General features: G+C 59.7%; 57 protein-coding genes and 3 tRNA genes (2 of these 60 running past the window's edge). 41 read left to right on the top strand and 19 right to left on the bottom strand.

All coding sequences use genetic code 11. The features are described 5' to 3' along the window. From queG to KP699_RS01880, 5 genes are all read left to right on the top strand, one after another. Positions 1-64, top strand: partial view of a tRNA epoxyqueuosine(34) reductase QueG gene (gene queG, locus KP699_RS01900; protein WP_374196855.1) — the 3' portion only. The gene continues 1,151 nt to the left of window position 1, outside the view; 64 of the gene's 1,215 nt are visible here — the last part of the coding sequence; its start codon lies beyond the left edge, outside the window; its stop codon occupies positions 62-64. Beyond that, positions 64-312 (top strand): ribbon-helix-helix domain-containing protein, encoded by a 249-nt coding sequence (locus KP699_RS01895; protein ID WP_077930556.1) that lies wholly within the window; start codon positions 64-66, stop codon positions 310-312. Before queG ends, KP699_RS01895 begins: the two co-directional genes overlap by 1 nt. 198 nt (positions 313-510) lie before the next feature. Beyond that, entirely contained in the window at positions 511-1,338 is an 828-nt protein-coding gene (locus KP699_RS01890; RefSeq protein WP_077930557.1) for a TerB family tellurite resistance protein, read from the top strand. Between the two features lie 219 nt (positions 1,339-1,557). Next, entirely contained in the window at positions 1,558-2,406 is an 849-nt protein-coding gene (locus tag KP699_RS01885; RefSeq protein ID WP_025826336.1) for a VacJ family lipoprotein, read from the top strand. A gap of 22 nt (positions 2,407-2,428) precedes the next feature. Beyond that, entirely contained in the window at positions 2,429-3,055 is a 627-nt protein-coding gene (locus KP699_RS01880) for a phospholipid-binding protein MlaC (RefSeq protein ID WP_025826337.1), read from the top strand. A gap of 143 nt (positions 3,056-3,198) precedes the next feature. Here the strand turns inward: KP699_RS01880 and KP699_RS01875 are convergent, their stop codons facing one another. The 3 genes from KP699_RS01875 to KP699_RS01865 all read right to left on the bottom strand — a co-directional run bounded on the left by KP699_RS01875 (position 3,199) and on the right by KP699_RS01865 (position 5,638). Further along, positions 3,199-3,696 carry a GNAT family N-acetyltransferase gene (locus KP699_RS01875; protein ID WP_077931714.1) on the bottom strand — a complete coding sequence of 166 codons (498 nt, stop codon included), beginning with the start codon at positions 3,694-3,696 and terminating at the stop codon, positions 3,199-3,201. Positions 3,697-3,820: 124 nt separating this feature from the next. Beyond that, positions 3,821-5,500, bottom strand: a complete 1,680-nt coding sequence (gene ettA / locus KP699_RS01870) for an energy-dependent translational throttle protein EttA (RefSeq protein ID WP_077930558.1) — start codon at positions 5,498-5,500, stop codon at positions 3,821-3,823. A 64-nt stretch (positions 5,501-5,564) separates the two neighbouring features. After that, positions 5,565-5,638: transfer RNA gene (locus tag KP699_RS01865), tRNA-Ile, on the bottom strand. A gap of 155 nt (positions 5,639-5,793) precedes the next feature. On the opposite strand from KP699_RS01865, the gene ppa reads away from it, so the two are divergent. The 4 genes from ppa (at position 5,794) to KP699_RS01845 (ending at position 8,417) form a co-directional block, all read left to right on the top strand. Continuing rightward, complete coding sequence (ppa, locus tag KP699_RS01860) at positions 5,794-6,318, top strand: inorganic diphosphatase (protein WP_025826339.1); 525 nt, start codon at positions 5,794-5,796, stop codon at positions 6,316-6,318. 222 nt (positions 6,319-6,540) lie between these two features. Next, positions 6,541-7,371: a class III extradiol ring-cleavage dioxygenase gene (locus KP699_RS01855; protein WP_215761434.1), complete on the top strand. Its 831-nt coding sequence runs from the start codon at positions 6,541-6,543 to the stop codon at positions 7,369-7,371. 103 nt (positions 7,372-7,474) lie between these two features. After that, positions 7,475-8,083, top strand: a complete 609-nt coding sequence (locus tag KP699_RS01850; RefSeq protein ID WP_086655992.1) for a YceI family protein — start codon at positions 7,475-7,477, stop codon at positions 8,081-8,083. A gap of 257 nt (positions 8,084-8,340) precedes the next feature. Next, positions 8,341-8,417: transfer RNA gene (locus tag KP699_RS01845), tRNA-Asp, on the top strand. A gap of 264 nt (positions 8,418-8,681) precedes the next feature. Here the strand turns inward: KP699_RS01845 and KP699_RS01840 are convergent. Together KP699_RS01840 and KP699_RS01835 are read right to left on the bottom strand one after the other, a co-directional pair. Beyond that, on the bottom strand, positions 8,682-9,209 hold the full coding sequence (locus KP699_RS01840) for a carboxymuconolactone decarboxylase family protein (RefSeq protein WP_077930562.1): 528 nt from the start codon (positions 9,207-9,209) through the stop codon (positions 8,682-8,684). Between the two features lie 213 nt (positions 9,210-9,422). Then, positions 9,423-9,965, bottom strand: a complete 543-nt coding sequence (locus tag KP699_RS01835; RefSeq protein WP_077930563.1) for a peroxiredoxin — start codon at positions 9,963-9,965, stop codon at positions 9,423-9,425. Between the two features lie 208 nt (positions 9,966-10,173). On the opposite strand from KP699_RS01835, the gene KP699_RS01830 reads away from it, so the two are divergent. The 3 genes from KP699_RS01830 to KP699_RS01820 all read left to right on the top strand — a co-directional run bounded on the left by KP699_RS01830 (position 10,174) and on the right by KP699_RS01820 (position 12,301). Then, a complete protein-coding gene (locus KP699_RS01830) occupies positions 10,174-11,115 on the top strand; it encodes a hydrogen peroxide-inducible genes activator (protein ID WP_077930564.1) in 942 nt (313 codons plus the stop codon). A gap of 160 nt (positions 11,116-11,275) precedes the next feature. After that, positions 11,276-11,401, top strand: coding sequence for a type B 50S ribosomal protein L36 (gene ykgO / locus KP699_RS01825; protein ID WP_003625637.1), 126 nt, complete (start codon positions 11,276-11,278; stop codon positions 11,399-11,401). A gap of 3 nt (positions 11,402-11,404) precedes the next feature. Then, positions 11,405-12,301, top strand: a complete 897-nt coding sequence (locus tag KP699_RS01820) for a M48 family metallopeptidase (RefSeq protein ID WP_215761433.1) — start codon at positions 11,405-11,407, stop codon at positions 12,299-12,301. 18 nt (positions 12,302-12,319) lie between these two features. Here the strand turns inward: KP699_RS01820 and KP699_RS01815 are convergent, their stop codons facing one another. Beyond that, entirely contained in the window at positions 12,320-13,249 is a 930-nt protein-coding gene (locus KP699_RS01815) for a prephenate dehydrogenase/arogenate dehydrogenase family protein (protein WP_086656033.1), read from the bottom strand. 29 nt (positions 13,250-13,278) lie between these two features. Beyond that, entirely contained in the window at positions 13,279-14,334 is a 1,056-nt protein-coding gene (locus KP699_RS01810) for a lysylphosphatidylglycerol synthase domain-containing protein (RefSeq protein ID WP_025826358.1), read from the bottom strand. A gap of 213 nt (positions 14,335-14,547) precedes the next feature. On the opposite strand from KP699_RS01810, the gene hpnA reads away from it, so the two are divergent. From hpnA to KP699_RS01760, 10 genes are all read left to right on the top strand, one after another. Continuing rightward, complete coding sequence (gene hpnA, locus KP699_RS01805; protein WP_215761432.1) at positions 14,548-15,543, top strand: hopanoid-associated sugar epimerase; 996 nt, start codon at positions 14,548-14,550, stop codon at positions 15,541-15,543. 12 nt (positions 15,544-15,555) lie between these two features. Next, positions 15,556-16,818 carry a glycosyltransferase gene (locus tag KP699_RS01800; protein WP_215761515.1) on the top strand — a complete coding sequence of 421 codons (1,263 nt, stop codon included), beginning with the start codon at positions 15,556-15,558 and terminating at the stop codon, positions 16,816-16,818. A 99-nt stretch (positions 16,819-16,917) separates the two neighbouring features. Next, positions 16,918-17,778 (top strand): squalene synthase HpnC, encoded by an 861-nt coding sequence (gene hpnC, locus KP699_RS01795; protein WP_212358649.1) that lies wholly within the window; start codon positions 16,918-16,920, stop codon positions 17,776-17,778. A gap of 73 nt (positions 17,779-17,851) precedes the next feature. Continuing rightward, complete coding sequence (gene hpnD / locus KP699_RS01790; RefSeq protein WP_215761431.1) at positions 17,852-18,745, top strand: presqualene diphosphate synthase HpnD; 894 nt, start codon at positions 17,852-17,854, stop codon at positions 18,743-18,745. 20 nt (positions 18,746-18,765) lie between these two features. Then, complete coding sequence (gene hpnE, locus KP699_RS01785) at positions 18,766-20,061, top strand: hydroxysqualene dehydroxylase HpnE (protein ID WP_215761430.1); 1,296 nt, start codon at positions 18,766-18,768, stop codon at positions 20,059-20,061. Between the two features lie 34 nt (positions 20,062-20,095). After that, on the top strand, positions 20,096-22,096 hold the full coding sequence (shc, locus tag KP699_RS01780) for a squalene--hopene cyclase (RefSeq protein ID WP_215761429.1): 2,001 nt from the start codon (positions 20,096-20,098) through the stop codon (positions 22,094-22,096). A gap of 5 nt (positions 22,097-22,101) precedes the next feature. Then, on the top strand, positions 22,102-22,806 hold the full coding sequence (locus KP699_RS01775) for a hypothetical protein (protein ID WP_025826362.1): 705 nt from the start codon (positions 22,102-22,104) through the stop codon (positions 22,804-22,806). A 234-nt stretch (positions 22,807-23,040) separates the two neighbouring features. Then, positions 23,041-24,642: a flavin monoamine oxidase family protein gene (locus tag KP699_RS01770; RefSeq protein ID WP_215761428.1), complete on the top strand. Its 1,602-nt coding sequence runs from the start codon at positions 23,041-23,043 to the stop codon at positions 24,640-24,642. Beyond that, the gene (locus tag KP699_RS01765) at positions 24,642-25,076 is read left to right on the top strand and encodes a cytochrome c (protein WP_212377170.1); all 435 of its coding nucleotides are present in this window, start codon (positions 24,642-24,644) and stop codon (positions 25,074-25,076) included. Before KP699_RS01770 ends, KP699_RS01765 begins: the two co-directional genes overlap by 1 nt. Before the next feature lies 1 nt (position 25,077). Further along, positions 25,078-25,587, top strand: a complete 510-nt coding sequence (locus KP699_RS01760) for a RidA family protein (RefSeq protein ID WP_077930573.1) — start codon at positions 25,078-25,080, stop codon at positions 25,585-25,587. Between the two features lie 70 nt (positions 25,588-25,657). Here KP699_RS01760 and KP699_RS01755 read toward each other — a convergent pair whose 3' ends face one another. From KP699_RS01755 to KP699_RS01725, 7 genes are all read right to left on the bottom strand, one after another. Then, on the bottom strand, positions 25,658-25,942 hold the full coding sequence (locus KP699_RS01755) for a hypothetical protein (protein ID WP_025826368.1): 285 nt from the start codon (positions 25,940-25,942) through the stop codon (positions 25,658-25,660). A 16-nt stretch (positions 25,943-25,958) separates the two neighbouring features. Next, positions 25,959-27,485, bottom strand: a complete 1,527-nt coding sequence (locus KP699_RS01750) for an efflux transporter outer membrane subunit (protein ID WP_179194602.1) — start codon at positions 27,483-27,485, stop codon at positions 25,959-25,961. Positions 27,486-27,492: 7 nt separating this feature from the next. After that, positions 27,493-28,404 (bottom strand): HlyD family secretion protein, encoded by a 912-nt coding sequence (locus KP699_RS01745; protein ID WP_025826370.1) that lies wholly within the window; start codon positions 28,402-28,404, stop codon positions 27,493-27,495. A 28-nt stretch (positions 28,405-28,432) separates the two neighbouring features. Beyond that, the gene (locus KP699_RS01740) at positions 28,433-28,627 is read right to left on the bottom strand and encodes a DUF1656 domain-containing protein (RefSeq protein WP_025826372.1); all 195 of its coding nucleotides are present in this window, start codon (positions 28,625-28,627) and stop codon (positions 28,433-28,435) included. A 25-nt stretch (positions 28,628-28,652) separates the two neighbouring features. Further along, positions 28,653-29,144, bottom strand: coding sequence for a MarR family winged helix-turn-helix transcriptional regulator (locus KP699_RS01735; RefSeq protein ID WP_025826374.1), 492 nt, complete (start codon positions 29,142-29,144; stop codon positions 28,653-28,655). A 132-nt stretch (positions 29,145-29,276) separates the two neighbouring features. Next, positions 29,277-29,702 carry a hypothetical protein gene (locus KP699_RS01730; RefSeq protein ID WP_025826376.1) on the bottom strand — a complete coding sequence of 142 codons (426 nt, stop codon included), beginning with the start codon at positions 29,700-29,702 and terminating at the stop codon, positions 29,277-29,279. Between the two features lie 38 nt (positions 29,703-29,740). Beyond that, positions 29,741-30,043: a hypothetical protein gene (locus KP699_RS01725; protein ID WP_025826378.1), complete on the bottom strand. Its 303-nt coding sequence runs from the start codon at positions 30,041-30,043 to the stop codon at positions 29,741-29,743. A gap of 67 nt (positions 30,044-30,110) precedes the next feature. Here KP699_RS01725 and KP699_RS01720 point away from each other — a divergent pair, with 67 nt between their 5' ends. The 11 genes from KP699_RS01720 to bfr all read left to right on the top strand — a co-directional run bounded on the left by KP699_RS01720 (position 30,111) and on the right by bfr (position 42,451). After that, positions 30,111-31,232 carry an ABC transporter ATP-binding protein gene (locus KP699_RS01720; protein ID WP_215761427.1) on the top strand — a complete coding sequence of 374 codons (1,122 nt, stop codon included), beginning with the start codon at positions 30,111-30,113 and terminating at the stop codon, positions 31,230-31,232. Positions 31,233-31,237: 5 nt separating this feature from the next. Continuing rightward, positions 31,238-32,374, top strand: a complete 1,137-nt coding sequence (locus tag KP699_RS01715; protein WP_215761426.1) for an extracellular solute-binding protein — start codon at positions 31,238-31,240, stop codon at positions 32,372-32,374. Then, positions 32,371-32,841, top strand: a complete 471-nt coding sequence (locus tag KP699_RS01710) for a hypothetical protein (protein WP_215761425.1) — start codon at positions 32,371-32,373, stop codon at positions 32,839-32,841. Before KP699_RS01715 ends, KP699_RS01710 begins: the two co-directional genes overlap by 4 nt. Positions 32,842-32,869: 28 nt before the next feature. After that, on the top strand, positions 32,870-33,394 hold the full coding sequence (locus KP699_RS01705) for a YcgN family cysteine cluster protein (protein WP_215761424.1): 525 nt from the start codon (positions 32,870-32,872) through the stop codon (positions 33,392-33,394). A gap of 55 nt (positions 33,395-33,449) precedes the next feature. Continuing rightward, positions 33,450-34,151, top strand: a complete 702-nt coding sequence (locus KP699_RS01700) for a SprT family zinc-dependent metalloprotease (protein WP_308164760.1) — start codon at positions 33,450-33,452, stop codon at positions 34,149-34,151. A 122-nt stretch (positions 34,152-34,273) separates the two neighbouring features. Beyond that, positions 34,274-34,359: transfer RNA gene (locus KP699_RS01695), tRNA-Leu, on the top strand. Positions 34,360-35,162: 803 nt separating this feature from the next. Beyond that, positions 35,163-36,638, top strand: coding sequence for a DUF3375 domain-containing protein (locus tag KP699_RS01690; protein WP_215761422.1), 1,476 nt, complete (start codon positions 35,163-35,165; stop codon positions 36,636-36,638). Beyond that, positions 36,635-37,399 carry a DUF4194 domain-containing protein gene (locus KP699_RS01685; protein WP_215761421.1) on the top strand — a complete coding sequence of 255 codons (765 nt, stop codon included), beginning with the start codon at positions 36,635-36,637 and terminating at the stop codon, positions 37,397-37,399. Before KP699_RS01690 ends, KP699_RS01685 begins: the two co-directional genes overlap by 4 nt. Further along, positions 37,392-40,799, top strand: a complete 3,408-nt coding sequence (locus tag KP699_RS01680) for an ATP-binding protein (protein ID WP_215761420.1) — start codon at positions 37,392-37,394, stop codon at positions 40,797-40,799. Before KP699_RS01685 ends, KP699_RS01680 begins: the two co-directional genes overlap by 8 nt. A 157-nt stretch (positions 40,800-40,956) precedes the next feature. Further along, positions 40,957-41,739 carry a tetratricopeptide repeat protein gene (locus KP699_RS01675; RefSeq protein ID WP_215761419.1) on the top strand — a complete coding sequence of 261 codons (783 nt, stop codon included), beginning with the start codon at positions 40,957-40,959 and terminating at the stop codon, positions 41,737-41,739. A 226-nt stretch (positions 41,740-41,965) separates the two neighbouring features. Further along, the gene (bfr, locus tag KP699_RS01670) at positions 41,966-42,451 is read left to right on the top strand and encodes a bacterioferritin (protein ID WP_025828695.1); all 486 of its coding nucleotides are present in this window, start codon (positions 41,966-41,968) and stop codon (positions 42,449-42,451) included. Positions 42,452-42,504: 53 nt separating this feature from the next. On the opposite strand, the gene KP699_RS01665 is transcribed toward bfr, so the two are convergent. Continuing rightward, entirely contained in the window at positions 42,505-42,861 is a 357-nt protein-coding gene (locus tag KP699_RS01665) for an ArsC family reductase (protein ID WP_202205743.1), read from the bottom strand. A gap of 100 nt (positions 42,862-42,961) precedes the next feature. Between KP699_RS01665 and KP699_RS01660 the strand changes: the two genes are divergently transcribed. From KP699_RS01660 to KP699_RS01635, 6 genes are all read left to right on the top strand, one after another. Continuing rightward, positions 42,962-43,234 carry a YtcA family lipoprotein gene (locus KP699_RS01660; protein ID WP_086656178.1) on the top strand — a complete coding sequence of 91 codons (273 nt, stop codon included), beginning with the start codon at positions 42,962-42,964 and terminating at the stop codon, positions 43,232-43,234. 3 nt (positions 43,235-43,237) lie between these two features. Beyond that, on the top strand, positions 43,238-44,287 hold the full coding sequence (mdtN, locus tag KP699_RS01655) for a multidrug transporter subunit MdtN (RefSeq protein ID WP_215761418.1): 1,050 nt from the start codon (positions 43,238-43,240) through the stop codon (positions 44,285-44,287). Continuing rightward, positions 44,268-46,103, top strand: a complete 1,836-nt coding sequence (locus KP699_RS01650; protein WP_215761417.1) for an FUSC family protein — start codon at positions 44,268-44,270, stop codon at positions 46,101-46,103. Before mdtN ends, KP699_RS01650 begins: the two co-directional genes overlap by 20 nt. Beyond that, on the top strand, positions 46,100-47,710 hold the full coding sequence (locus tag KP699_RS01645; protein ID WP_215761416.1) for a TolC family protein: 1,611 nt from the start codon (positions 46,100-46,102) through the stop codon (positions 47,708-47,710). The genes KP699_RS01650 and KP699_RS01645 overlap by 4 nt, the downstream gene beginning before the upstream one ends. Before the next feature lie 179 nt (positions 47,711-47,889). Beyond that, positions 47,890-49,470: a carbohydrate porin gene (locus tag KP699_RS01640; RefSeq protein ID WP_374196866.1), complete on the top strand. Its 1,581-nt coding sequence runs from the start codon at positions 47,890-47,892 to the stop codon at positions 49,468-49,470. A 245-nt stretch (positions 49,471-49,715) separates the two neighbouring features. Next, on the top strand, positions 49,716-51,800 hold the full coding sequence (locus KP699_RS01635) for an FUSC family protein (RefSeq protein WP_215761414.1): 2,085 nt from the start codon (positions 49,716-49,718) through the stop codon (positions 51,798-51,800). 67 nt (positions 51,801-51,867) lie between these two features. Here KP699_RS01635 and KP699_RS01630 read toward each other — a convergent pair whose 3' ends face one another. From KP699_RS01630 to KP699_RS01615, 4 genes are all read right to left on the bottom strand, one after another. After that, the gene (locus KP699_RS01630) at positions 51,868-52,014 is read right to left on the bottom strand and encodes a hypothetical protein (RefSeq protein WP_308164757.1); all 147 of its coding nucleotides are present in this window, start codon (positions 52,012-52,014) and stop codon (positions 51,868-51,870) included. A 523-nt stretch (positions 52,015-52,537) separates the two neighbouring features. Beyond that, positions 52,538-53,125 carry a DNA-3-methyladenine glycosylase I gene (locus KP699_RS01625; RefSeq protein ID WP_215761413.1) on the bottom strand — a complete coding sequence of 196 codons (588 nt, stop codon included), beginning with the start codon at positions 53,123-53,125 and terminating at the stop codon, positions 52,538-52,540. A 71-nt stretch (positions 53,126-53,196) separates the two neighbouring features. Next, entirely contained in the window at positions 53,197-53,631 is a 435-nt protein-coding gene (locus KP699_RS01620) for a cupin domain-containing protein (RefSeq protein WP_215761412.1), read from the bottom strand. Between the two features lie 78 nt (positions 53,632-53,709). Continuing rightward, entirely contained in the window at positions 53,710-54,729 is a 1,020-nt protein-coding gene (locus KP699_RS01615; RefSeq protein ID WP_215761411.1) for a zinc-binding alcohol dehydrogenase family protein, read from the bottom strand. A 102-nt stretch (positions 54,730-54,831) separates the two neighbouring features. On the opposite strand from KP699_RS01615, the gene KP699_RS01610 reads away from it, so the two are divergent. Together KP699_RS01610 and KP699_RS01605 are read left to right on the top strand one after the other, a co-directional pair. After that, positions 54,832-55,185: a helix-turn-helix domain-containing protein gene (locus KP699_RS01610; RefSeq protein ID WP_212354043.1), complete on the top strand. Its 354-nt coding sequence runs from the start codon at positions 54,832-54,834 to the stop codon at positions 55,183-55,185. Positions 55,186-55,286: 101 nt separating this feature from the next. Beyond that, on the top strand, positions 55,287-56,559 hold the 5' portion of the coding sequence (locus KP699_RS01605; RefSeq protein WP_215761410.1) for a triacylglycerol lipase. 800 nt of this gene lie beyond the right edge of the window; only the first 1,273 of its 2,073 coding nucleotides appear in the window; the start codon lies at positions 55,287-55,289; the stop codon falls past the right edge of the window.

Genomic DNA, 56,559 nt, shown 5'->3' with positions numbered 1-56,559 from the left:
CCCGGATGGGGTGGTGGCTGACGCCGCCCGATGGGCCGTCACACGGCTGGAGACGATATCCTGATGAGTGCTCACCTCCGCAAGCGCAGCCTGATTCTCTCTGGCCATGATACCAGCGTAGCGCTGGAACCAGAGTTCTGGCGTGTGCTGGAAGATATGGCCCGGCAGCATCAGCAGCCCTTGCCGGTTCTGGTGGCGCAGATGGACACAGAGCGCCCTCCCTTTCAGTCTCTGGCCTCTTTCCTGCGCGTGCAGACGGTTCTCTGGTTGCAGAAACAGCCTGCGGCACACCCCACTGAAACCTCAGCCTGAAAAATTTTGCAGATTGAAGCTGACGAGGTCATGCCCGTCTTTACCTTCTGGCCCCCACTCCCGGCGCAATCCTGACGCTCTCACGGCAGTATTGCCCGCCCCCAGCTTCTCGCGCCGCCTTTCGGCCTGCTATGCTGGTTAACACGGCACGTGCGATCCGGATTTGGGCCGCTGACCAGAAAATGCTAAGCAGGTAACATGGCGATATGGGGTAAGATTTTTGGTGGTGTCGCAGGTTTTGCCATGGGCGGACCTGTTGGCGCAGCTTTGGGGACAGCATTGGGGCATGCCGCAGATAAAGGCACTCTTCTTCAGCCCCCCGCCGGGGGATGGAGTGACCGCTGGGCCGCCCGGGCCAACCCGGACCCAAATGGCGCGGCCACCTTCATGGCAGCCAAGCTGGCCGCAGCGCTGGGCAAGAAGGAACAGCTCTACGGCCTGACCAGCATTATTCTGTGCGCCAAGCTGGCCAAGTGTGATGCCCCGGTCAACCGGCAGGAAATCAATGCCTTCAAGATGCGCTTCCGGGTACCGGATGAAAACATGCGCGAAGTAGGCCGCCTGTTTGACCTCGCACGGCAGCGCACGGATGATTACGAGTCCTTCGCCCGTGAACTCGGCACAGCCTACGCGCAGGATAAACAGCCGCTGGAAGACCTGATGGGTGTGCTGTTTGGCATTGCCCGCGCTGATCTGGCTGCGGATGAACCGCTGACGAAGGAGGAAACCCTCTTCCTGCAACGGGTCCATGCGTTGTTTGGCCTGAGCCGGGGCGCGTGGGAGCGGGCGGAACAGGGCCGCTCCAGACCGGCCATGGCGGAGGAAGACGCCTATGTGGTGATGGGGGTTGATGCCTCCCTCTCCAACGAGGAGCTCCGTGCCCGCTGGAAGGTGCTTGTACGCCAGTATCACCCGGATGTGATGGCATCACGCAAAGCCTCTGAAGCTGAAATTGCCGAGGCTTCCGCCAAAATTTCCCGCATCAATGCCGCATGGGATATGATCAAACGGGACCGGGGCCTTTAACAGGCCTCAGGGTGCGGCATTCACGCAACAATATTGGAAAAATTGACACATCCGTTAAACCGTTGGGCCTGAGCTGCGCTTCTTTTCTGCTCCCCTGCCTTTCATGCAGGGATGACCTGCATTGCGCAGAACGTTTCTCGTGGTAGAGAGGGCAGTAGAAGACTCCTGTCTTATGGTCAGGTTTTAGAGAGTGCGTCACAGGGTGAAGGTAAACGCGGCATGAATTCAGGACGGAACGGTGCACGGCTCCGCCCCCGCAGTCAGGCACATACGGGTCAGACTCGGGTAGGCTCATCGGCCCAGCGCCGTTTTTCCTCACGCGGCTCTGTACTGGTCGCAACTCTTGTCGCCCTGACGGGATGCAGCGCCATCAAGGCCCCTGTACCCAAAGACCCGGACGCCCTTGAGGAATACAAGCAGGCTAATGACCCGTACGAGCCGCTGAACCGCAAAGTCTATAACCTGACCATGACGGTCGATCACTGGGTTCTGCGCCCGGCGGCCAAAGCCTATGTCTGGGCTGTGCCGCGCCCTGTCCGAAATTCTCTGGGCAACATGATCACCACCATGAACGAACCCTCCGTGTTCTTTAACGATGTCGGCGCAGGGAAACCGCGCCGCGCGGGGGATGCGTTCGTGCGGTGGTGCATCAATATGTCTGTTGGCATTGGCGGGCTGATTGATGTTGCCAAAATGGCCGGGTATCCGCATCATGATAATGATGCCGGCATGACGCTGGCCAACTGGGGCATCCCCTCCGGCCCTTATCTGTTCCTGCCCATGGGCCCGTCCTCCTTCCGTGATGGCATCGGCTACGGGATTGATCAGGGCCTGTCCCCCTGGAACTATGTTCCGCGCGGCTACGGGCTGATCAGCTTCAACTGGGCCTATAATATGATGGGGGTTGTGCACGGCCGCTCCACGCATCTGGATGAACTGGATGCCCTGCAGCGTGACGCACTGGACCCCTACGCAACCATCCGCAGCGCCTATCAGCAACAGCGGAAGGCGCAGGCCGAGGCGATTAAAAATGATAATCGCGCTACCGTGCCCGCCTGGTACCACTAAAAACAACAAGGATAGCGCCGACATGAAATTTCTTTCCAGCCGTCGCCTTGTGACCGGGGCTCTCGCACTGCTTTGTGCTGGCAGTCTTTCTGTTCTGCCCGCCCGTGCGGCTGAAGGCACACGTCAGTTTATTGAAACTTTCGGCACCAAGCTCGTCACAATCGTGAACAGTCAGGTCTCGCTATCAGAAAAAAAGGCCCGCGTTCTGCCGCTGATCCAGCAGGATGTGGATATTGACGCCATTGGCCGTTACTGCCTTGGCCGCTACTGGAAACTGGCCACGCCGGAACAGCAGAAGCAGTATCTCGGCCTGTTCCATGAAGTGCTGGTTAACGCCATTACCGATAAGCTGGGCGACTATCGTGGCGTCAGCTTCACCATTGGTGCGATCTCCAAATCTGGTGAAGACGATTCTGTGGAGGCAACTCTGATCCGCCCGCAGCAGCCCCCGGCTGCCATGCAGTGGATTGTCAGCCATAACGGCGGCGCCCCGAAAGTGGTGGACGTAGTGGGTGAAGGCGCCAGCCTGCGCCTGACGCAACGTCAGGACTACTCCTCCTACATCGCCCGCAATGGCGGCAATATTGATGCCCTGCTGAGCGCCCTGAAGCGCCAGATCGAGCACCATTCCGCAGCAACGACCAACTAAAACCATCGCTGGCTAATCGGTCAGCAGACTCCGATACAAAAAGGGCACCTCCCGGGGTGCCCTTTTTTAATGCCTGCGCTCCGGCACGCGGCTCCGCACAAATCCCACAGGGCCGCCCCTACCCCGGACGCCTCGCCCGGCGCTCAGCCCCGCACGCTTTCATAGACCAGCATGGTCTGGCCATCCCGCGGGAAAGTCTCATACACACGCATACCAATCCCGCCCAGAATGGTGCGGGAGGCAAGGTTACTCTCCTTGGCGACGGCAATAATCCGCTTCACGCCAGCATCATGCGTAAAGTTGAGGGCCGCGTTGGCTGCCTCCCGCGCAATGCCGCGCCCGCTGGCCCACGGATACAGCGCAAAGCGTAACCCGAAGCCGCGCCCGTCTGGCCTGTCGTGGATGCCGGTCATGCCCACAAACCGGTCCTGTTCCCGGATGGTGAAAATCCCGACCCGGTGGCAGGCCCAGAAAGCGATATCGTCCGCCATTTCCTGCTCGGCCTTCTGGCGTGTGCACACCCCGCCGAGCATCTGGCCAAACGCGCCGCCATCCGCCTTCAACGCCGCCATATCATCCATATCCCGCCATGTGACGGGTTGCAGCATAAGCCGCCCGGTTCTGACTGAGCGGGCCGTCAGCATGGCAGCGCCTGCGCCAGAACGCAGAAACGCCACCGGAGAAGCCCCCGGCAGCGTGTCCTGTTGTTCTGTCCTGAAAGGGCTTCAGATGATGGATGCCGCATCAGACATCCATCCAGCCTGATCAGCGGGAGATTGGCCGGTACCGGATACGGCCCGGTTCCGTCGCATCCGGGCCCAGGCGACGGCGCTTGTCTTCCTCATAAGCCTGGAAGTTCCCTTCAAACCATTCGACGTGAGAATCCCCTTCAAACGCCAGAATATGGGTTGCCAGACGGTCAAGGAACCAGCGGTCATGGGTAATGACCACGGCACAACCGGGGAATTCACCCAGAGCCTCTTCCAGCGCACGCAGGGTATCGACGTCCAGATCGTTGGTCGGTTCATCCAGCAGCAGCACGTTGCTTTCCTGCCGCAGCATCTTGGCCAGATGCACGCGGTTGCGCTCACCACCCGAGAGAATACCGACCTTTTTCTGCTGGTCAGACCCTTTGAAGTTGAACGCCCCCACGTAAGCGCGGGAGGGCACAGCCCGTTTACCGAGATAGATCACATCCGTGCCGCCGGAAATTTCTTCCCACACGGTCTTGTTCGGGTCCAGATCATCACGGGACTGGTCAACATAGCCCAGCTTTACGGTCTCGCCGATTTTCAGCTCACCCGCATCCGGCTTTTCTGCCCCGACAATCATCTTGAACAGGGTGGATTTACCGGCACCGTTCGGGCCGATCACCCCCACAATGCCACCCGGCGGCAGCTTGAAGCTGAGATCATCAATCAGCAGACGATCGCCAAAGCCTTTGCTGAGGTGGTCGGCCTCAATCACCGTGCCACCCAGACGCGGGCCGGGGGCAATAACAATGTCCGCCACCCCGTTCTGCTTTTCAGCACTCTGGGCCAGCATTTCCTCATACCGCGCGATACGGGATTTGCTCTTGGCCTGACGCGCCTTCGGGCTGGAGCCAATCCACTCCTGCTCGGCAGCCAGCGCACGCTGGCGGGCACTTTCTTCCTTTTCTTCCTGTGCCAGACGCTTGCGCTTCTGCTCCAGCCAAGAGGAATAGTTGCCTTCAAACGGAATACCGCGCCCGCGCTCGATTTCCAGAATCCAGTTGGTCACGTTGTCCAGGAAGTAACGGTCATGGGTAATGACCATCACGGTGCCCGGATAATCGTGCAGCGTCTTTTCCAGCCATGCCACGCTTTCTGCGTCCAGATGGTTGGTCGGTTCGTCCAGCAGCAGAATGTCGGGTTTTTCAATCAGCAGGCGGCACAGCGCCACGCGGCGGCGTTCCCCGCCGGAAAGCTTGTCTACGGGGCTGTCAGCAGGCGGGCAGCGCAGGGCGTCCAGCGCGATTTCCAGCTTGCGGTCCAGCTCCCAGCCATCGCCTGCGTCAATTTTTTCCTGCAGGTCAGCCTGTTCGGCCAGCAGGGTGTTCATTTCCTCATCGCTCATCGGCTCGGCGAAGCGCATGGAAATTTCGTTAAAACGATCCACGGCCTTTTTCAGGTCACCAAAGCCCAGAGCCACGTTCTCGCCAACCGTCAGCTTGGGGTCGAGCTGGGGCTCCTGCTCCAGATAGCCCACGCGCACGCCCTCAGCGGCCCAGGCTTCCCCGCCATATTCCTTATCAATTCCGGCCATGATCTTGAGCAGCGTGGATTTACCCGCGCCGTTCACGCCCAGAACGCCGATTTTCACACCCGGCAGGAAGGACAGCGTAATGCCTTTGAAGACCTCACGCCCACCCGGATAGGACTTGGTCAGGTCCTTCATCACATAGACGTATTGATAAGATGCCATGAGATGACCTCCGTGAAGTGGACTGGTAAGAACCGTCGGATGGACGAGATAAGGCGAAAACGCCTGCGCCCGGCAGGACTTGAACCCGCAACCAAGCCGTTATGAGCGGCCCGCTCTAACCAATTGAGCTACGGGCGCGCAGGCGGCTTCCTGATTACGCAATCACACACATTTGGCAAGGGTGCAGAGCCGGAAAAACCACCCCGACAGCCGTTATCCTGTTACGACTTGGCAAGTTGCAGCGTGACAGATAGGGTCTGCCCATCCGTATTTTTAGTGCTGGAGCAGCCCTTATGGACGTCTCAAAACTTTCCCCCGGCAAAGACGTGCCGTTCGATATCAACGTTGTTATTGAAATCCCGCAGGGATCTTCCGTTAAATACGAGATCGACAAGGAAAGCGGTGCCCTGTTTGTAGACCGCTTCCTGTTTACGCCCATGGCGTACCCAACGGCTTACGGCTTTATCCCCGGCACGCTGGCGGCCGATGGGGACCCGACGGACGCACTGGTGCTGACCCCGACGGACGTGGTGCCCGGCTCCGTGATTCGCGCCCGTCCCATCGGCGTGCTGAAAATGGAAGACGAATCCGGTCAGGACGAAAAAATCATCTGCGTTCCGCATGACAAGATTCACCCGCTGTACAGCAAAGTGCAGACAGTAGACGACCTTCCGGAAATCACCGTGAAAGCCATTGAACACTTCTTCACCCGCTACAAAGATCTGGAACCCGGCAAATGGGTGAAGGTCACCGGCTGGGGCACGAAGGAAGAAGCAGGCGAGTTCATCCGCAGCGCTCTGACAGCAGGCAGCAAATAATCCAGCCTTTCCTCCGGGGGCTTCGCAGCCCGCAGAATAGGAAAACGGGATTGTTTCAGACCGGAGGCCGCCGACTGGCAGCCTCCGGTTTTTTTATACCCGGAAACATCCCCATCCCACACTCAAGGTGTGAAATATCTTCCTGAAATACAGGATTATCAAAGCATCAATATGAGGCGAGTCTTCAGGCACTCCGCATCCTGAAAAGACACGGCTCACCGCATGACGACTCTCCAGCGCCAGACACCACACACCGCCCTGCCCCGGCAGCCCGTGCTGTTTCTGCCGCATGGCGGCGGCCCGTGCTTTTTTATGGACTGGCCGGAAACATGGGACCACATGGCGGCTTTCCTGCGGGGCGTTAGCCAGACACTCCCGCAAAAACCGGATGCCATTCTGGTAGTCTCCGGCCATTGGGAAACAGCGGTACCAACCGTCACCACGGCTGCCCAGCTGCCGCTGATTTATGACTATTACGGCTTTCCGCCCCATACCTATCATCTGCGCTACCCCGCCCCGGGCTCTCCGGCGCTGGCGGCACAGGTGCAGGCATTGCTGACCGCTGCGGGAATTCCCAACGCGGCAGATGCGGAACGTGGGCTGGACCACGGGGTTTTCATCCCCTTCATGCTCGCGTTTGAAGCCGCAGATATCCCGGTTGTGGAACTGTCCCTCCAGAACACACTGGACCCGGCGGCGCATCTGCGCATCGGGAAGGCACTGGCCCCGCTGCGGGACCAGAATGTGCTGCTTGTGGGCACAGGCCTGACATACCACAATCTGCGGCATTTTATGGGAGAAGACCCGCACTCCAACGCGGCTTCTCACACGTTTGACGCATGGCTTGCCGCCGCCATCTGCGCGCCGGAAGCCGAACGCACCGCGGCGCTGACACACTGGGAAACCGCACCCGCTGCCCGCATCTGCCACCCCAGAGAAGAGCATCTGCTCCCCCTGATGGTCGCAGCCGGGGCCGCAGGGGCAGACTCTGGCGTTCAGATCTACCGGGACACCGTGATGGGTAAAGCCCTCTCCGGCTTCCGGTTTGGTTAGCCCGCATTCGTTTAACGGGCAGAATTTTCAGAACGCCCTCCCTCTGTCCGCGTTTCTGACCTGCCTTTTCACTCCTTCTTAAAGAAACAGGATCACCATACTCATGCGCACTCTGTCATTCGCTTCCGCTTTTTCCGCTCTGGGTCTTGTCGCTGCTCTGTCCACGGCTCAGGCCGCCACCGCCCCGCAGGATGTGCAGGCAGGCACCTATCAGGTTGAAACCTCCCACACGCAGGTCACATTCTCCCTGCTGCATTTCGGCTTTACCGAATATTCCGGCCTTTTTTCCGGGGCGACCGGCTCCCTCACCTACGACCCGGCACATCCGGCCGCTTCAAAACTGAACGTCTCCATCCCGGTTGCAAGTGTGCAGACCACCAGCGCGAAACTGACGGATGAACTGCACGGGGCTGACTGGTTTGACGCCGCCCGCTACCCGGCAGCCACGTTCGTGTCCACCAAAGTCGTCCCGACCAGCGCTGGCACAGCCGATGTGACGGGCAACTTCACCCTGCACGGCATTACAAAGCCCCTCACCCTGCACGTGCGTTACGTCGGTGCTGGTATCAACCCGATGGATAAAGCCTACACCGTTGGCTTTCAGGCGACCGGCACCCTGAAACGCAGCGCCTTTGGCGTAAAAACCTACGTGCCGATGGTGGGGGATGACGTCACCCTCTCCATCGCTGGCGCGTTTGAAAAACAGAACTGAGGCTCACCTCTCACCCCTCTGCGCCCGTGCAGACCGGAGGCTTCCAAAATGGAGGCCTCCACCCAATTCTCCTCCCTAAAAACATAAAGCCTCCAATATGTTATGGAGGATCAGCCTCTCCCACAGCGGGCAGAGACAGGGCCTGCAAAAAAAATTTCATAATGCGTTATTTTTTTCGCGATGCCCGGTTGTCAAAGCTGAAAACATCGCTATAAGACGCGACATACCGACGCACACCACGGGTGAGCGTCTGGATTGCGGGTGTAGCTCAGTTGGTTAGAGCGCCGGCCTGTCACGCCGGAGGTCGCGGGTTCGAGCCCCGTCACTCGCGCCACTTTCCTTTAAAAATTCGTTTTCAAGAAAGTGGCGCGTGTCCCTCACGCTCTTATTGCGACTTCCCCAAAACAAATCCGATGCGACGTTGGTTTTCTCACTCACGCGGAATCGTCACAGCGCTCTTGCCGAACCAGCCTAGCGCAGGCCGTTCCTGATTTTCCTTACAAAAAAATCCGGCCCCTGAGGGTTTGAACACCCCACAGAAGCCGGACCTGAAACGCCGCATTCAAGGCATGCGGCCAGCCTGATCTGGAGAAGGGCGTTAGTCGCCGAGCGCTTCCGCAGCTTCCAGCGTAACCGCCACAGCATGGACCGTGGAGGCAACACGCACCGCAGTCTGCACAGCTTCGGCTCCAAGGGCATCCCGCACAATCTTTTCATGGCTGGTCACGCACAGACCACAGCCATTGATTGCGGACACAGCGAGAGACCACAGCTCGAAATCTATTTTTTCCACACCGGGGCGACCAATAACGCTCATGCGCAGTTGCGCGGGCATTTTCTCATAGTCACCGCCCGCCATGTGCACAAAGCGGTAGTAGATATTGTTCATGCCCATAATGGCTGCGGCAGATTTGGCAGCACTGAGCGCTTCGGGCGTCAGCTTATCGGCAAATTCAGCAACAATCGCCTTCGTCACCGCATCATTGCGGGAGGCAATGGCGGACGCCACAAATGTTCCGGCAAGCTGCTGGGGTGTGAGGGTCACATCATTCGCAAGAGACCCGAGATTCAGCCTCAGATCCTTTGCATAATCGGGAATACGATCCTTCAGAGCATCGATCGACATCAGTTTATCCGTATGAAAAGGGGAGGAATGGCGCTCTTACGCGCCGCAGACGGGCTGAACCCGGTCTGGGAAGAGACCGTCTGACCCGGCGGGACAACCCCTTGGGACAGTCCCCTGAGACGCCCCTTGGGAGGCCACGTGAGACGCCACATGGGAAGCACCGCGGGACGCCCCCAGCGGAGCGCCCTTAGGGCCAGACGGAAGCCGTCAGGATCAGACTTTGATAAAGTCGTCGCCTTTTTTCCAGTTACAGGGGCACAGCTCATCGCTCTGCAGCCCGTCCAGAATACGCACGATTTCCTGCGGGTTACGGCCAACGGACAGATCGTTGACAGAGACGTGACGGATCACACCCTGCGGGTCCACAACAAAGGTCGCGCGCAGTGCAACGCCTGCCTCTTTGTGCATAACGCCCGTGCCTTCGGTCAGCTCGCGCTTGATGTCAGCCAGCATTGCAATCGGCAGATCTTTCAGATCGGCATTGTGCAGGCGCCAGTTGAGGTGCACGAATTCGCTGTCGATGGACACGCCGTACACAACGGCATCACGGTCAGCAAACTCTTTGGACAGTTTGCCGAATGCCACGATTTCCGTCGGGCAGACAAACGTGAAGTCTTTCGGCCAGAAGAAGACAATTTTCCACTTCCCAGCGTCGGACTTGTCAGAAATCTGGACGAAATCGCCCTTAAGGCCTTCGGGGCCACCGGGAACGGCGGTCAGATCAAAGCTCGGAAACTTATCGCCAACGGTCAGCATAAGCTTGCTCCTTCTTGGGTTGCTTAACAGCTCCGACGGCACACAATACCGTCGTCGGGCATTATCTATGGCGCGGCGCGTCCATTCATGCCAATGAATATTTTATATCAAAACAATCGGAATGATCGATTACCCCTGCAAGGGCGTTTCAAAAATAAGATCATCCCAGACATGCTTGAACAGCCCTTGAAAAGACCGAGGTTCCACCGTGCTTCCCCTCCCCTCCGCCCAGCAACTGCGCTACCTGATCGCACTGTCTGAACTGCGCCACTTCGGGCGGGCGGCAGCGGCCTGCGCGGTCACGCAATCCACCTTATCCGCAGGCATTATGGCGCTGGAACGCCAGCTCGACTCCCAGTTGCTGGACCGCACGGTTGGCAAAAAGGTTGTGTTCACACCGCTGGGGCATGAAATCGCCCTCAAGGGGCGGCAGGCTCTGGAAGCACTGGAAGCCGTCCCGCAGCTTGCTGTTGCCGCGCGCACCCCGCTGACCGGCCCCCTGCGGCTGGGGGTGATCCCGACCATCGGCCCGTTCCTGATAGAACCTCTGGTCAAAATCATCCGCACGCGCTTCCCGCAACTCACCCTGTCCATTGCGGAAGACACAACCGAGCATTTGCTGGAAAAACTGGGGATCGGGCGGCTGGATATGCTGGTTCTGGCCATGCCCTGCCTGTGTGACACAGCGGAGACCATGCCCCTCTGGCGTGACCCGTTTCACGTTATCATGCCCGAGGACCATCCTCTGGCGCGGCTGAACCATGTGCCGGTGGAACGGCTGGCGGACCAGCGCATGATTATGATGGAAGATGGCCACTGCCTGCGGGAGCAAACACTCGCGGTCTGCCGTCAGGGCCGGGAATGGCACGGCACCGAAGGGGAGAGCGACTCCACCTTCTCCGCCACATCCCTGCACACCATGGCGGAAATGGTCGGGCTGGGGCTTGGTATTGGTGTGATGCCGCTTCTGGCGCTGGAAGGCGGGATTCTGCGCGGACATCCGGTAATCAGCCGCCCGCTGTCCGGCGGCCCGGTGTGGCGGACCATCGGGCTGGGCTGGCGGCCCCGTTCCCCCCGCTCGGACGATTTCAGAACACTGGCCAGCGCCTTTTCCAGTCTGGCGCCCCACCCGGCACCGCTTCAGGACTGACGGAGTATTTGAACAGACACATGAGTTTGCTGTAAAATCGCACCGGAACAAAACAATTTGTGGCCCTTTTCCGTGGAAAACATTGACTCGTACTGGCGGGGCCGGTATGTGCCGACACACCTTATTTCAATTCTTGAGCATCGGCGGAGAAAAGCGGGCCATGAAAATCAGAAACAGCCTGAAATCAGCCAAGGTGCGCGATAAAGATTGCCGTGTCGTACGGCGTCGCGGCCGGGTTTATGTCATCAACAAGAAGAACCCGCGCATGAAGGCTCGTCAGGGCTGATTTATGCAGGGTCCGGCCTTTCCCGGCTGGCTTCTGGCGCATGATATGCGTGCAACCCGCTTTTCCGGTTTTCGGAGAAGCGGGTTTTTGCGTTCTGGCGCTCTGATCACTCTCAGCCTGCTGACAAGCCTCTCCCCCGCCGGACTGGTCCGCGCACAGACTCAGCATACCCTCCCCGGACAGGCAGGGCATCCGCACGGCAAAGCGCCGTCTGCGCCACACGCTGCCCAGACCGCACCGGCTCAGACTACAACACCGTCGCCTCCCGCTACTTCCCCGACGCTCAGGACGCCACCTTCGCCAGACTCTCCCGCTGTGCGCCCCAAGACATCTGAGGGCTCAGCGGCTGGCGGCCCGGCCACCTCTGCACCATCCGGGACAAAAGCCCCCTCCGCCACGCCCCATAAAAAACTGACACGCCCGCAGCAGATTGCAGCCCTTGCCGACCAGTTGGCTCAGGCAAAAACGCCAGAAGACGCGCAGGCTCTGGAAGACCGTCTGGAAGCATTACGCGCCGCCGGACTATCCCCCACCACGCAGCTCCTGCTGCGCCGGGCGCAGAAAGATAGTCAGGCGGACAAACCGGATGCGGCCGTGGACGATCTGAGCGATGCACTGGCGCTCCAGCCAGACAGCGCCATTCTATGGCGCACACGCGCTCAGACACGCCTTGCCGCAGGCGATTTCAACGCCGCCGTGACCGATCTGGGAGAAGCCCTGCAACGCGACGGACGGGACGCCAAAAGCTGGGGCTTACTTTCTACTGTGGAAGAGCAGCGGAAAGACGGCCCGGCAGCGCTCAAAGCCTGGCAGAAGGTGCTGGAGCTCAACCCGATGGCGGATAAAAATCACAAGCGTCTGGACGCCCTGCACATCAAAGCGTTCGGGCAACCCACGTAAGGCGGCCCGCAAACACGCTTACGCCTGCCGGTTTTCAATCAGGCTTTTACGGATTGCGCGGCCCCGCTGGATACGGTCCACAATATAGTTTTCATCGCCCCAGCGGATCGCGCGCGCCATAGCCTGTGCGTCTTCCATAAAGCGCGCCAGCATTTCCAGCAGCGCCTCACGGTTGGACAGAAACACATCCCGCCACATGATAGGGTCTGAGGCGGCAATACGGGTAAAATCCCGGAAGCCGGATGCAGCAAAATCCAGCACTTCAGACCGTGTTTCGTCCGCCAGATCATCTGCCGTGCCGCAGATGGTAAAGGCCAGAAGATGCGGCAGATGGCTGACAATTGCGCAAACACGGTCATGGTGCGCAGGCGTCATTTCCCGCAGACGGGCCCCGCAGCGCTCCCACAAGGTGCGCACAGCGCTCAACGCTTCAGGCGGCGTTCCGTCCAGAGGCGTCAGCAGGCACCAACGGTCTTCAAACAGGGTCGCAAACCCGGCATCCGGCCCGGAATATTCCGTGCCCGCCATAGGGTGCGCGGGCACATAGGCCACATCCGGGCGCAGGAACGGGCAGATGGACTCAATAACAGATACTTTGGTTGAGCCAACTTCCGTCAGCACAGCGCCGGGCCGCATGGCAGGCAGCACCTGTGCCGCCACCGGGCCCATGGCCCCCACCGGCACACAGAGCATGACGCAATCCGCCAGAGCCGCGGCCTCGGCCGCATCCGCCATCACACGGTCTGCAATCCCCAGCTCTTCCACCCGTGCCCGCACCTCTGGTGAGACATCGACGGCAATCAGGGTCCGGGCCAGCGTGCCCTTCTGCTGCGCCCGCCGAAGCACCGAAGAGCCGATCAGCCCCGGCCCAACCACAACGAGCGTCTCAAACACCGGGGTTACAGCCTCCGCTGCCGCCCGGGCCTCCGGGCCTGAAGAGTCAGACACAGAAGCCTCAGAAAGAGTTGAAGACACGCTCAGGAATCCTTCACCACAGTCGGAACGGGGCCATAGCTGACATCGGCCGGGGCTTTGATCACCGGCTTACGCAGGCCACGCATTTCCATGATCTGCCACAGCAGCAGGACCGGAATACCAATGGCCAGCTCCCGCCCGCGCCGCAACAGGGACAGGCCCAGAGAAACGGACGAATCAATCCCGAACGCATGGCCCAGCGCCATATAGGCCCCTTCCTGCACGCCCAGACTGCCCGGCACCAGAAAGCCCAGAGACATGACGGCACAGGTGACCCCTTCAATCGCCACGGCATTGGGCAGGGTGAGGGTGGCGCCCAGCATGTTGGCTGTCATCCACAACATGGCGGCACTCCCCAGCCAGCCCAGCAGATGATAGCAGGCGGACAGGCAGATCCGGCCGGGGCGGCTCCAGATGGCTTCCATCCGCTCCTGCAGACTGTCCGCGCCGTTCAGCATGCTGTCATGCCACTGGGAGGCCAGACTACGGGTAAACATAGTGCCAAATTTGCGGAAAATGCTGCCGCCGTGCTGCTGCGTCCAGATGAACCCGGCCGTCCCGGCCATCAGAAACACCGCACCGATACTCACCGGCACGACAAACGGGCTGGACCGCTGATGCGCTACCAGAAAAGCGACCGCCAGCAGCACAAAGGCAACCTGCCCCATGACTTCCGTCGTGATATCCACCAGATTGGCGCTGGCGGCTTCCGGCCAGTCAATCTGGCGGGACTCCCGGCCATGCAGCCCGTGGCCTGAGCACGTCGCGCGGATACCAATCACAATGCCACCAAGCTGGGAGAACGGCAGGCAGGTGGCCGCGGCATCACGCACCATCCGCGCGCCCAGAAGGCGGAGATAGCCGATTTCCGGCAGAGCCGCGTGCCAGGCCAGCCCCAGCACGCCATTTACGACAAGCTGGCAGCATACCATGAGGAGGAAGCCGCCCAGACCAATACGCATGACAGCATGCACCACGGAGCCAGCACCGCTCCACGCAACCGCCGCCGTAATGGCAACCAGACCCAGTAAAGTCAGAAAAATCGTAAGCTTCTTCAAGGCCTAAGCTCTACCTGCCCGAGATGCCCCCCTGGGCCTCCCTGCTCCCTGGCGTAGAACACCTGACCAGAGGGGCTGAATTCATGAGTGATCCGACCACTTACACCAGCCCGGGGTCTGGCGCCACCTTGGGGGGCAGGATAAAGAAACAAACCAGCCGTTCGGGTTTCACACCCTTCTGTTTCTTATACCCTTTATGGGAGCGCACTTTATATGACCGCCCATACGCTCGTCACCGGCGCGACAGGTTTTGTCGGGTCTGCCGTTGCCCGCACGCTGCTTGAACGCGGGCACACGCTGAGACTCATGATGCGCGAGGGCAGTGACCGGCGCAATATTGCGGATATTCCGGCAGAACTGGTGGAGGGTGACCTCTCCCGACCCGATACCTTTGCCCGTGCGGTGGAAGGCTGCCGTTACGTGTTCCATGTCGCGGCGGACTACCGGCTGTGGGTACCGGACCCTGCCCCGATGATGACCGCCAACGTGGAAGGCACGCGGCTGCTGATGCTGGCCGCCCAGAAGGCCGGGGTGGAACGGATTGTTTACTGCTCCTCCGTCGCGGCCCTCGGCCTGATTGGTGATGGCACCGAGTCTGATGAAGCGACTCCGGTGCATGAACACGGGGTGATCGGCATTTACAAACGCTCCAAATACCGGGCCGAGCAGGAAGTGCTGCAACTGGTAAAGGAGCAGGGGCTGCCCGCCGTCATTGTTAATCCGTCCACGCCGGTGGGCCCGCGGGATATCAAGCCCACCCCCACAGGGCAGATGATTCTGGACTGCGCCGCTGGCCGCATGCCCGCTTACGTGGATACCGGCGTGAATATCGTGCATGTGGATGATGTGGCGGAAGGCCACGCGCTGGCGCTGGAACGCGGCACCATTGGGGAGAAATATATTCTGGGCGGGGAAAACTTCCTGCTGCGGGACCTGTTCGCCATGGTCTCGGAAATTGCCCATGTGCCCCCGCCGCGCATCAGCCTGCCGCAGGAGGTTATCTGGCCGGTGGCGGTCGCTTCCGAGTGGCTGTCCCGCTCCTTTGGCTTTTCCCCCCGCGTCACGCGGGAGATGCTGGCCATGTCCCGCAAGAAGATGTTCTTCTCCTCGGACAAGGCGATCCGGGATCTGGGCTACAGCCCCCGCCCCGCCCGACAGGCCGTTGAGGACGCCATCACGTGGTTCCGTAACAACGGTATGCTGAAATAAGGGGGCGGGATGATGCTGTTTGGTCTGGCTGTTCTCTCAGCACTCATCTGGTTTGGCCTTATTTTTTTCCACGGGTGGTTCTGGCAGGCAGGCCCCATCCTTCGCCCGGAGCCCCTTGGCACAAGCCCGGCAGACATTATGCCGGATGTAACGGTTGTGATCCCCGCGCGGGATGAAGCCGAGTCCATTGAGGTCGCTCTCTCCTCCCTGCTCACGCAGGACTATGCCGGTCGCCTCTCCCTTATTCTGGTGAATGACCGGAGTGAGGATGGCACAGACGCTCTGGCCCGCGCCCTGCCCGACCCCAAGGGCCGCCTGACAGTGCTGGACGGCGCGGACCCGGAACCGGGCTGGAGCGGTAAACTCTGGGCTGTGGCTCAGGGTGTGACAGAAGCCCGCCGCCAGCAGGATGCCAACAGCGGCTATATTCTGCTCACCGATGCCGATATCGTGCATGCGCCCGAACATATTTCCACGCTGGTTGCCAAGGCACAGACCGACAGGCTCCATATGGTGTCTGAAATGGTGGAGCTTCAGTGTGAAAGTCTGGCGGAGCGCGCGCTGGTGCCCGCTTTCGTCTTCTTCTTTGCGCTGCTTTACCCCTTCGCGCAGGTGAACAACCCCAAAAGCCGCACGGCCGGAGCGGCTGGCGGCACTATTCTGATCCGGCGGGACATGCTGGCGGAAATCGGCTGGATTGACGCCCTCAAAGGCGCGCTGATTGATGACTGCACACTGGCAACCTGCGTCAAACAGGCCGGAGGCCGCCTCTATCTGGGCCATTCCTGTCTGGCCCGCTCCATCCGCCCCTACCCCCACGCCGCTGATGTCTGGCGGATGATTGCGCGCACAGCCTTTGTGCAACTGCGCTATTCCCCGCTGTTTCTGGTGCTGACGGTGCTGGCCATGGGCGTCGTCTGGATTGCGCCGGGGCTGATTGCGGCCTTTGGGCACGGGCTGACGCGGTGGATCGGGCTCGGGACTTGGCTGGTCTCAACAGGGTCTTTTGTGCCCACGCTCCGGCGCTTCCGCCTCTCTCCCCTCTGGGCCCTGACGCTGCCTTTCGTCGCGATTTTCTATACGGCGGCCACGATCGGTTCCGCCGTCAATCACTATCGGGGCCGGGGTGTTGTCTGGAAAAACCGGGCCTATACGGAGGCCATCCCCAATGATGGCCGCGCCACACCCGCTGCCACTTCCGCCACCACATCCCCCCCTGCAGCCACAGCGCCCGAACAGGCCCAGACGGCGCAGGTTCCGGGTGGCCGGGGTTAGGGCCTGCCCCATGCCCGGACCTGTGGGGAGTAGGCACACCGGAAGAGAGCGTGTAAAGCTCCCGCCTATGCTTCTTTCTTTCTCATTGCAGAGCCTGACATGACTGATACCGCCTCCGTCTGGGGAAGAGACGATGTGTCTTCCGGCAAAGGTGCGTCTGACGAGAATTTTCCCGTCGGCTCCCTGCTGCTCAGCAAGGCTCTGCGCCCGCATGTGCATGCCTATTACGACTATGCGCGCGTTATTGATGATATCGCGGACTGTGAGACGCTGAGCGCGGACGAGAAGATTGGCCGCCTGAACGCCATGGAAGAGGTTCTTCTGGGTACGCGTGACCCGATCCCCCGCGCAGACGCCATGAGTGCGGCCCGGCTGCGGGCCTCTCTGCTCAAAACAGGTGTGCCGTTTGAAACCGCGACCGACCTGCTGATTGCCTTCAGGGATGATTCCCGTGGCACGCCCTGCACCTCATGGGCCGATCTGCTGCACTATTGCCGCTATTCCGCCAACCCGGTCGGGCGGTTTCTGCTGCATCTGCACGGGGAAGTACCGCAGACCTTTGCCGCATCGGATGCCCTGTGCACGTCCCTCCAGATTCTCAACCATCTGCAGGACTGCCAGAAAGACCTCCAGCGCCTGCACCGCTGCTACATGCCGGAAGACCTGATGGCGCAGGCAGGGGCCACGCAGGATGATCTGCTGGCCGGACGCGCCTCCCCCAACGTGCGCCGGGTGTTCAACACCCTGCTGGACGGGGTGGATGCGCTGAACCGGGAAGCCGCCACCCTGCCCGGACTGGTGCGGGACCGGCGCTTCCGTATGGAATGTGCCGCCATTGTCAGTCTGGCGCACCGGCTGACACGCCGGCTGCGGCGGGAAGACCCTCTGGCAGGCCGCGTGGCGCTGAAGCGCCCGGATCTCATGTATGCAGCCGGTGCGGCTCTGCGGGCATGGTCCTGAGCTTTCAGAAAGTCCGCAGGTCTGCAAAAAGAGCCGGATATGACGATTTCATGAACAAACAGGTGAAAAGCGCGTGACAGCTCAAGACATCCAGACGCATGACGAGCCAACCCCCCTCGGGTGTGACCCCGCGGATCTGGCTTGGGTGGAAAGCACGGTAAAGCAGGCCGGGACGTCCTTTGCCGCTGGCATGCGTATCCTGCCGCCCATGCGCCGCTATGGCATGTATGCCATCTACGCCTTCTGCCGCGTGGTGGATGACATTGCGGATGGGTATGAACCCATGCCTGAGCGCAAAGCCGCACTGGATGCCTGGCATCAGCGTATTGCCGGCCTGTATGATCACGGCACGACGCAGGACCCGCTGGACCGCGTTTTGCTGGCCGCCATCCATTTCTTCGCCCTGCGGCAGGAAGACTTTCACGCCATTATTGATGGCATGATGATGGATGCGGAAAACACCATTGTCGCCCCGGATGAAAAAACGCTGGACCTGTATTGTGACCGCGTGGCCTCCGCCGTGGGCCGCCTGTCCGTGCGCATTTTCGGGGACAGCACGGAAGAGGCTGACAAGGTGGCCTACCATCTGGGCCGCGCCCTGCAACTGACCAACATCCTGCGGGATATTGCGGAAGACGCGGCCCGTGGCCGCCTTTACCTGCCGGGGGACCTGCTGGACCGCTTCCATGTGCCGCATGACCCCATCAAGGCGCTTTCCGCCCCCGGCCTGCAGGGTGTGGCCGGTATCCTGTCCGTGCGGGCGCTGGACCATTTCCGCAAAGCGTTTATCGCCATGCAGGCCTGCCGCCCCAAAGCCATGTTCCCGGCACGGATTATGGGCGCAAGCTATGAGGGCGTTCTGATTGCCCTGCGCAAGCGCGGCTGGTCCGCCGCCGCTCTGCATGACCGCCCGAAGACGTCAGCCCTGACCAAGGTGTACTGGCTGACGCGCTCCTACCTCCCCTGATCCTGAAAGAGACCGACGGCATGGCAGCATCTGTGCACATTATTGGCGGCGGCGTGGCTGGACTGGCCGCCGCTGTGGAAGTGGCCGGTTCCGGCCGCCGCGTTATTGTGCATGAAGCAGGCCGCGCCTGTGGCGGCCGTGCCCGGTCTTATGAGGACAAACAGCTTGGATGCCGCATTGATAACGGCAACCATCTGCTGCTGTCCGCCAACAAAACCGTCTTCCGCTATCTGGCCATGACGGGCGGGACCGATACCCTGACCGGCCCCGGCATCCCCATTTTCCCGTTTGTGGATCTGGCCGAAGGTGCCCGCTGGACGCTGGACCTCTCCCGCGGGCGCATGCCCTGGTGGGTTTTCCAGCCGCACCGGCGCGTGCCGGATATGCGGGTGGTGGAACTCCGCAGCCTGCAAAAACTGATGCAGGCCAGGGAGGATGAAAAGGTTGCCGACTGCCTGCTGCCCGGCGCACTCAGCCGCCGCCTGCTGGAACCATTCGCCATTTCCGCCCTCAATACATCCTGTGAAACCGGCAGCGCCGCGCTGCTGGGTGCGGTGGTGAAAGAGTCCCTCTCCCTTGGCGGCAAGGCCTGCGTGCCGTGGTTCCCGAAGGACGGGCTTTCTGAAACACTGGTAGACCCGGCACTGGCGCATCTGGCCATCCTGCATGCAGAAGTCCGCACCCAGAGCCGCATCAGCGCGCTGGAAGTCAGCCGTGGCCGTGTGACCGGCCTGCACAGTCCGGAAGGTCTTATCCCACTCACGGAAGAAGACACGCTGATTCTGGCCGTTCCGGCTCCCGTGGCGGAAGGCCTGCTGGCCCCTCACCTGCCGGGTTTTCAGGCCCCCAACGCGTTTGAAAGTATTCTGAACCTGCATTTCCGTATGGACACCACGCCGCGTGCCCTGGGGTCCTTCGCCAGAGCGGGCTTTATGGGGCTGGTTGGCAGTATTGCGGAATGGGTGTTCCTGCGGGGCGATATTCTCTCCGTCACGGTCAGTGCGGCCAACCGCTTTGCGGAGCAGGACCCGGATGATCTGGCCCGCACCATCTGGCATGATGTGCGCCGCGCGTGTGACCCTGTGCTGAAAGACCCTCTGCCCGCCACACCACCGCACCAGCGCGTCGTGTGGGAAAAACGCGCAACATTTGCCGCCACCCCGGAACAGAACCGCCTGCGCCCCGGCCCGGCCACGCCGCTGATCAACCTCGCTCTGGCCGGGGACTGGACGGCAACCGGACTCCCCGCCACACTTGAAGGCGCCATGAGATCAGGCGTGAAGGCCGTGCACACGCTCGGCCTGCGCCGTTCTTAAAAAAACAAGACGCCAGTAAAAAGGAACATCCCGTATGGCCGCTGATGGCAGCGCACGCCCCAAGCCCCCGCTCTCCGGGGAAGATCTGGCCGGGAAGGATCTGACCAGTGATGATCTGGAGCGTGTGGTCAGACAGGCTCATGCCGCCTTAGGGCAGCACCAGCAGGCTGACGGGCACTGGGTGTATGAACTGGAAGCGGATGCCAGCATCCCGGCGGAATATGTCCTTCTGGAACATTATCTGGACCGGATTGATGAGGCACTGGAGCAGAAAATTGCCGTCTATCTGCGCCGGACGCAAAGTACCGAGCATGGTGGCTGGGCGCTGTACCATAACGGTGGGTTCAATCTCTCCTCCTCCGTCAAAGCCTATTTCGCGCTGAAAACGACCGGGGAGGATATTAACGCCCCGCACATGCGCCGCGCGCGGGAAGCCATTCTGGACCACGGCGGGGCCGAACGGAGCAATGTGTTCACCCGCATCCAGCTTGCCCTGTTCGGGGATGTACCCTGGCGGGCCACGCCGGTCATGCCTGCTGAGCTGATGCTGCTGCCGCGCAAGGCGTTTTTCTCCGTCTGGAACATGTCCTACTGGTCCCGCTCGGTGATTGCGCCGCTGCTGGTGCTTGCGGCTCTGCGCCCCATTGCCGTCAATCCGCGCCAGATCCACATCCGGGAACTGTTCGTCACCGCCCCGGAGCGCGTCACGGACTGGATTCGTGGCCCGTATCACTCCGTCTGGGGCCGGGTCTTCAAAGGGCTGGACAGCGTTCTGCGCCCTGCGGTGCGCCTTATTCCCTCCGCCACGCATGAAAAAGCCCTCAAGGCCGCCATTGACTTCATTGAACCCCGCCTGAACGGCAAGGATGGGCTGGGGGCAATTTACCCGGCCATGGCCAATGTGGTCATGATGTACCGTGCCCTCGGCGTGCCGGATACGGACCCGCGCGCCGTAACCGCATGGGAGGCTGTGCAGGGCCTTCTGGTCCATAAAGAGGGCGAGGCGTATTGCCAGCCCTGCGTCTCCCCCATCTGGGACACTGGGCTTTCCGGCCACGCCCTGCTGGAAGCTGCCTCCGGCCCCAGCGGCATTGCCCCGCAGGAAACACTGGAAAGCCTGCGCAAAGCCAGCATATGGCTGCGCGAGAAGCAGATTCTGGACGTCAAAGGCGACTGGGCCATCAATAATCCGGATCTGGCCCCCGGTGGCTGGGCCTTCCAGTACGGGAATGACTATTACCCGGACGTGGATGATACCGCCGTGGTGGGCATGCTGCTGCACCGTGAGGGTGACCCGGCCAGTGCGGACGCCATCGCGCGGGCCCGCCAGTGGATTCTCGGCATGCAGAGCCGCGACGGGGGGTGGGGCGCCTTCGATATCGATAATAACAAAGAGCTGCTGAACCACATTCCGTTCTCGGACCACGGAGCCCTTCTGGACCCGCCAACAGCCGATGTTACGGCGCGGTGCATTTCCTTTCTGGCCCAGCTTGGCCATGTGGAAGACCGCCCGGTGATTGAGCGCGCCCTGACATACCTGCGTCAGGAGCAGGAAGCCGACGGCTCATGGTTTGGCCGCTGGGGCACCAACTATATTTACGGCACTTGGTCCGCGTTGTGTGCGCTTAACGCAGCAGGTGTCTCGCATGATGATGATGCTGTGGTGAAGGCCGTGGAATGGCTCCGCGCCGTCCAGCGCCCGGACGGGGGCTGGGGGGAAGGCTGTGAGTCTTATGAAGGCGGCAGCCACGGCACCTACCGGGAAAGTCTGCCCTCCCAGACCGCATGGGCGCTGCTTGGCCTGATGGCCGCTGGCCGAAGGGATGATCCGGCGGTAACACGCGGCATCCACTGGCTCGCCGCGCAGCAGGATGCCAGTGGGGAATGGCAGGAAGACCCGTATAACGCTGTCGGCTTCCCCAAAGTCTTTTACCTCCGCTACCACGGGTACAGGCAGTTTTTCCCGCTGATGGCGCTGGCCCGTTACCGCAATCTGGAAAGCAGCAACACACGCCGCGTTGCTTTTGGGTTCTGAAAACCATGACACGTTCCACACAGGTTGCCCCCGGCCGCCCCGGTATTCTTGTTGGCCTGAAGGCCGAATCCAGACTGATCCGGCAGGTCTTCCCGCATGCCGCCATTGCCGCCAGCGGGGCCACGCGCACCGGCGCGCAGCGCGAGGCTGCAAGACTGGCCGCCTGCGGGGCAGACTGCCTCCTCTCCTTCGGGCTGGCCGCCGGACTGGACCCGGCCTTCCCGCCCGGCACCCTGATTGTGCCGGAGCGTGTGATGGCATGGGGCACCCCCTATGTGTGTGACCCGACACTGCGGCACATTCTTGGCGCGGGTCAGCCGGATGTGCAGGGGAAATCGCTTCTGCACAGTGACACGGTTGTTCTGGATGCAGCTGAAAAAGCGCGCCTGTTTGCCGCAAGCCAGTGCACGGCTCTGGATATGGAAAGCGGTTTTCTGGCCCGCGCTGCGGAAGAGGCCGGGCTGCCATTTGCCGTGCTGCGCGTGGTGTGTGACCCGGCTGGCCGGTCTCTGCCGCCTGTTGCCGGCACGGTTCTCTCACCCGATGGCGGGCTGAATATCCGGGCTCTGCTGGGTTCCCTTCTGCGGCATCCGGGGCAGATTTCCGGCCTGATCGGCCTTGGCAAAGATGCCGGACGCGCCCGCACCGCCATGCTGACTTTTCTGGAGCAGCAGCGCACCCGCCCCGCTTTTGCACGGTTTGCAAACTAAAAGCATATCCAAGCTTTTTCTCTAATTCACGCCCCTGATGCCGGCCCGCATCAGGGGTGTTTTTTTACGCGCTCTCTTTGCCTCTCAGATGTTGTCATATCGTAATATATGCCCTAGCATTACGAAATGAGAACAATCTGATCCTGTCATGATTGTTCTCTGTCACATGCTGGGTCACATGCTGGTTCTGCCATGCGGACTGATTGTTTTTTGAGATCATCTCGGGATTACCTGATGCCACACGCTCATCCGCCCACCGCACCGACGCGCCGGCAACTTCTGACCCGCATCGGCACTCTGGCTGGCAGCGCCGCGCTGTATCAGGCCATGACGACTTTTGGTCACGCCATGGGGACAGACTTCCGTGGGCCGCCTCAACTTGCAGGAGCCAAACGCGGCACGCGTGTGCTGGTGCTCGGCTCCGGTCTGTCCGGCATGCTTTCCGCTTACGAACTGCGGAAAGCTGGCTACAACGTCCAGATTCTGGAATTTCAGAGCCGCAGCGGCGGCCGTAACATCAGCCTGCGCGGCGGAGATACCATCAAGGAACTTGGGGGGGCCACGCAACAGGTTGGCTTCGCCCCCGGCAACTATATCAACCCCGGCCCATGGCGTATCCCGTACCATCATCAGGGCCTGCTGCATTATTGCCGGGAATTTGGTGTGCAGCTCGAACCCTTTATCGAGCTGAACCACAATAGCTGGCTCCATTCCAGCGGCAGCTTTGGTGGCAAGGCCGTGCGGTATCGGGAACTGGCCTCGGACTTTAACGGCTTTACGGCGGAACTGCTGGCCAAGGCGATTGATCAGCACAAGCTGGATGATGTTGTCTCGGACGATGAACGCGCCCATATCCGTCAGGCCATGAAATCCTGGGGGGCCCTGAACAAGGACATGGCCTACACCAAAGGCAATACCAGCTCCCTGCGCCGCGGTTTTGAAAAACCGCAGGGCGGTGGTGTGGATGGTGCCCCCGTCCCGTCAGCCCTCTTTGCCCGTAAGGATGTCATGCAGTCCGGCCTTTGGAACTGGATGGCCTTTCATGAACGTCTGGACATGCAGACCACCATGTTCCAGCCCGTCGGCGGGATGGACCAGATCGGCAAGGGCTTCACCCTGCAGGTAAAAGACCTCATCACGCTGAACTGCAAGGTCTCCTCCATCCATCAGGATGATCACGGCGTAACTGTCACCTACACAGACACCGCTCACGGCAACGCCGTGCGGCAGGCTCAGGCGGATTACTGCGTCTGCACAATTCCGCTTTCAGTCCTCTCTCAGCTGGATGTGCAGGTTACGGACAGCATGAAGGCGGCCATTGCCGCAGTGCCCTATGCCTCCTCCGTCAAGATGGGCATGGAGTTCAAACGCCGGTTCTGGGAGGAAGATGACCAGATTTACGGCGGTATCAGCTTTACCGATCAGCAGATCAGCCAGATTTCCTACCCCAGCCACGGCATTTTCTCAAAAGGTCCGGCTGTCCTGCTAGGCGGTTACATGTTCGGCCCCGCCGCGTATGACTTTGCTGGCATGACGCCGGAACAGCGGATTCAGCGCGCACTGGATCAGGGCACCGCCATTCATCCTCAGTATCGCAAGGAATTTTCAAACGGTATCAGCATGGCCTGGAGCCGCGTGCCCTGGACGCTCGGCTGCTGCTCCATGTGGACGGAAGAAGCCCGGAAAACCCATTACAAAACACTCTGTGCCGTGGATAACCGCCTCGTGCTGGCCGGAGAACACGCCTCTTACGTCGGCTGCTGGCAGGAAGGCGCCATTCTGTCTGCTCTGGATGCAGTCACCCGTCTGCACAAACGCGCGCTGGGAGCTGCCTGATGCGTTACTTTCCGCTTATCTCCTCCCTCTGCCTCACCGCTGGCCTGCTTGCTGGTGCTCTGGCCCCCGGTGCCGCCCATGCGGACAGCGCCAGCGCCGTTGCCGGTAAAATGCAGCCCCTGCCGGATGGCGAGGCCATTTACCGGCACATCTGCCAGAGCTGCCACATGCCGGACGGCAAAGGCGCCGTAGGAGCCGGGGCACAGTTCCCGGCTCTGGCGGGCAACCCCAAGCTGAAAAGTGCGCAATATCCCGCCTATGTCGTGCTGAACGGCTTTGGCGGCATGCCCTGGTTTGCAGGCCTGCTGGATGATCAGCAGGTTGCCAACGTGGTCAATTACGTTCGCACCCATTTTGGAAACCATTATACTGACGCCCTGAAACCGGAAGACGTTTCCGAAATGCGTCCCCATCTGTCAGTAGAGGAAGAATAACGTGCGTCTCTTCAAAGCTCTTATCCCCGCCACGGCCCTTGCCACTCTGGCTGCCCTGCCCGCTCTGGCGCAGGCTGAAGGCGGAATTGTCCGCCACGGGGATGGCAAATTCCCCATCTCAACAGCGGTAGAAGTGCCCGCCGGGGCCACTACCATTTACCTCAGCGGCATGGGCGCGCCGGTGCAGGACAAAACCGCACCACCCAAAAGCCTTGAAGCCTACGGGGATACACAGGCTCAGACGCTTGCCTCCCTCCAGCGCATTGAAGGTGAGCTGAAAAAACTGAATCTGACAATGAGCGACGTCGTGCAGATGCACATCTATATGGTGGCCGACCCCCGCACAAAGCAGCTCGACTTTGCAGGCATGATGAAAGCCTACACCCAGTATTTTGGTACGGAAAAGCAGCCCAACCTGCCGGTACGCTCCGCTTTTGCGGTCGCTCAGCTCGCCAATCCCGGCTGGCTGATTGAAATTGAAGTCACGGCCGTTCGTCTGCCGAAGAAGTAAGTCTTTCACCCCCTCTCATACACACAGGTGAGAGGGGATTTTCTTCAGGGCAGAGAGTGTTGTCGTCGCGTTATTTACCGTCTGTGCGCTGAAGTTCTCCATCAGCATCATCAGGTAAAAAGAAGTCTTCCGGGTCTTCCGGCACAGGCAGGCTGAGCAGGAAAAACCCTGCCGCCACCGTAATCGCACCCGTTGCCACCGGCAGCCAGCGCAAGGCTGTGACCAGTGCGGTATCCTGCGTGCTGCCATGCACGACAAGTGCCCAGCCACTCACACACAGCAACGCAAACCCACCAACAAAACAGCCCACAATCCAGAGCAGCCGACGCACGTAAGGGGACGAAGACGCACTCATGGTGTGACCTTTCAGATCATTGCTTGAAAGCCCGCGCTAACACGTTTTGCGTTTCGAGGGAAACAGGCAGGGTCGAATTGGTCAGCGCCACGCCTTTCCAGCCCGCGCCAAGCGCTGTGTAGAGGTTCACAGCGTCCCGCAGCCGCTCAAGCCGGGCCATGGCTTCCATGTTCTGCGCATTCAGGGTTGTGCGCTCGGTTGTCAGCACTTCCAGAAACCCGACAAGACCTGCACCATACAGCTTACGGGCTCTTTCACTGGCCGTGGCACTGTCCTCAGCCGCTTTGTGTAACTGTTCGGCATATTCAATATCGTCATGCCAGGCGGCCATGGCGTCTTCAACTTCCTTGAAGCCATTCAGCACGGACTGTCGGTACGTCAGGCGCGCGGCTTCCGCCGAGGCCTGGGCCGCCCGGACTTCAGACGTCATTTTACCACCATGCATCAGCGGCAGGCTGGCCATCATCAGGAACTGCCAGCTCATGGCGTTGACCTGAAACAGCTGATACATGGCCGACGCATTCGGGTTAAAGGTCAGCGGAATGACAAAGTGCGGGTACAGGTTTGCCACCGCCACACCAATCTGCGCCGTGGCCAGAGCATATTGGCGCTCCGCCATCCGGATGTCCGGGCGGTTGGCAATCACAACAGACGGCATGGTGGCCGGAAATTCCGGCACCGTCGGCAGAGGCCGCGGCACCTTCAATTCATCTTCCAGAGACCCCGGCATCTGCCCCAGCAGCACGGCAATGGCGTGCGTCACTTGAGAGACACGGGTTTTCAGCGGCTCACGCGCTGCAATCTGCGTATCCAGTTCCGCCTGAGCCTGCGCAATCTGCAAGGTGTTGCCCACACCTTCCAGATACAGCTTGTTGGTCAGATCCACCGCGCGCTTTGCAACGCCAATATTGTCCGTGGCAATTTTGATCTGCAACTGCGTCACGCGCAGCAGCATGTAATCCGACGCCAGTTCGGACAGCATTGTCATCAGCAGCGCACGGCGGCCTTCAATGGAGGCTTCCACTGCACGCTCATGCGCTTCCACATCCCGCCGGATCCGTCCGAACACGTCCACTTCCCACGTCGCCATCGCGCCATAGGTCAGCATAGAGGCTTCCGGCCGGTTCTGCGGGTTACCGGGGCGGATCGGCCAGTTATCAATATTCAGGGAATAACGCACATCCCCGCCCCCAATATTGGCATCCATCTGCGGATACCATTGTGAGGCGGAACGGTCCCGGATAGCGCGCTCGGCCAGAATCCGCTGCCCGGCAATCTGGAGATCATAGTTCCCCTTGATCGCCTGCTCGACCAGACTGGTCAGCACCGGGTCCTTGAACGCGGCCCACCACTCGGTCATTTCCTTGTTGGTGCGGTCAATTTCTTCCTGAGTAGCAGGGTGCTCTTCCGCTGCTTCCTTGAACTGGGCCGGCACCTTCATGTGTTCAGGCTGATAGTTCGGCCCGACAGTGCAGGCCGAAAGCATCAGGGAGGACGCCATGAAAAGGCCGAGGCGACGATGAACCTTCATCTTCTGTTCCATGTCGCTCTCAGAGGTGGTCTTGCAGCCAGGTGGTCATTTTACCCCGGCGGCCACGCGGCTCCGGCCCGACGCTGACGGTCGCCGTCATGCCTGCGGCGAGGGTCACGCTATCCGGCACATGGTCCAGATGGATACGCACCGGAATACGCTGGGCCAGACGCACCCAGGTAAAGATCGGGTTCACATCCTGAAGACCAAGCTTGTCCGGCGTGCCGTTGGTATCATTAATACCGCGGGCAATGCTCACTACATGGCCGGTCAGGATCGGCTTGTAGCCCATCAGCTTGACGCGGGCTTCATCCCCCACATGCACGCCCCACATCTTGGTTTCTTCAAAATAGCCGTAAACCCAGTAGGAATCCGCATCAATCACGGCCAGACGCGCCTGCCCGGAGGAGGCATAATCCCCCACCCGCAGGTTGAGGTTGGTCACGTAGCCATTCACCGGAGAATACAGCACGGAACGCTGGAGGTTCAGCTTTGCCACGTCCAGCGCGGCGCGGGCTGCATCCACCGCGGCAATCTGCGTCGCCACATTAGAGTTGAAGACTTCCTGCTCTTCCGCCGAGACAATGCCACCCAGCCCCATACGGCGGCGGGCATCGTTACGTTTGAGCTTCAGGTCTTCCAGCGCGCCATCCAGCCGGGCCTGAGCCTCACGGATCGCAAGACGGAACCGCACCGGGTCCAGCACAAACAGCGGGTCACCCTTATGGACAAACTGGTTATCCACCACGGGGATCTGCACCACCGTGCCCGAGACTTCAGGAGCCACATCCACAACATACACGCGCACACGGCCATCACGGGTCCATGGGGCGATCATGTAGACGTTCCAGAGGGTCACCCCTAGCACAATGGCCAGAGAGACAACCGCCAGGGTCAGAATAACTCGTATCAGGGTGCGCAGAAGGGGCATTGCGGAGACTCAAAAGCCTTTTTGGGGGTCAGACGTACAAAATGAGCAGGCAGAGGATACAGACGTAGAGCGAAACTTCGAACAGCGCGATGTGCCAGAACCAGCCCAGCAGGCCGCTCCACCACAGCACAAAGCGCACACACATGGTAAGGGGCAGCGCCGCCAGTGCGTAGACGACGATTGGCGCCATGAAGACGCCAAAGAGATTGAATTCCGTCAGCATGACGCCATTCTCGTAATCACTCTCATCATGCCCGTGCCCGCTCCGGGCCTGCCAGATCTTTCTGACCGGACGCGGCCTGTTCTACCCGGTCGAGAATCCCGCAGCACTCTTCCAGTTCCTGCGGGGTAACATATTCGGTCAGGCGTGTTGCCACATCATCCGCCGCATGGCTGACAAGTGCGGCAACTTTCCGGCCTTCTTCCGTAATACTGACCAGTTTGGAGCGACGGTCTTCCTCATCAATTTCCCGGACAATAAAGCCGCGCTTCTCCAGCACATCCAGCAGCCGCACAAGAGACGGTGCTTCCAGTGAGAGAGAACGCGCGAGATCTGTCTGTCTGACAGGTTCACCGGCAAAATTGAGATAATAAATGGGGCGCCATGTTGCGTCCGTCAGGCTGAACCGGCGCAGATCGGCATCAATCTCGCGCCGCCAGATGGCCGCAAGGCGAGCCAGCCGGTGCCCGAAGGACCGGCGGGTTTCGATACTCTTGTCAGGATAACGCGGAGGTTCCATTACGTGCCCATACTAGCAAGCATGCAAACTGTTCGCACACTCACAAAATCACAGGGCAATCATTCCCAGAAAAAATCCGCCCCTGCCAATGCAAAATTGGAATGGAACCTATGGGCAAAGGCGGATAGAGGCTTAGTTCTTCTTGCGGCGCACCACATCCCACACTTTGCGGGTGCCGCTGCGGCCCAGAGAACCCGCCACAGTGGCCGTGACTGCCGCCAGAGTGACAGATTCCCGCATCTGCGTGGCGCAGCGGTTACGGGCAATCCGGGCTTCCACTTCCGCAGTCGTCAGGTAAGAGCGGCGGCCAAAGAGGACGCAGATCAGGGCAAAGATCACATCCAGCGCAAACACGCCGAATGCGGCCGTCACCGGCCCCCAGTGGAAGGTAAACAGGAACAGGGCCCACAGGAGTCCATGCCCGGAAATCAGGGCGAAAAACCCGAATACCGCAGCGGCAACAAGAAATGCCGCCTGTTTCCCCAGCCGAATGGCCATCTGCTGCATAAGGTGGGACTGAGCGTGCAGGGCGGACCTGCCAAGTTCAAAAATACGCATGGACTCCGGGACTACCTTCGTTCAGATCACGTGAGGCTTCAGCGTGACATCCGGCCGAGGACAAAGCCCACCACGCCGGAAATGGCAATGGACACCCATGACGACTGCACACGCGTCTGCTTGGAAATATCTTTGCGCGCATGATTGGCCAGTTCGCGCGCATTGGCAACCGCTTCTTCAGTCAAATCACTGGCTTTGCCGCCAGCATTCGTCAGGGCAGGCACCACATGCTTGGTGATCAGCCGTTCCAGATGCGCCTTTACGGCTTCAATCTCATCACGGGCTGTCTCAGCAGCAGATTCACCGGCAGCCTTTACATCCTTGAGTTTATCAGAAGACATGGAACACCCTATTCGCGTTGGATTTATTGACAACACTCTTCTAACTGATCGCTAAGGATATGGTTGCATGCATACGGCGCATGGCTCGCACCCGCCGCTAGAACTTCACAATCTCGCTTTTCTGCCGCCGCTCCCCGGACTGAGCCTGCATGTGGCGAAAGGGGAGTGTGTGGCGCTGCTGGGAATCGGCACCGGGCATGAGGACCTCACCCGCCTGACAGATGTTCTGGCTGGCCACATGCCCAGCTATGGCGGCCAGATCCGCGTGGGAGGGGAAGACGTCACGCACCGGCCAACGGGCCAGCGTCGGCTGGCCACGCTCGGGGCGCACGCGCCGCTTTTCCCGCACCTTACGCTGGCGGAGAATATTCTGTTCCCACTCCGGGCTGCCGGGCAGGTGTCCGCGGCGGAGTGTGAGCGCCGCACGCTGGAAACTCTCTCCCTCGTCGGGCTGGACGGGCGGAGCTCCCTTAAAGCCGCCCGCCTGACGCCCGAGCAGGCCGTGCGCGGCCAGCTGGCCCGTGCCCTTGTCATGCGGCCAGAGTGTCTGGTGCTCAACGCCCCCTTCAGCACGCTTGACCACACCGCCACAACCCGCATGCTGGCGCTGCTGGAAAAACTGCAACGCGCCATCGGGCTGAGCCTGCTGCTGCTCACCCGGGACCGGACAGAGGCGCTGATGGCCGGGGACCGTATTGGTATTCTGGAAAACGGTATCCTGCTTCAGCTTGCAACACCGCCGGATCTGCTCAGCCGCCCGGAGCATGAACAGGTGGCCATTGCCTTTGGGGAGGCCAACGTCCTGACCGGCAAGGTTCTCTACGCTGAAGATGATATGGCCGAACTCCGCCTGCCCACGGGTGAGACCGTGGAGGCCATGGCCGCACCGGGGCTGGCGGAACAGGACCTCGCCAATATCTGCATCTCTCCGGACCGGCTCTCCGTCATGTTCCCGCGTCAGGCACCCACCCAGCCTGAAGAGCAGGATATGCTGCTGTGCACTCTGGTCTCCGCCCGGCATGTGGGCACGGCCATTCATATGCGTTTCCGTATGCGTGATGGCGGGGAACTCATTGCCCATCGCCCGCCCGTGCATACCCTGCGGGACCTGGAACCGGGGCGCGTAGCACTGCTCGCCTGGCAAACAGCAAACGCCACTGCCTTTCCGATGGACCAGAAAACAGGCTAGACGTATTGTTAGACCGTTGCAGCAACCGCGTGAGGCTACCCCTGTTCCTTTTTTCGTTCCGTGACGCACCCTCTCAGACGCCCCTCCGCTCCCCCGCGCAGCGTCCCTCCGCCCTGTCGGCTCTGGTCCGGCGCGGGCTGACGGCGCTTGTCCTCGGCAGTCTGGTGCTCCCTGCTTTTTCGCAGGCTGAGGCGCGTACGGTACGCCGGCTTCATCGGGCTGTGGTGCAGCCGGTTCGTATTCTGACATTCGGGGGCGCCATTACCGCCACGCAGCAAAAAGTGCTGTTCACACCTTATGCCCAGCTTATCAGGCAACCTCTGGCTCCGGCCTCATGGGATGGAGAAATCGAGTCTCTTCGCAAACAGGAGGCCGATGCGCCCCACCGCTGGGCAGCGGTGATGATGGAAACCAGCTCCCTGCAAATCAGTTGTTCGATGGGCCTTCTGGTGCGGGACCCGGCAGACCCTTCCCCCAACGGATGTGGCCAGTCTTCCGCCTCCATCGATTTTGCCATGGCGTGGGACCGCTCCCGCTTTGATACCCCGCCAGACTGGTCGGACTTCTGGGATGTTGCCCGGCACCCCGGCCGCCGCAGTCTGCGCCGTGACCCGCGCACCACGCTGGAAATCGCCCTGCTGGCAGACGGTGTCTCGCCTGATGCCCTCTACCGCGTTCTGAACACGCAGGACGGCGTAGACCGCGCGTTCCGCAAGCTCGACCAGCTCCGCCCTTACATCGTCTGGTGGTCCACCCCGGAAGAGGCTGCGCGGATTCTCAAAAGCGGTGGCGCTCTGATGGGGAGTGTGCCCACAGGGGAAATTCTCAGTGCCCCGCAGGCCGAGCGTGACCGCTTTGGCCTCTACTGGCCCCAGCGCCTTCAGGTGAACTACGCGTGGGGCGTGCCAAAAACCTCAGCGCAGGAAAACACGGCGCTCGCCCTCACGGCTTGGCTGGAACACCCAACCCAGAAGCAGGCCTTCGCCAATGCGTGGCCATCTCTGCCTTCTCTGGCGGAAATCAATTCCGGCTCTCTGGATAACCGCCGCCTGCTGCCCCCCATTGCGGTGAATGACACCTTCTGGAGCGCGCATCTCCCCACCTTGTCCGCCCGCTTTACGCACTGGGCTGAAGACCGGTGACTCTTCCGCCGTCCAGCATGCTTCCGTTTCTGATCACACACTCCCTGTTCATGGCCCTCACCGGGCTCTGCCTCGCAGCCCTTGTGCTTACGGCAACCCTCGCAACACGGCAGGGAGCAAGGCTTTACACGCTACTCCTGCTGGTTCTGCTCCCGGCAACCGGCCTTGCCCTCGCGCTGCCTTTTCTGCTGCACTCCAGCACCCCAACCCTGCTCCTTTCTTTTTTTCAGGGCGTTCTGATCGGCCCGGCTCTTTCTCTGGTGCCGCTTGGTCACCTCAAAGACGCTCCGCCCACATGGCGCCGCACAGCGCAGGAACTGGGAGCCACGCCGTTCCTCCGCCTGCGTCTGCTCTGGCTGCCTCTTCTGGGCCGTTCACTGGCGGGCAGCCTGTGTCTGGCTTTTGCCCTGAGCGTGCTTGGCACATTGGGAATTAATCTGGGAATTCATAAAGCCCCTCTTTCCTGAGGCATCCTGCCAGTTTATCCTGCGCGGTATGACGTCTCTTTCATCCTCGGCTCCGTTCTGGGAAACGACCCCCCTTCAAGATATGACCACTGCACAGTGGGAATCTCTGTGTGATGGCTGTGGCCGTTGCTGTCTGCATAAACTGCGTGACGAAGAAACGGACGAAATTCACTACACGTCTGTCGCCTGCCGTCTGCTGGATGTCTCCACCTGCCGCTGTACGGACTACCCCCAGCGCCACAGAAAAGTGCAGGACTGCATTACGCTGACGCCGGAAATGGTCGCGGGGCTGGACTGGCTGCCGCCCGACTGCGCTTATCGTCGCCTGTCAGAAGGGCGCTCCCTCCCCACATGGCATCCTCTTCTGACCGGAACGGCGGACAGCGTCATTGAATCCGGTGCGTCTGCCGCAGGCCGCTGCATCAGTGAAAGACAGGCCGGAGCACTGGAAGACTATCTGGTAAAATGGCCCGGCCACCCAACCAGAAAACCCAAAAAAGCCAGCTCACAGACGCGGCTCGCCGTGCGCCATGTCCGTACCGGCACGCGCTGAAAAACCCACTCTTCTATCCCAACGGGGGGTAAGCACCGCTCCCCGCATCCTCCCTGTGGATTCTGCGCCGGATGTTATTGAACTGGCGCCTGACTGCCGCGCACCAATCCTCTGGAAGCGCTCCAGCCGGGCAAGACGCCTCTCTCTGCGCATTGACCCACTCCGGCAGGCAGTGACCGTCACTCTTCCCGGCACCCTGACTCCTCAGGAGGCCATGCCGTTTCTTAAAACGCAGAAGCACTGGATCACAAAACGTCTTGCGGCTCTGCACAATGCCCCGGCTTTTCTGGCAGGCAGAACCATTCCGGTTGAAGGCATACCGCATCTTATTGTGCATCAGCCTGCGGCAAGAAGCGGGGTGTGGATAGAGGCTCAGCAGATTTTTGTCAGTGGCACGGAAGAGTTTATCGGCAGACGGGTGCGCGATTTTTTACGAAACCACGCACGCACCGTCCTTGGTCAGGAACTCCGCGCGCAGGCACAGGCCACAGGCCTCCGCCCCACACGGCTGGATATCCGTGACACCTCCAGCCGCTGGGGAAGCTGCTCGTCCTCCGGCCGCATCATGCTGTCCTGGCGTCTGATCATGGCACCAGTCTCTGTCAGACATTATCTGATTGCGCACGAACTGGCCCACCTGCGCCATATGAATCACGGCCCGGCCTTCTGGGCACTGGTGGACCAGCTCACGCCGCACAGACACGCCGCAGAACGCTGGCTGAAACACCACGGTTCCGCCCTGCTCGGAGCCCGCTAAGCAACGCAACACACGAACCAACGACAGACCCCCTTGCCGCCACAGCCCAACATGCTAAAACCCGCCATAACACAGTAAAACGCCCTGTCCGGCTGGCAACACTCACCCCCAGCCACCCCGATGCGAACTTGGCGGAATGGTAGACGCAGGAGACTTAAAATCTCCAGCCCGTAAGGGCGTGCGGGTTCGAGTCCCGCAGTTCGCACCATTAACCTCTTGAAATATAACAGCAAAATGAGAATTTGACGGGTCTGCGGGATTTTCCCGTTTGTCTTCCCAGACTGGGAAACGCAAATGCTCCGCCTTATCGGCTCATACTACCATTTCCGCCGCACCGTCCCGGTCGTGCTGCAAAGTCTGCTTGGCCAAACAGAAACCTTCCTTTTCTTTCAATCTGAAAGCAGGTTTCTGGGCCGCCAGAGGCTACTCCCCTTTATGCCCGCATGGTTCTGGTCTTTTATAAAAGCCCAGAACCATGCAAAGACAGGTCTCAGGGTAAGGAACTAACATCCCTCCCTCCTTCCAAGTCCCGGGAACGTTGGAACCTAAGGGTTTGACACAGGAAGAGAAAAACACTGTTGGTCTTTCCAGACGTAAGCCAGAAAAACCGAAGAAGAAGCTGCCCTTACAGTAATTAGGAAGCAAACCAGCGTAATAACTTCATCTATTTTAACACGACAATCGGGTATCACATCACCAAGAATTTCGATGCCAGTTTCATGATGAATAACGTGACAAACGAGCTGCCTGCTCATGCTGGCACCGTCAATCTGACACGGTCTTACGAAGGCATTCTGGGTAGCTCCTTCCCGCTTCAACTGGGCGCGCACTTCTAAGCTCTCAAAATGGCCATCATGCCGGATGAGTCTTTCCCCCTGGCCCCGGCAGACAGCGTGTCTGCACAGTGTTCGCAGATATTTTTCTCTAGCCAGTGTCTCTCGCGTCGCCCCCTTACATCCTGTAACAAGTCCTCTGCCGCATCGGTGACGAAGCAGACAGGAGCTGGCGAGGATGGCGCTTGATTTCACAACCCTGAACAGTATGCGCCAGCATAACCCGGCCTGGCGCCTGTTATGCTCGGACCACGCGCCGCTTATCCTCAGTTTTCTGCATCAGGTTTTCGTTCGCCCCAATGTGCGCAGCCTGAAAGCCGAGGACATGGCGGAAGCGCTGGAAGACACCCTGTATGCGTTGCGCCAGCAAATGGAGGACACAGCCTTCCCCAGAACCGCCCGGGATTATCTGGAAGACTGGGCGTCTCCGGATAAGGGCTGGCTGAGAAAATTCTATCAGCATGGCACGGAGAACGCCGTTTTTGATATGACGCCTGCGACCGAGAAGGCGTTGTCATGGCTGGAGCAGCTTGCTGAACGCAGCTTTGTTGGCACGGAATCCCGCCTGCGCACGCTGTTTGATCTGCTACGCCAGATGAATGAAGGCACCCAGAGCGACCCGGAGCAGCGCCTTGCAGACCTGCGCCAGCGCCGGGATGAGATTGATGCTGAAATTGCCCGTATCCAGAGCGGTGATGTCAGCCTGATGGATGATACCGGCATCAAGGAACGCTTTTCCCAGTTTACACGCATGGCGCGTGATCTTCTGGCTGATTTCCGTGAGGTTGAGCATAATTTCCGGCGTCTGGACCGCGCCGTGCGGGAACGGGTGGCCCTGTGGGATGGCACCAAAGGCGCTCTGCTGGATGAAATTCTGACCCAGCATGATCTGATCAATAACTCCGATCAGGGCCGCAGTTTTCAGGCCTTCTGGAACTTCCTGATGTCGAGCAGCCGTCAGGAAGAGCTTTCTCAGCAACTGGACCATATTCTGTCTCTTCCGGTCATTGCGGCTCTGCACCCGGACCCGCGCCTGCGCCGTATTCATTATGACTGGCTGGAAGCAGGCGACCATACACAACGCACCGTCGCCCAGCTCTCGCACCGTCTGCGGCAGTTTCTGGATGATCAGAGCCGGCAGGAAACCCGGCGTATTATGGATATTCTGCATCATATTGAAGCGCGTGCGCTTGCCGCCCGCCCTTACCTGCCGGACTACCCACCAGATGAAAGCCTGACAGAGCTTGAGTCCATGGCGGCCACACCGGACCTTATTATGGAGCGCCCCCTTTATGCCCCGCCGCTTCCAACCCTTCTGAGCCTCGACCCGCTGCCGGACGACGCAGCGGAAGCAGCAGACCCCATGGCGTTATATGAACAGGTTGTGGTGGACCGCCTGCGTCTGACTGACAATATCCGGCAGGCTCTGGCAGAGGCCCCGCAAGTCAGCCTCGCCGCCCTACTGCACCGCTACCCGCTGGAGCAGGGATTATCCGAGCTTGTCGCTTATCTTCAGCTCAGCAGTGAACGCTTTGAAAGCCTCATTGATGAAAAGACGAGCGATCATGTAAGCTGGGACATCATGAGTGCCGACGGTTCCATCATCACGCGCAACGCCACCCTGCAACGCGTCATTTTTGTGAGGTCGGCATGAGCCAGACTCTGAACACGGCTGATGCCGTCGCGGCTCAGCCGTCCCTGCCCGTCTCTCTGTCTACCCTCGCCATCACGCTGCTAAAAGGGGTGATTTACCGGGAGGAAGATGAAGGTCTGTGGGGGCATCTGCTCCACCTGCAAAATCAGGTGCGGGACTATGTTTCTGTGCTCGGGCTAATGCTGATCATCGACCCTACCGAGGGTTACGCCTATCTGCGCAGCGTGCCCGAAGCCGAGGACGATGCCATCGCCGCACGCATGCCCCGCCTGATTGCCCGTCGGCCACTTTCTTTCCATGTCAGTCTGCTACTGGCCTTGCTGCGCCGCCAGCTTGTGCGGTTTGACGCCATAGGCGGTGAGACACGCCTCATTCTCAGCCGGGACGATATTGCCTCCCTGCTCCAGACCTTCCTGCCCGAAAGCAGTAACGAGGTCCGGCAGCTTGCGCAGATTGAAACCTACATCCGTCGCGTCATTGACCTTGGCTTTTTACGTCCCCTGCCGCCCACCAGCGCAGAAACACAGAACGCCCAGCCCCAGTATGAAGTGCGGCGTATCCTCAAGGCCTATATTGATGCGGAATGGCTGGCCACGCTGGATGAACGGCTGGAGGCCTATCTGACGCACGCGCGCACCCTCGAACAGACTGAAGCGATGACCCCCCGTGCTGCGTCCTCCGACCCCGAGGAACAGGACCACGAACCTGACCTCCAGCTTTTTTCTGACCATGCCCCGACAGGACTGACCGACCGTGACTGACACCCAGCAAGCCCCGCTCGACTTTGCCGTGGATGATCGTCTGGCTGGCTTTCGCCTGCACCGGCTGGAAGTGCTGAACTGGGGCACGTTTGATAAACGGATCTGGCGTTTTGACCTCAATGGCCGGAACGCTCTGCTGACGGGAAATATCGGGTCCGGCAAATCCACACTGGTGGATGCCATCACCACCCTACTCGTGCCGGCACAGCGTATTGTGTACAACAAGGCCGCAGGTGCGGATACGCGGGAGCGCTCCCTTCGGTCTTACGTCACGGGCCACTATAAATCCGAGCGTAACGATGCAACCGGATCAACCAAATCTGTCAGCCTGCGTGACACCCAGAGCTATACGGTTATTCTGGGCGTTTTTAAAAATGAAGGATATCTGCAGACAGTTACGCTGGCGCAGGTCTTCTGGATTAAAAAACAGCAGGTTCAACCCGCACGTTTTTTTGTGGGGGCGGAAAAAGAACTCTCCATTCAGGAGCATTTTACCGGCTTTGGGTCGGATATTCTGCAACTTCGCAAAAATCTGCGGGCGCTGGGTGCTGATGTAGAAGACAGCTTTAACCGCTACGCCGCCTGGTTCCGCCGCCGCTTTGGCATTGAGAACGAACAGGCTCTGGACCTCTTCCTGCAAACAGTCTCCATGAAATCTGTTGACAATATCACAGATTTTGTTCGGGAAAACATGCTAGCCCGGTTTGACGCAACTGAACGCATCCATGCCCTGATCTCGCATTTTGAAGATCTGGATGACGCGCATCAGGCCGTCCTGAAGGCACAAAAGCAGATCAGCCTGCTCACCCCTCTGGCGGAAGATCTGGCCGCCCATGCGGAAAGTGAGGCCCGGAATGAGCAGCTTAAAACCAGCCGTCAGGCATTGCCCGGTTATTTTGCAAGCCAGAAAGCCACATTGCTTGAGCAGCAGAGTGCCAGAGAGCAGGAAAGTGCTGCAACAAACAAGCACCAGTTAGACGCACAGGATGCGGTCCGTATCACGTGCCAGCAGCAGCTTGAAGAAATCCGGCAGGCTATTTACGCCAATGGGGGCGACAGGCTGGAGCAGCTTGCCGCTGCTATCCAGCAGGCCGAAAAAACGACCGAAGAGCGCCGCAGGAACGCCGCCAGTTATGCAGGGCTTGTCGAGAGGCTGAATGTAAAGCCTGCCAGTTCGGCTGAAGCCTTTCAGGAACTGACCCGGCACCTGAAAAAGCAGAAAGCCGAGTGGAAAAAACAGGATAGCTGGCTGGCAAAAGACCTGACGCAACAAAGTATTCTCTTCCATGAAGAGAAAAACCAGCATGCCGCAATCCTCACAGAACTGGACAGTCTGCGCAAACGCCAGAGTAATATTGACGAACGGCAGATCCGCATGCGCGCCATGCTGTGTGAGGCTCTGGGCGTATCAGCCGAAGATCTGCCCTTTGCCGGGGAGCTGATCCGTGTGCGGGATGACGCGCGGGAATGGGAAGGTGCAGCGGAACGCCTGCTGCATGGTTTTGCATTATCGCTGCTGGTGCCGGACCATCTCTATGCTCAGGTGGTGGACTGGGTTGACCGTACGCATCTGAAAGGCCGTCTGGTTTATTATCATATTCAGCAACACCGTGCCGGATCTCAGGCAGCACGCCACCCTCATACTCTGGCGCAGAAACTGGAGGTCCATCCGGACTCCCCCATGCGGCTCTGGGTAGAAAATGAACTGGGGCACCGCTTCAGCTTTACCTGCTGTGAAACGCAGGAAGAGTTCCGCCGCTCCGGCAAGGCCGTCACCCGGTCCGGGCAGGTCAAGGAACCGGGCGGACGGCATGAAAAAGATGACCGCCACAGGATTGATGACCGCAGCCGTTATGTGCTGGGCTGGAACAACGCCATCAAGATAGCAGCGCTTGAAGAGCGGCAACGGGCACAGGAAGCCCTGATCCAGAAACATGCCGGAGACATTGCGCAGGCGGAAAATACCCGCAAAATGCTGCAAGAGCGGTTTGAAACACTGACCCGGCTGGAACGCTATCCCGATTATACAGAACTGGACTGGCACAGTGCCGCACAGACCGCCGCACAGCTGACAGCCGAACGCGAGGCTCTGACGGCAACCTCAGATGTCCTGCGAGAACTCAGGCAGCAGAAAGATCAGGCAGAGCAGACACTCCGGCAGGCTGATACGGCGTATCTGGACCTGTATAAAAAACAGGCTTTGCTGGATCAGTCCGTCGCCCAGCTTCAGGCCCGGCTACAGCAATGTCAGACAACCCTGAGCGCGTATGTGCTGACGCCGCAGCAGCAAGAAGACCTGCAAAACCTTCAGGCACAGCTTAAAGACCCTGAATTGAGCAGTCCCGACGCCTGCGAAGCGGCTGAAACGCAGATGAGAGACCTGCTGGATACCCGGATTGACCAGCAACAGCGCACGCTGGACAGCCTGCGCGACAGTATTCTGGGCGATATGCGGGACTTCCGGGCGGCCTATCCGCTGGATGCACAGGATATGGATTGCCATCTGGCGGCTGGCCCTGAGTATTGCGCGCTGCTGGACCACCTTACAAAAGATGATCTTCCGCGCTTTGTCAGTCGCTTCAAAAATCTTCTGACAGTAAACACAATTAACGAGATCGCGAATTTCAACGCACATCTGGCGCAGGAGCGGGAAATTATCCGGGAACGGATTACCGTTATCAATACGTCCCTTACCCAGATTGACTATAATCCGGACCGCTATATCCGGCTGGAAGCGCACCAGACGCTCGACCCGGAAATCCGTGATTTTCAGGCGTCTCTGCGCGCCTGTACGGAAAATACCGTTTCTGGTGATGAGGCAGAGCAATATTCCGAGCAGCGGTTCCATCTGGTCAAAACCATTATTGAGCGCTTCCGCGGGCGGGAAGGCCGTGCGGAGCAGGACCAGCGCTGGACAACAAAAGTCACTGATGTGCGCAACTGGTTTTCCTTCGCGGCCAGTGAACGCTGGCGCGCGGATGAAGCCGAGTTTGACCATTACACAGATTCTGGCGGCAAATCCGGCGGCCAGAAGGAAAAACTGGCCTATACCATTCTTGCCGCCAGTCTGGCCTATCAGTTCGGGCTGGAATGGGGTGAAGTACGGTCCCGCTCTTTCCGGTTTGTCGTGATTGATGAAGCCTTTGGTCGTGGGTCTGATGAGTCCACGCAATATGGTCTGCGGCTGTTCCAGCAACTCAACATGCAGTTGCTTATCATCACACCACTGCAAAAGATTCATATTATTGAACCTTTTGTCTCAAGCGTCGGGTTTGTTGATAACCGGGATGGCAATTACTCCCGCCTGCGCGTCCTGAGCATTGAGGAGCATTTTTCTAACAAGGCCTCACTTCAGGATACCCCGCACGAGCCTGCCCGGCATGAGGAACAACCAGTGTGAGCTGGACCACACCGGCTGTTCCTCTATGCAGCGCTGGCCCGCTGTGCCGCGTCTAAGGCCTGCATTCAGAACATAGCGGGGCAATAAGCCCTCGTGGTTGCCACTGCGTCTTTATTTTGATAATGATAATCCTTCTCAAAAAAGAGGGTTGAGGATCATGTCAGGGTCAGGCCTGTGGCAGCAGCTGTTTACACGGCAGAGCAAAACCAGAAAGCCTGCTCCAGCCCCTTTGCCTGATCAGATTGAAGCTATCCGGCAGCGCGCCATTGGCGGGCATCATCTGGATCAGGTTTTATGGGGCAAAGTGTTGCTGAACAGCGCGCATGTTCCGCCTGACCACGCACAGGCGCTTATCTGGTTTACCATGGCGGCCAATGCGGGCTACGGCCCAGCGCACAACATGCTCGGGCGCTGCCACCATTTTGGCTGGGGGTGCGAGAAGAACCTGCAACAGGCCGCCCACCATTATGACGCCGCCGCCAGACTGGGGGACGAATGGGGCCGTTACAATCTGGGTATTCTGACCATGCGGGGGCTTGGCATGCCGCAGGACCTGAAAAAAGCACTGGGGCTTTTTACGGCAGCAGCCCATAACGGGCATGCAAAATCCATGAACCTGCTTGCCCGCTTTCTGGAAGAAGGGTGGGAAACCCCGCAGGATAAGGCCGCGGCTCTTGTCTGGTACCAAAAATCGGCCGAAGGGGGCGACTATCGCGGCTGCCATAACTACGCGACCGCTCTGGCAGACACAGGGCAGGTAGAAGATGCCCTGCACTGGTGGCGTCAGGCGTTGCCGGATGCCACGTCGGACATTCTTCTGGCTATGGAACGCTCCTTAACCGCTCTCGGCCCCGCGTCTGACCCGGCACTTTATGCGGCCTTGCAGGAACGCCTGCAAAAACTGCCGGGACACGGCGAGCCTGCGGCCGGGGCAGCCTGAGTCGCGGCATGCACGCCTTCTTCATGAAGACCTCAACAGAGGCCTCACATCTCCGTTACGCAAAATCTCTATGCTTGCAGAAGTGCCTGATAAGAAATGTCTCTAGTTGATAGTGAGACTTAATTCCCATATTCTATTGATATAGAAGCGTTTTTTATTTGCATCCCTCAAAAGGTTGCGTTACATGCGGGCCGGTATTTCTCAACAAGAGCAAAGAGTCCGCATCATGGTTAAAGACGCAAAAGTTATTGAGCATCTGAACACGCAGCTCACGAACGAGCTGACGGCAATCAACCAGTATTTCCTGCATGCCCGCACCCTGCGCCACTGGGGCGTGACCCTGCTGGGCAAGAAGGAATATGAAGAATCCATCGAAGAAATGCGTCATGCCGACTGGCTGATTGAACGCATCCTGTTCCTGGGTGGCCTGCCGAACGTCCAGCGCCTGAACACAATCCTGATTGGTCAGGACGTGAAGGAAATTCTGGAATGCGACCTGAAGCTGGAAGAAAAAGCCATTGGCGACCTGCGTGAAGGCATCGCCTATTGCGAAAGCGTGCGGGACTATGTCTCCCGTGACCTGCTGCTGAAAATCCTGACGAACGAAGAAGAACATGAAGACTTCCTCGATCGCCAGTTCGACCTGATCAAGCAGGTTGGCATTGAACGCTACATCCACCTGAACTCTGCTGCTGCTCCTGATCAGGAATAAGCACACAGTGTTTCGCTCCCTCCGGCCCTCCCGGCCGGGGGAGCTGGCCCGCTCTAGCGGGCCGCAAAGGCCTTTGCATACAGCTCGGGCTTAAACCCCACGATCACCGACCCTGCCTCCAGAACAGGCCGTTTGATCATGGAAGGCTGAGCCAGCATCAGCGCCAGAGCTTTTGTGGCATCCAGACCGGTTTTCTGGTCTTCCGGTAATTTACGAAATGTTGTTCCCGCCCGGTTGAGCAGCGTTTCCCACCCGACCACCTCCATCCATTTTTCAAGGTGCGCGGCATCAATGCCCTGACTTTTGTAGTCATGGAACTGGTAGTCTACCCCGTGCGCCTCAAGCCAGCTTCGGGCCTTGCGGATGGTGTCACAATTCTTGAGTCCATACATCACGACCGGTGCTGTCATCTGCCGTCCTTTCATCCTTTTGCCGCTCTGGCTTTTATCAGCCAGGACCCTCTGGCTGAATTGATTGACAGGTTTGCAGAAATCAGACCACTTTGCAGCCATGCTTCGTTCCCTCATCCGCCCGTTTGGCATCAGTTCTGCTCTTTTGCTTGGCGGATGCGCAGTGCAGGGCGCACCCTCTTTTTCACTGGTCGGCGCGTATTTTCCGGACTGGATGCTGTGCGGCATGATCGGCATTGCCGTCGCCGTTACGTTGCGCGTGGTGTTTGTGCTGACGGGCCTTGATGCCATCCTGAGCCTGCGCCTGTTTACCTACCTGTCACTCGGGGTGATCACCGCGCTGCTGGCGTGGCTTATCTGGTTCGGACCGTAGCGTATGAAAAAAGTCTCTCTCTCCACCACCAGCCCTGTCGGGCTTGCTGTGGCAGCCGTCTGTATTCTGGGGGCCATTGGTCTGGGGGTCTATGTCTCCCGGCAAGACAGCGCCTATCCCTCATCCGATAGCGGCTCCATTGATGCCGAGGTGGTGCATATGGCCTCCACGGTAGGGGGGCGGCTGATTGCCCTGCCTGTCCATGTCAATCAGGCGGTTAAAAAAGGGGATGTCCTCTACCGGCTGGCCCCGGAACCTTACGCGCTGGCCGTGCGGCAGGCAGAAGCCAATCTGGCGCTTGCCGCAGCGGAAGTGGAGAACCAGAAGCGCCTTCTGGCTGTAAAAACCGCTAACGCCGCCGTTGCGCAGGACCAGACAACCCGTGCGCAGACCAACCATGATCTGGCAGCCCGCACCGTGGAACGCCTCAGGCCTCTGGCCGGGCATGCCTATATCCCCTGGCAGCAATATGATCAGGCCCGCGTGGCGTTGAATGATGCTGCTGTGTCCCTCGCGCAGAGCCACCAGCAGGCAAGCGCTGCCCAGACGGCAATCGGGGATTTAAAAAGCTCTCTGGCGGCGCAGCAGGCTGCTCAGGCCATGCTGGATCAGGCCCGCTACGCCCTGCGCCAGACGACCGTCCTTGCCCCGACGGACGGGTACGTCACAAGCCTGCGCGTCAAGGAAGGGGAGATTCTCGCACCCTCTCAGGTGCTTTTTACCCTAATTGCCAATGATGCCTGGTACGCCAGCGCCAACATCCGGGAAATAACACTCGGCGCGATAACACCGGGAGACTGCGCAACCGTCTATTCCATGATCGACCGGCACACCCCGATCCGTGGCCATGTGGAAAGCATTGGCTGGGGCGTGGCCTCCCTCGATTCTGCGGGGCTGGCCCGTGGGCTGCCACTGGTGCCACGGGAGATGGACTGGGTGCACGTGGCGCAGCGCTTCCCGGTGCGTATCCGGCTGGACCCGGCAGACCCGCGCCTGTTGCGGCTGGGTGCGACAGCCACAGTCGAGATCCGGCATGGCGAAGCCTGCCACTAACGTCCGCCCTCTGACCGCCAGCCGGATCTGGCGGCTGATTACGGAACGCTCCCCCGGCCGTGGCACCGCGGCCCTGCGCATGGCGGCGGCCTGCACAGTCACCGTGCTGGTGGGGGAAATCTGGCAGGTGCCGGACCTTGCCGTACCGGCCCTTGTCACCATGGCCCTGTGGCAGAAGGACCGCGTGACCAATGTTCTGGCGGGGCTGGCGGTCAATCTGCTGTTTGGCCTTATTATCCTCCTGATGTTCGGGCTGGTGCGCCTGACGCTGGACCACCCGATGGGCCTTGCCATTGCCACGGCTCTTCTCTCTTTCGGGTTCTTCTTCCTCGGCTCCGCCAGCAAGCTGAAGCCTGTGGCATACATGCTGGGGCTGGTGGTGGTGTACGCCATGATCGCAATCGGGAATGTGCCTGTCGGGGAACTTGCCACACGCGCCCTGCTCTACGCGGATCTGTTTATTCTGGTCCCCGGTGCGGTCATGGTCTGTCTGGCCCCCTTTATCTGCCCTTCCCCCAAAACCCTGCTGACCCGCGCCGTTGCAAACCATTTACGTCTGAGCGCAGCCCTTCTCCGCACTCCGGAAAACAAGGAACAACACGATCAGGCCGAGACCCTTCTGCGGGAAGGGACAAAAGGCATGATGCTCTCCCTGAAAATGGCAGGGCTGGAAAAACTGTGGCGCAAGCAGGATCTTGCCTGTCTGCAACAGGCTATTCCGCGCAGCGCAGGGGTTCTTGCCCTTGCGCATGCAGCCGCCTGCAACACAGCGGAGGCACCGGACAGGCACGATGCCCCGCCGGAAGAGCTGATTGCAACCCTGCTTGGAATGGCAGATATTTTCCAGAAAGGGGATTACCCGACAGAGATCCCCCACCCTGCCGTCCCGTCCGCTGACCCGGCCCTGATCCAGATTGCATCTCTTCTGCCTGACTTCACGCAGCCTGCCAGAAATCTGGACCGGGATAGTGAAAAAGTCTCTGAAAAACCAGAGGAGGCATCTTCTCCCTCCGGTTTTTTCGCCCCGGATGTCTGGACCAATCCGGACCATGTGCGTTTTGCCGTCAAAGGCACAGCCTCCGTCATGCTGAGTTATTTTATTTTCAAGATTCTGAACTGGGACGGTATTCATACCTGCATCATCACCTGCTTTATTGTCGCTCTCCCGACCATGGGAGAAATGGTTTCCAAGCTGACCCTGCGCATTACCGGGGCGCTGACCGGCGGCGCTCTGGCAATTCTCTCCATCATTTTCGTCATGCCGCATCTCACCAACATTACAGCATTTCTGGTGCTGATTTTTGCAGGCTCCCTTGTGGCGGCATGGGTCAAATCTGGTGATGAACGGATTGCGTATGCAGGCTTCCAGATTGGTCTGGCCTTCTTCCTTTCCGACCTGAAGGGCTATGGCCCGACATCGGACATGACGACGGCGCGGGACCGCATTATCGGTATTCTTCTTGGCAATTTCATCACCTATGCGGTTTTTACCAGCTTCTGGCCGTCCAGCGCGTATGACAAAATCCGGGACAAGCTCTCCGCAACGCTCAAAGCCCTGCACGCCCAGCTTGCCGCCCCGACGGAGCAGGAGCGCCTGCAACGCGCCGCCAGTGTGCAAACCGCTCTGGCCCAGACGGAGCGCATGATTGAGTTTGCAAGTGTCGAGCCTGTTCATCTGCGGGCCCGCATGGAGGGGCTTGCCACCTGCCAGACGATAACAAACCAGATCGCCTCCCTGACGGAAGAGGCGCTGATCCCCGCACGGCGCGCTGCCGCGTCCGCCCAACTCGCCTCTCTGGATAAAATGCTGTCATGACCCGCCTTTCCCGCCGCGCAGCCTGCCTGACCACAAGCCTGATTTTTCTGCTGGGAGGCTGCGCAACCGAGGCCCTGAACAGCGCGCCGGACCGACCGGATGCACCATGGCAGCCGGATATCTCCCCCACAAGGGAACTGCGCCCCGGCAAACCAAAACACGGTCTGACCCTGCCTGCGGGCTATACGCTGCCTGCCAACCAGACCATTCTGCCGCGCCCGCCTGAGGCGGAGGTCAGCACCACGCACACCTACTCCCTGCCGGAACTGATTGACCTCGCACAGTCCGCCAACCCGACAACGCGGCAGGCATGGAACACGGCGCGGGATGCCGCTCTGGCTGTTGGCATTACCCGCACCGCCTATCTGCCGCATCTGAGCGCCACAGTCGTGGGGGGATATACGCACCAGCGCAATAACGGCGCCAACCCCAGCGTGAGCAATGCCGGGGAGATTGGCAGCCTGATCAATAACGGGATCAATCAGGCGGACTCCCTTGGGGATGGGGTCAGAAACCGTAATTCCGGCCATGGTGAAGTGCAGACGCTCAGCATGCAGTGGTTGCTGTTTGACTTTGGCAAGCGGGAAGCCGTGATCAACGCCGCAAGACAGGCGCAACTGGCAACCAATATCCTGTTTACGGCAGCCCATCAGAAAGTCATCTACGGGGTAACGCTGGCTTTTTACACACATGCCGCAGCGGCCGCCCGCGTTGCGCTGGTGGCGCAGGCGCTGGAAAACGCCAGAAAGGTGCAGGCGGCGGCAGACATGCGCCTCAGGCAAGGTCAGGGCACCATTGTGGATGCCACACAGGCCCGGCAGATGACCGCACAGGCGGAACTCCGGCTGGTGCAGGCGCAGAACACTGCAGAGAACAGCTATCTTGACCTGATGACCGCGATGGGAATTTCCCCCAGCACCCGCCTGCAGACGCAGGATATTGCAAACCGCCCGCTGACACTGGCCGATATGCGCCTGACAGATGATATGATCCGGCAGGCCGTGGCGCAGCGCCCGGATGTGCTGGCCGCTTATGCTGCGGCAAAGGCCTCACAGAGCAATATTGCCGCAGCAAAAGCCGAGTTTCTGCCAAAGGTTTTTCTCTCTGGGAATGTTGCCTATACGACCGGCCATCTGGCGCTGTCTTCCGTGCCGGGCGTCGGGTCTGACTCCAGCCCGACGCTGAACCTCTCTACCAACAACTTCAGTAGTCTGATTCTGGGGGGGATTACCGTACCTGTTTTTGATGGCGGGATGCGGGCCGCCATGCTGCGGCAGGCTAAAAATCAGGCTGACAGCGCACAGACTCTTTTGCGCAAAACGGTGGATGAGTCTGTCAAACAGATTGTCGTGGCGGAAAACAGCCTGCATGGCAGCCTGAGTGCGTATACGGCGGCAGGCCACCTGCAAACAGCGGCTCAGACCAGCTTTGATGCCGCTTTTGCCGCTTATCGCAGCGGCGTGGGGTCCATAACACAGGCCACACTGGCGCAGACGGGCCTGCTGGATGCGCAGCTTGGCCATTCAGACACCTATTATGCCGCCCTGATTGCCGCAGCCAGTCTGGCCTTTGCCACCGGCGCGCTGGGGGACGCCCCGCAGAACTGACGCCAGCCTCCTCCCGTCAGTCCATAAAGGTCGCCCAACCGGGTTTCGGCAAATTTTGACCTCAGGGATCAGACCGCTAAAATAGCGCGGACAAACATCCCACCACAGGAGTGTTGTTCAGAATCCGTCCCACAGGAAACAGAAGCAGTATGCGGCCCGCCTTACTCACCAGCCTTGTTATGCCTGTTACACGGCCTTTGCGGCGGTCTGTTGTGGTTTTTGGCACCGCTCTGTCCTGCCTGAGCAGTCTGCTCCCGGCAAGCGGGCTGGCGCAGAGTCCGGCGGAAGATCAGGTTGAGCAGAATCAGGACAGTCTGGGCAATTCCGCCCCGTTCATGAATCAGGCTGGCATGGGGATTACCGTCAAAGGGCTGCATCTGCCGCGCGCCAGCCAGAAAAAAGATGATGATCTGGACACCAGCGATAACCTCCTCGGCACGATGGGCGGCCTGAGAACCTGGCTGTACAAGTATGGCATCACGCTGGATATGGAGGACGTGGAAGAACTGTGGGGCAATACTTCCGGCGGGGCGCCCACCAGTGCAGATGTACGCACAGGGTCCGGCACCGGTCCGGCCTATGACGCCGTTACCGCACCCACCCTGCGGGTTGATCTTGAAAAGCTGATTGGCCTGAAAGGCGGAATCTTTAACATCAGTGCGCTGCAAACACGTGGCCGTTCCATCACGCAGGATCATCTGGCCAATTACAACCCTGTCAGCAGTTATGAAGCCGACCGGTCCACCCGCCTGTTTGAACTCTGGTACCGGCAACTGCTGTTTGACGGAAAACTCGGTATCAAAATCGGGCAGCAGAATCTGGAATCGGAATTCATGCTGACAAACTATGGTGGCCTGTTTCTCAATTCCAATTTTGGCTGGCCCATGGCGCCATCCGTCAATCTGTACAGCGGTGGCCCCTCCTGGCCGTTAGCCTCTCCTGCGTTGCGGGTCCGCTATCATGTGACGCATGCCTTTACCGTTCTGGCGGCTGTGGCGGATGATAACCCGCCGGGTAACCGCTATAATGCCTTCACGATCCAGAATGGCGGCAACACGGCGGACCAGACCAATCAGGTCACGCATGATGGCAGCGGAACCCGTTTTAACACAGGCTCCGGAGCGTTGCTGATCGGGGAGTTGCATTACACGCTCAACCGCCAGCCTGAAGACCTTTCAGACGCCACAAAAGATCCCGGCCTGCCCGGCATCTACAAGCTTGGCGGGTTTTATGACACGGGGAAATTCCCGGACTATCGCTACAACACCCGTGATCAGCTTATGGGGAAAAACGGCGGCTTTCCACGCTGGGACCGTGGGAACTGGATGGTCTATGCCGTGGTTGACCAGATGGTCTGGCGACCGTCCTACAAATCTGACCGCTCTCTGGGGATATTTGTGCGCGCCACCGGCAATAGCGGAGACCGCAATATGGTCAGTTTTGCCGCCGATGCCGGACTGAACCTGAAAGCCCCCTTTTCCGGCCGCCCGAATGACACGGTAGGGATTGGCTGGGGCGTTGGCCGTTCCAGCTCTGGCTGGCGGCGCTATAACCGCACAGCAAACACGCTTGTCCCCGGTGATGAAAACCATCTGGAAATTACCTATCAGGCGGAGGTCAGGCCATGGCTGGTTGTCCAGCCGGATTTTCAGGAGATATGGAACCCGATGGGGGGGAAAGCCGACCCGCGTTACCCGGCCTCTTCCCGCCGTATCGGGAATGAGACGATTTTCGGACTGCATACGAGTGTCACGTTCTGAATCCCTCCCGCCCGGTTGAAGTGCGGGCCAGAGTGTGAGATAGCGATGTTATAACGCCACTCCGGACTGAGCACACCAGCCCCCAGCGCGATCTGTCCCGCCATTTTTACCGATCCTTCCTCCCCGGGTCTTCACGTCCCGGTTTTCTTTGTTTTTTGCTTGCAGAGCATGCCCTGCCATCCCGCATAATGGCAGGCGTCCGCTTGCTTTTTTCCTGCCCTGTTCCCTCTCCAGCCTGACTGTCCATGAAAAAACACCTGCCTCTTTCCTTCCCCCGTAAACCGACAATCCTGCGGGCTGCCTCCCGCAGCCTGATCCCGTCCGCCATCGCGCACTGGCTGGGTGTGCGGGCCATTGCCATTGCGCCGGAACAGGTTGCCGTGCGGGAAGGGCTGCGTGCCGGGGTCGCGGTGGGGACCGTCATGCTGCTGGCGCTGTACCTGCACATCCCGCTCATGGCGTGGTCCGCCTTTGCTGCGTTCTGGACCTGCCTTGTAGACCCCGGTGGGCTGTTGCGCCCACGACTGGCGACCATGCTGAAATTTGCAGCCCTTGGTACGGTTATCAGCGGGTCCGTTTCTGCGGCGGCGGGGTTTGGGCTTGTGCCTGCTTTTCTGGCCCTCGGCGTGAGCGTCTTTGGCTGCGCACTGGGCCGCCTGCGCGGGGCGATTGCCACACAGATTGGCGTTCTGGCCGCCATCGTCGCGGTGGTGGCCGTCTGTTATCCCTTCCCGCCGGATGTAGCACTCCGGCTCTCCGGCCTGTTTGCACTTGGGGCCATCTGGGCCACGCTGATCTGCGTTCTGGCCTGGCCGGTGGACCCTTATACTCCGCTGCGGCTGGCCTGCGCCGCAGTCCTGCGGGAAGAAGAGCGCATGACGCGCCGTATGCTCGACCTCATGAAGCCGGACGGCCAGAGCAGAAAGCCGCAGCGCGCCTCCGCCGGGGCATTCCGGCGGGAAATCCGCAGCCGGATTGAACGGACACGCGGGCGGATTGAAGTTCTGTCCGCTGATGCCATCGGCAGCCGCACCCGTGCCACGCTGATGCCCGCTGTTGAAGCGTGTGACAGGATTTTTATCGCGCTGATTGCGTTTGAGCATGCCGTTTTGTCGGGTGAAACCTCACGCACGGCCCGCCGCACCGTCCGGGTGGTGACAACCACCCTGCACCGCATGGCGCTGGAAACCCAGCGCCCGGAACCCCGTCCGGAACGCCTGCTCCGGCAGCAGCGCCTGCTGGCCCGCATTGCAGAACAGGAGACAGATCTGTTCAGCAAAGGGGCCCATGTCTGTGCGCAGGCTGTGCAGGACCTGATTACTGCCTGGCAGACTCTCTCCACCCCGCAGGCACACGCAACCGGCCAGACCCGCTCCGGCGCGGCTCGCCCTGCCGCCGTCCCGCGCGCGCAGGGGCTGCGCCATGCCGCACGGCTCTGCGTTTGTGTGCTGATTGCCTATGCGATTTCTCTCAGGCTGAATCTGCCCTACGCCTACTGGGCTATGATGGCGGTGGTGGTTGTTACGCAGCCGCGCGTGACCACAACGCTCCCCCGCACCATTGAGCGGGTTATTGGCAGCATTGCGGGCGGCCTTCTGGCGGCCGTTATGGGCGTACTTCTGCCTGTGTGGAGTATTCTGCTCCTTATCTTCCCGCTGGCGGCGGCGACCATTGCCCTGCGGAGCGTCAATTATGCACTCTGCGTGATGTTCATGACGCAGTTGTTTGTGCTGGTGACTGATCTGGTCAGCCCAGGTCTGGGGTGGGATGTGGCGCTGGCGCGCGCCATTAACAACATTATTGGCAGTCTGGTAGGGCTGGCAGGCTGCCTGCTGCTCTGGCCGGAACGGCGCGATGCCCCTCTGGCCACGCAGGTGGCCGAAGCGTTCCGCGCCAATATCCGCTACGCGGCTCTTGCGACTGGACCTGAAATCCTGAGCTGGTCCCAGATTGAAAGTGCACGCCGTAAGGCGGGCACCACCAGCACGCTTGCGGAAATTCAGTATCAGACAGCACGGCTGGAAGGGCTGCGGCGCTCGGACCAGATTGCCAAAGCGCGGGATATTCTGTTCCTGTTACGCAAACTGGCCGGGGCCGCGAGCGTCTGGTGGATGGAAAAAACACCCGACCTCACACCTGCAGTCCGCCAGCGTGCCGAGCTATACAGCCGCCTTGCAGAACGGTTTGACCCTGCGGAACATTCCCTGTCCAGCACAACAGACCGGCAGGAGCTGCCGCTGGAGGATCTGCTAACACTGCTGGAAAAGCTGGATCTGGCGGATCTGGAAGATGAACATATTGTCGCTGTCAGCCACGGATATCCTCTGTGACTGACAGCGACAGTTTTTATAAGAGTATGGAGAGTTATGGAGACTTAGGCGTTTGAGAGAGGCACTCTTACGCTGCGTAAGAGGCAACCCGGTTCTGGCGGAAGGTCTGCGCGACCTGCCGCGCCAGCATCGCAACATCCGGCTTAATGGCATTATGCAGCGCGCGGACGCTCTCATGCGCTGCATAAAAACGCTGCCCTGCCTCGCCGCTCATCTGGATTGCGGTCCCCAGAAAAACACCGTCTATTTCAATGATTTTTGAAGTACGTATCATGACTGACCTCGAAAACAAAACCCTCTGAGGGGCGTTTCCGCCGGCAGTTTCACTCCCGGCAGATTAGAAGATGTGTCTGTTCTGCACATCCTGACCTTTGACCTGTTGCATTGAGATGCAACATCGCCGGTCCCTGCACATTCGCAGCGTCATCAGCCTGCTCCCTGCATTCATTCCATCCCCGCCGACTGGTGGGGTGAGGCAGACCTTATGAGCAAAAAAAGGGCCCGTCAATAAAGCACGACTCATATTGTTGCTTTACGCACCAAACCTCAAAAGTTTAACATTTAAAAATAGTGTAAATTATTTTCTTATTTTTTAATGGTTTATCGTTATTTTTATCCGGAAATGAAGCGGTCCCTCTCCTGTATCTGAAAGATTTTTTAATGCGAAAAACATTTCACTTTCCTGAGAGACTCCATTCAACACTCTTCCATCGTGCTTAATGCAGGGCGCAGGCGCGCTAACCGGTCACGCCATACCGGAAGCAGGCAGGGTCATGATCCACCACCATGCCAACAGCCTGCATCCATGCATAAACAATCACGGGACCGACAAACTTGAACCCCCGCGCCTTGAGGGCTTTTGAAAGCGCCTGTGATGCAGGCGACTGAGCCAGCACCTGCCCGGTTGTATTGTAGACCGGCGCACCGGGCACCATCCCCCAGCAGAACGTGGAAAAATCCTCCCCCTGCTCCTGCATCGCCAGATAGGCCCGCGCATTGCCAATGGTCGCCTGAATTTTGGCGCGTGCCCGGATAATACCGGGGTCAAGCATCAGACGCTCAACATCGGCCTCTCCAAAACGCGCGACCTGAACAGGGTCAAACTCTGCAAACGCTTTCCGAAATCCGTCCCGCCGCCGCAAAACAGTCAGCCAGGACAGGCCCGCCTGAAACCCCTCCAGCATGAGCATTTCCCACAGCATGCGGCTCTCATGCACGGGCACGCCCCATTCTTCATCATGATACGCGCGCAAAAGCGGACTGGTCTCCGCCCAGCGGCAGCGTGAAACAGGAACATCGGAGGCAGGAGAGGGCTGATGGGTCATTTTTCTTTTCTATACGCTCCTCACCTGTACGTCACAGAAAAGCTGTCGGGTAGGTTTCCCTCCGGCATGCCTCACACCTGCGCAATAAAGCCCGCGGGTGTGCCCTCGGCGGGGTTCAGAAACACCACGTCCTCCGGTGCACGGCGGGGCGTGTCGATTGCCAGAAAAACAACCGGCCCTTTCACAAGCCGCGGCACCGCATGCACAGCCCGGCGCGGAAAGACCAGCAGGTGCCCCGGTGCAAACGGGGCTTCCTCCGCCGGATCATCAATCCAGAATGTGCCTTCTCCGGACAGAACATGCAGCACTTCATCACACTGTGTATGATAATGAGGCGGCACATTCCGATAAATCCGAAAGACTCTGATACTGGCTTCGGGTTTGTCAGTCAGGTACGTATCCAGAAGCATGGTGTCAGCCTGCTCCGGAAAGGCCGCGGCAAGTCTGGTGAGATCAAACCGGCCGCCGGTGCGGTTTAGAGTCATGACATGCTCTTCTACGCTCATAAAAATGCATCTCCTGCTATCAGGCCTGTTTTGAAAGAAAGCCTTTTGCGCTGTTGTTTTTCTGGGTGACTACCGGGATCAGTCTGGAAAACCCTCAAGCACAATTTTGCCTTTTGCCTGACCCCGTTCAATCAGCGCATGGGCCTTGCGCAGCGTGCCCGCGGTAATCGGGCCGAGATTTTCCCCCAGCGTGGTGCGAAGACGCCCTTCATCCACAAGGCGTGAGACCTCATTCAGGATTACGCCCTGCTGGCCCATATCCTCTGTGCCAAACAGGGACCGCGTGAACATCAGTTCCCAGTGCAGGGAGAGGCTTTTTTTCTTAAACGGCAAGGCATCCAGTGTTGCGGGGTCATCAATCAGACCAAAGCGCCCTTGTGGGGCCAGCAGCGCAATACTGTCTGCCAGATGCTGCTCTGTCTGCGTGGTAGAAAACACAAAGGCAGGGCTCCCGGCAGACAGGGCCGCAACCTGCGGGGCCAGTGGCCTGCTGTGGTCAATAACCAGCTGTGCGCCAAGATCCGTCACCCAGTCTCGCGTTTCCGGGCGGGAGGCTGTGGCGATGACGGTCAGATCCGTCAGCGCTCTGGCAAGCTGAATGGCCATGGAGCTGACGCCCCCTGCACCCCCAATAATCAGAATGGCCGGTGCCGCACCGGGCACCGGCTGATGGACCGTCAGACGATCAAACAGCATTTCCCACGCTGTCAGGGCCGTCAGTGGCAGGGCGGCGGCTTCCGCCCAGTTCAGGGAACGCGGTTTACGGCCCACAATCCGTTCATCAACCAGATGCCGTTCGGCATTGGTGCCGGAACGGTTTAACGCTCCTGCATAAAAAACTTCATCCCCAACAGCAAAATCCGTAACCTCCGGGCCGGTCCCGACAACCGTTCCGGCGGCATCCCAGCCCAGAACCTTCCAGCCCCCCAGCTCCGCTGTTGCCGTGCGCCGCACTTTTGTATCCACCGGATTAACGGAGATCGCCTTAACGGCCACCAGCAGATCCCGCCCGGTGGCAACGGGTTCAGGCAGATCAATATCCTGAAGGGACGCCGGATTTTCTATGGGAAGCGGTGTCTGATACCCGATGGCACGCATGATGTCTGCTCCTGATGTTGAACCTTCAGGAGAGTGGGCGGTATGATCCGTCCTCACAAGAACGCACTTTTAACGCCCCTAGTATCGGAAATGATACCGTCCATGCCCCGTATTCGTCATAAATCTCTGGATTGCAGCCCCGGCTGCGCGGTTGAAGCAACGCTTCAACTTATCGATGGAAAATGGAAAGGCGTGATCCTGTATCATCTGTTTGAAGGCACGCTCCGCTTCAACGCCATCCGCAAACGTCTGCCCAATATTACCCAGCGCATGCTTACGGCGCAGTTACGGGAGCTGGAGCATGACGGATTTGTTCTGCGGACGGTGTATCCGGAGGTGCCACCAAAGGTGGAATACAGCCTGACCGCCCGTGGGCGGACGCTTGAGCCCGTTATCATGGCGCTCAAAAAATGGGGGGATGAACAGACGGAATTCGCTCACCGGGAGACCCCATAACACCAGGAGCCAGAGCAGGAGGCCCGCACAGGCGTTTCAGCATCCGGGAAAACCTTGTAAGGTCTGCGCACAGAACGACGGGAAGCAGTTTGCGACAGGGTATGCACAAAGTTTTTTCCAGAAAACGGCACGCGCAGCACAGCAGATCACGCGCAGCCCCCGTCCTGTTCAGTGCAGCCTTTCTGCTTTTATCCGGGTGTGCGGCTCCGGTTTCCGTCACGCCGCTTTCCCTCCGGCAGGCCTATCAGCACCATAGTCGCAGCGCGCTGAGTGGTGGCACACTCAGCAACACCACCCATACCGTCCTGCAACGCCAGAACCTGCTGCGCACATGGAGAAACCACCCGGCCGAAGCCATTGCCACCCTGCGCAGCCTGACGCAGGCGCATTTTTACGCGCAGGGTCTGGCGGACCAGCTTTTTGCTCTGGCGGAACTGAGTTACATGCAGGCTCACCGGCAGTCGGACCGGGCCGGATTTATGGCTGCCGCCCTGTATGCATATGCCTACCTCAACCCCAATGGTCCGGCGTCTGAGCGGCCAGACGCGTATGATCTGCATGTCCGGCAGGCGTGTGACCTGTATATGCTGGCTTTGACAGAGGCTTTTGGCAGCCCTGTCAGCCTGACGCCACAACGCTGGACGCTGCCGTTCGGCACGCTGGATCTGACTACCACCTCCAGCCAGTTAGTGTGGCATGACCATATTTTGCAGGATATCCGCCCCATGGCGCGGCTCTCCGTCCACGGGCTGGAAAACGTGTACAGCCATACCGGACTGGGTGAGCCCGTCGGCGCGCTTCCTCATGTGGACCACCCGGAAAGCCGCTCTTTCCAGGTCACGGAAAAACTGCGGGTTCCGCTTAATCTGCTTCTGTCTCTAGACACCCCGCGCCAGCAGGTGCTGACCAGCAGCCTCCACGGGCGGCTGGACCTGACACCGATTGATGAAGAACGCCCTGATAACGGGCCTGCGCTCCCCACAGCAGCCTCCGCGCCCGCCGCCCCGCGCCCTATCCCTCTGCAATATGACCAGACAGCGGCCCGCGCGCTCAGCCTGAGCGATACGATGGACTGGTCCGCGGAATATAAAGGCTTTCTGGACGGCCGTTTTTTTGACAATGGCCGCGGGCCGCAGCTCGCCACAATAGAACCGCATCAGGTCGGGCGGATGCCGGTCGTGCTGATCCACGGCACAGCCTCCAGCCCGGCCCGCTGGGCCAATATGGTGAATGATCTGCTGGAAGACCCGGAGATTCGTAAACATTACGAATTCTGGTTTTTCTCCTACGCAACCGGAAACCCCATTCCGTATTCCGCCCTGCAACTCCGCCATGCCATTCAGCAGGCCGTGGCGGACCTTGGGGGCGTAAAAG

This window comes from Acetobacter sp. P1H12_c, assembly GCF_018811975.1.
In the GTDB taxonomy this organism is placed as follows: domain Bacteria; phylum Pseudomonadota; class Alphaproteobacteria; order Acetobacterales; family Acetobacteraceae; genus Acetobacter; species Acetobacter persici.
This window is presented reverse-complemented; position numbering and strand designations above follow the sequence as displayed.

What these genes read in the sequence shown, in the direction of transcription:
- KP699_RS01895 (WP_077930556.1), top strand. Translation starts at nt 64, where the DNA reads ATGAGTGCTCACCTCCGCAAGCGCAGCCTGATTCTCTCTGGCCATGAT.
- KP699_RS01890 (WP_077930557.1), top strand. Translation starts at nt 511, where the DNA reads ATGGCGATATGGGGTAAGATTTTTGGTGGTGTCGCAGGTTTTGCCATG.
- KP699_RS01885 (WP_025826336.1), top strand. Translation starts at nt 1,558, where the DNA reads ATGAATTCAGGACGGAACGGTGCACGGCTCCGCCCCCGCAGTCAGGCA.
- KP699_RS01880 (WP_025826337.1), top strand. Translation starts at nt 2,429, where the DNA reads ATGAAATTTCTTTCCAGCCGTCGCCTTGTGACCGGGGCTCTCGCACTG.
- ettA (WP_077930558.1), bottom strand. Translation starts at nt 5,500, where the DNA reads ATGGCATCTTATCAATACGTCTATGTGATGAAGGACCTGACCAAGTCC.
- ppa (WP_025826339.1), top strand. Translation starts at nt 5,794, where the DNA reads ATGGACGTCTCAAAACTTTCCCCCGGCAAAGACGTGCCGTTCGATATC.
- KP699_RS01855 (WP_215761434.1), top strand. Translation starts at nt 6,541, where the DNA reads ATGACGACTCTCCAGCGCCAGACACCACACACCGCCCTGCCCCGGCAG.
- KP699_RS01850 (WP_086655992.1), top strand. Translation starts at nt 7,475, where the DNA reads ATGCGCACTCTGTCATTCGCTTCCGCTTTTTCCGCTCTGGGTCTTGTC.
- KP699_RS01840 (WP_077930562.1), bottom strand. Translation starts at nt 9,209, where the DNA reads ATGTCGATCGATGCTCTGAAGGATCGTATTCCCGATTATGCAAAGGAT.
- KP699_RS01835 (WP_077930563.1), bottom strand. Translation starts at nt 9,965, where the DNA reads ATGCTGACCGTTGGCGATAAGTTTCCGAGCTTTGATCTGACCGCCGTT.
- ykgO (WP_003625637.1), top strand. Translation starts at nt 11,276, where the DNA reads ATGAAAATCAGAAACAGCCTGAAATCAGCCAAGGTGCGCGATAAAGAT.
- KP699_RS01820 (WP_215761433.1), top strand. Translation starts at nt 11,405, where the DNA reads ATGCAGGGTCCGGCCTTTCCCGGCTGGCTTCTGGCGCATGATATGCGT.
- hpnA (WP_215761432.1), top strand. Translation starts at nt 14,548, where the DNA reads ATGACCGCCCATACGCTCGTCACCGGCGCGACAGGTTTTGTCGGGTCT.
- KP699_RS01800 (WP_215761515.1), top strand. Translation starts at nt 15,556, where the DNA reads ATGCTGTTTGGTCTGGCTGTTCTCTCAGCACTCATCTGGTTTGGCCTT.
- hpnC (WP_212358649.1), top strand. Translation starts at nt 16,918, where the DNA reads ATGACTGATACCGCCTCCGTCTGGGGAAGAGACGATGTGTCTTCCGGC.
- hpnE (WP_215761430.1), top strand. Translation starts at nt 18,766, where the DNA reads ATGGCAGCATCTGTGCACATTATTGGCGGCGGCGTGGCTGGACTGGCC.
- shc (WP_215761429.1), top strand. Translation starts at nt 20,096, where the DNA reads ATGGCCGCTGATGGCAGCGCACGCCCCAAGCCCCCGCTCTCCGGGGAA.
- KP699_RS01775 (WP_025826362.1), top strand. Translation starts at nt 22,102, where the DNA reads ATGACACGTTCCACACAGGTTGCCCCCGGCCGCCCCGGTATTCTTGTT.
- KP699_RS01770 (WP_215761428.1), top strand. Translation starts at nt 23,041, where the DNA reads ATGCCACACGCTCATCCGCCCACCGCACCGACGCGCCGGCAACTTCTG.
- KP699_RS01765 (WP_212377170.1), top strand. Translation starts at nt 24,642, where the DNA reads ATGCGTTACTTTCCGCTTATCTCCTCCCTCTGCCTCACCGCTGGCCTG.
- KP699_RS01755 (WP_025826368.1), bottom strand. Translation starts at nt 25,942, where the DNA reads ATGAGTGCGTCTTCGTCCCCTTACGTGCGTCGGCTGCTCTGGATTGTG.
- KP699_RS01750 (WP_179194602.1), bottom strand. Translation starts at nt 27,485, where the DNA reads ATGGAACAGAAGATGAAGGTTCATCGTCGCCTCGGCCTTTTCATGGCG.
- KP699_RS01745 (WP_025826370.1), bottom strand. Translation starts at nt 28,404, where the DNA reads ATGCCCCTTCTGCGCACCCTGATACGAGTTATTCTGACCCTGGCGGTT.
- KP699_RS01740 (WP_025826372.1), bottom strand. Translation starts at nt 28,627, where the DNA reads ATGCTGACGGAATTCAATCTCTTTGGCGTCTTCATGGCGCCAATCGTC.
- KP699_RS01735 (WP_025826374.1), bottom strand. Translation starts at nt 29,144, where the DNA reads ATGGAACCTCCGCGTTATCCTGACAAGAGTATCGAAACCCGCCGGTCC.
- KP699_RS01730 (WP_025826376.1), bottom strand. Translation starts at nt 29,702, where the DNA reads ATGCGTATTTTTGAACTTGGCAGGTCCGCCCTGCACGCTCAGTCCCAC.
- KP699_RS01725 (WP_025826378.1), bottom strand. Translation starts at nt 30,043, where the DNA reads ATGTCTTCTGATAAACTCAAGGATGTAAAGGCTGCCGGTGAATCTGCT.
- KP699_RS01720 (WP_215761427.1), top strand. Translation starts at nt 30,111, where the DNA reads ATGCATACGGCGCATGGCTCGCACCCGCCGCTAGAACTTCACAATCTC.
- KP699_RS01705 (WP_215761424.1), top strand. Translation starts at nt 32,870, where the DNA reads ATGACGTCTCTTTCATCCTCGGCTCCGTTCTGGGAAACGACCCCCCTT.
- KP699_RS01690 (WP_215761422.1), top strand. Translation starts at nt 35,163, where the DNA reads ATGGCGCTTGATTTCACAACCCTGAACAGTATGCGCCAGCATAACCCG.
- KP699_RS01685 (WP_215761421.1), top strand. Translation starts at nt 36,635, where the DNA reads ATGAGCCAGACTCTGAACACGGCTGATGCCGTCGCGGCTCAGCCGTCC.
- KP699_RS01675 (WP_215761419.1), top strand. Translation starts at nt 40,957, where the DNA reads ATGTCAGGGTCAGGCCTGTGGCAGCAGCTGTTTACACGGCAGAGCAAA.
- bfr (WP_025828695.1), top strand. Translation starts at nt 41,966, where the DNA reads ATGGTTAAAGACGCAAAAGTTATTGAGCATCTGAACACGCAGCTCACG.
- KP699_RS01665 (WP_202205743.1), bottom strand. Translation starts at nt 42,861, where the DNA reads ATGACAGCACCGGTCGTGATGTATGGACTCAAGAATTGTGACACCATC.
- KP699_RS01660 (WP_086656178.1), top strand. Translation starts at nt 42,962, where the DNA reads ATGCTTCGTTCCCTCATCCGCCCGTTTGGCATCAGTTCTGCTCTTTTG.
- mdtN (WP_215761418.1), top strand. Translation starts at nt 43,238, where the DNA reads ATGAAAAAAGTCTCTCTCTCCACCACCAGCCCTGTCGGGCTTGCTGTG.
- KP699_RS01650 (WP_215761417.1), top strand. Translation starts at nt 44,268, where the DNA reads ATGGCGAAGCCTGCCACTAACGTCCGCCCTCTGACCGCCAGCCGGATC.
- KP699_RS01645 (WP_215761416.1), top strand. Translation starts at nt 46,100, where the DNA reads ATGACCCGCCTTTCCCGCCGCGCAGCCTGCCTGACCACAAGCCTGATT.
- KP699_RS01640 (WP_374196866.1), top strand. Translation starts at nt 47,890, where the DNA reads ATGCCTGTTACACGGCCTTTGCGGCGGTCTGTTGTGGTTTTTGGCACC.
- KP699_RS01635 (WP_215761414.1), top strand. Translation starts at nt 49,716, where the DNA reads ATGAAAAAACACCTGCCTCTTTCCTTCCCCCGTAAACCGACAATCCTG.
- KP699_RS01630 (WP_308164757.1), bottom strand. Translation starts at nt 52,014, where the DNA reads ATGAGCGGCGAGGCAGGGCAGCGTTTTTATGCAGCGCATGAGAGCGTC.
- KP699_RS01625 (WP_215761413.1), bottom strand. Translation starts at nt 53,125, where the DNA reads ATGACCCATCAGCCCTCTCCTGCCTCCGATGTTCCTGTTTCACGCTGC.
- KP699_RS01620 (WP_215761412.1), bottom strand. Translation starts at nt 53,631, where the DNA reads ATGAGCGTAGAAGAGCATGTCATGACTCTAAACCGCACCGGCGGCCGG.
- KP699_RS01615 (WP_215761411.1), bottom strand. Translation starts at nt 54,729, where the DNA reads ATGCGTGCCATCGGGTATCAGACACCGCTTCCCATAGAAAATCCGGCG.
- KP699_RS01610 (WP_212354043.1), top strand. Translation starts at nt 54,832, where the DNA reads ATGCCCCGTATTCGTCATAAATCTCTGGATTGCAGCCCCGGCTGCGCG.